Source organism: Paraburkholderia sp. BCC1885 (genome assembly GCF_900996235.1).
In the GTDB taxonomy this organism is placed as follows: domain Bacteria; phylum Pseudomonadota; class Gammaproteobacteria; order Burkholderiales; family Burkholderiaceae; genus Paraburkholderia.
On record NZ_CAAJGM010000044.1, the window covers coordinates 1 to 56759 of the forward strand.

The 56759-nt window shown below is 63.6% G+C and carries 54 protein-coding genes, 1 rRNA gene and 1 pseudogene (1 of these 56 running past the window's edge); 36 read left to right on the top strand and 20 right to left on the bottom strand.

Translation table 11 applies throughout. From position 1 onward, the window contains the following. Both FQ755_RS03215 and FQ755_RS03220 read right to left on the bottom strand, forming a co-directional pair. Positions 1–65 (bottom strand): 16S ribosomal RNA (locus FQ755_RS03215); the annotation flags it as partial. 483 nt (positions 66–548) lie between these two features. Then, positions 549–1325 carry an enoyl-CoA hydratase gene (locus tag FQ755_RS03220; protein WP_144150934.1) on the bottom strand — a complete coding sequence of 259 codons (777 nt, stop codon included), beginning with the start codon at positions 1323–1325 and terminating at the stop codon, positions 549–551. A gap of 138 nt (positions 1326–1463) precedes the next feature. Between FQ755_RS03220 and paaN the strand changes: the two genes are divergently transcribed. From paaN to paaK, 4 genes and pseudogenes are all read left to right on the top strand, one after another. Continuing rightward, positions 1464–3164, top strand: a complete 1701-nt coding sequence (gene paaN, locus FQ755_RS03225) for a phenylacetic acid degradation protein PaaN (protein ID WP_144150936.1) — start codon at positions 1464–1466, stop codon at positions 3162–3164. Between the two features lie 184 nt (positions 3165–3348). Further along, positions 3349–4140, top strand: coding sequence for a 2-(1,2-epoxy-1,2-dihydrophenyl)acetyl-CoA isomerase PaaG (gene paaG / locus FQ755_RS03230; RefSeq protein WP_144150938.1), 792 nt, complete (start codon positions 3349–3351; stop codon positions 4138–4140). 1 nt (position 4141) lies between these two features. Then, positions 4142–4606: a hydroxyphenylacetyl-CoA thioesterase PaaI gene (gene paaI / locus FQ755_RS03235; RefSeq protein WP_144150940.1), complete on the top strand. Its 465-nt coding sequence runs from the start codon at positions 4142–4144 to the stop codon at positions 4604–4606. A 24-nt stretch (positions 4607–4630) separates the two neighbouring features. Beyond that, a pseudogene (paaK, locus tag FQ755_RS03240) lies at positions 4631–5992 on the top strand (phenylacetate--CoA ligase PaaK); the annotation flags it as partial. A 166-nt stretch (positions 5993–6158) separates the two neighbouring features. Here paaK and FQ755_RS03245 read toward each other — a convergent pair. Continuing rightward, positions 6159–7310 (bottom strand): murein transglycosylase A, encoded by a 1152-nt coding sequence (locus tag FQ755_RS03245; protein WP_144150944.1) that lies wholly within the window; start codon positions 7308–7310, stop codon positions 6159–6161. Positions 7311–7385: 75 nt separating this feature from the next. Further along, entirely contained in the window at positions 7386–7760 is a 375-nt protein-coding gene (gene apaG / locus FQ755_RS03250) for a Co2+/Mg2+ efflux protein ApaG (protein ID WP_144150946.1), read from the bottom strand. Positions 7761–7977: 217 nt separating this feature from the next. Here apaG and rpe point away from each other — a divergent pair, with 217 nt between their 5' ends. The 8 genes from rpe (at position 7978) to FQ755_RS03290 (ending at position 15387) form a co-directional block, all read left to right on the top strand. Beyond that, entirely contained in the window at positions 7978–8667 is a 690-nt protein-coding gene (rpe, locus tag FQ755_RS03255; protein ID WP_144150948.1) for a ribulose-phosphate 3-epimerase, read from the top strand. Then, a complete protein-coding gene (locus FQ755_RS03260; protein ID WP_144150950.1) occupies positions 8664–9407 on the top strand; it encodes a phosphoglycolate phosphatase in 744 nt (247 codons plus the stop codon). Before rpe ends, FQ755_RS03260 begins: the two co-directional genes overlap by 4 nt. 393 nt (positions 9408–9800) lie before the next feature. Beyond that, positions 9801–11294: an anthranilate synthase component I gene (trpE, locus tag FQ755_RS03265; protein ID WP_144150952.1), complete on the top strand. Its 1494-nt coding sequence runs from the start codon at positions 9801–9803 to the stop codon at positions 11292–11294. Between the two features lie 13 nt (positions 11295–11307). After that, positions 11308–11901 (top strand): aminodeoxychorismate/anthranilate synthase component II, encoded by a 594-nt coding sequence (locus FQ755_RS03270; RefSeq protein ID WP_144150954.1) that lies wholly within the window; start codon positions 11308–11310, stop codon positions 11899–11901. A gap of 17 nt (positions 11902–11918) precedes the next feature. Further along, positions 11919–12950 (top strand): anthranilate phosphoribosyltransferase, encoded by a 1032-nt coding sequence (trpD, locus tag FQ755_RS03275; RefSeq protein ID WP_144150956.1) that lies wholly within the window; start codon positions 11919–11921, stop codon positions 12948–12950. 19 nt (positions 12951–12969) lie between these two features. Beyond that, entirely contained in the window at positions 12970–13755 is a 786-nt protein-coding gene (gene trpC, locus FQ755_RS03280; RefSeq protein WP_144150958.1) for an indole-3-glycerol phosphate synthase TrpC, read from the top strand. A gap of 36 nt (positions 13756–13791) precedes the next feature. Beyond that, entirely contained in the window at positions 13792–14421 is a 630-nt protein-coding gene (locus FQ755_RS03285; protein ID WP_144150960.1) for a CYTH domain-containing protein, read from the top strand. Positions 14422–14556: 135 nt separating this feature from the next. Further along, entirely contained in the window at positions 14557–15387 is an 831-nt protein-coding gene (locus tag FQ755_RS03290; protein WP_144150962.1) for a uracil-DNA glycosylase, read from the top strand. Positions 15388–15475: 88 nt separating this feature from the next. Here FQ755_RS03290 and FQ755_RS03295 read toward each other — a convergent pair whose 3' ends face one another. The 5 genes from FQ755_RS03295 to FQ755_RS03315 form a co-directional block, all read right to left on the bottom strand. Beyond that, positions 15476–16072, bottom strand: coding sequence for an FMN-dependent NADH-azoreductase (locus tag FQ755_RS03295; RefSeq protein ID WP_144150964.1), 597 nt, complete (start codon positions 16070–16072; stop codon positions 15476–15478). A 163-nt stretch (positions 16073–16235) separates the two neighbouring features. Beyond that, the gene (locus tag FQ755_RS03300; RefSeq protein WP_144150966.1) at positions 16236–18026 is read right to left on the bottom strand and encodes a M61 family metallopeptidase; all 1791 of its coding nucleotides are present in this window, start codon (positions 18024–18026) and stop codon (positions 16236–16238) included. An 81-nt stretch (positions 18027–18107) separates the two neighbouring features. Further along, complete coding sequence (locus FQ755_RS03305; protein ID WP_144150968.1) at positions 18108–18836, bottom strand: DsbC family protein; 729 nt, start codon at positions 18834–18836, stop codon at positions 18108–18110. A 184-nt stretch (positions 18837–19020) separates the two neighbouring features. Then, positions 19021–20193, bottom strand: coding sequence for a UbiH/UbiF family hydroxylase (locus tag FQ755_RS03310; protein WP_144150970.1), 1173 nt, complete (start codon positions 20191–20193; stop codon positions 19021–19023). Between the two features lie 230 nt (positions 20194–20423). Further along, entirely contained in the window at positions 20424–20888 is a 465-nt protein-coding gene (locus FQ755_RS03315; protein ID WP_144150972.1) for a DUF2501 domain-containing protein, read from the bottom strand. Positions 20889–21236: 348 nt separating this feature from the next. Between FQ755_RS03315 and ychF the strand changes: the two genes are divergently transcribed. Then, the gene (gene ychF, locus FQ755_RS03320; protein WP_144150974.1) at positions 21237–22331 is read left to right on the top strand and encodes a redox-regulated ATPase YchF; all 1095 of its coding nucleotides are present in this window, start codon (positions 21237–21239) and stop codon (positions 22329–22331) included. A gap of 178 nt (positions 22332–22509) precedes the next feature. Here ychF and FQ755_RS03325 read toward each other — a convergent pair whose 3' ends face one another. Next, positions 22510–23463, bottom strand: a complete 954-nt coding sequence (locus FQ755_RS03325) for a glycerophosphodiester phosphodiesterase family protein (RefSeq protein ID WP_144150976.1) — start codon at positions 23461–23463, stop codon at positions 22510–22512. Positions 23464–23893: 430 nt separating this feature from the next. Here FQ755_RS03325 and ugpB point away from each other — a divergent pair, with 430 nt between their 5' ends. The 10 genes from ugpB (at position 23894) to FQ755_RS03375 (ending at position 35415) form a co-directional block, all read left to right on the top strand. Next, on the top strand, positions 23894–25219 hold the full coding sequence (ugpB, locus tag FQ755_RS03330) for a sn-glycerol-3-phosphate ABC transporter substrate-binding protein UgpB (protein ID WP_144150978.1): 1326 nt from the start codon (positions 23894–23896) through the stop codon (positions 25217–25219). Between the two features lie 106 nt (positions 25220–25325). Then, positions 25326–26210 (top strand): sn-glycerol-3-phosphate ABC transporter permease UgpA, encoded by an 885-nt coding sequence (gene ugpA / locus FQ755_RS03335; protein WP_144150980.1) that lies wholly within the window; start codon positions 25326–25328, stop codon positions 26208–26210. After that, positions 26207–27052 (top strand): sn-glycerol-3-phosphate ABC transporter permease UgpE, encoded by an 846-nt coding sequence (ugpE, locus tag FQ755_RS03340; protein WP_144150982.1) that lies wholly within the window; start codon positions 26207–26209, stop codon positions 27050–27052. The genes ugpA and ugpE overlap by 4 nt, the downstream gene beginning before the upstream one ends. Before the next feature lie 130 nt (positions 27053–27182). Next, positions 27183–28271, top strand: coding sequence for a sn-glycerol-3-phosphate import ATP-binding protein UgpC (locus FQ755_RS03345; RefSeq protein WP_144150984.1), 1089 nt, complete (start codon positions 27183–27185; stop codon positions 28269–28271). A gap of 227 nt (positions 28272–28498) precedes the next feature. Beyond that, complete coding sequence (locus FQ755_RS03350; protein ID WP_144150986.1) at positions 28499–29392, top strand: NAD-dependent epimerase/dehydratase family protein; 894 nt, start codon at positions 28499–28501, stop codon at positions 29390–29392. A gap of 268 nt (positions 29393–29660) precedes the next feature. Beyond that, positions 29661–31325 (top strand): energy-dependent translational throttle protein EttA, encoded by a 1665-nt coding sequence (ettA, locus tag FQ755_RS03355; RefSeq protein ID WP_144150988.1) that lies wholly within the window; start codon positions 29661–29663, stop codon positions 31323–31325. 132 nt (positions 31326–31457) lie between these two features. Beyond that, positions 31458–32591: a DUF748 domain-containing protein gene (locus tag FQ755_RS03360; RefSeq protein WP_144150990.1), complete on the top strand. Its 1134-nt coding sequence runs from the start codon at positions 31458–31460 to the stop codon at positions 32589–32591. A gap of 159 nt (positions 32592–32750) precedes the next feature. Beyond that, positions 32751–33278, top strand: a complete 528-nt coding sequence (locus tag FQ755_RS03365) for a 2,4'-dihydroxyacetophenone dioxygenase family protein (RefSeq protein ID WP_144150992.1) — start codon at positions 32751–32753, stop codon at positions 33276–33278. A gap of 78 nt (positions 33279–33356) precedes the next feature. Further along, on the top strand, positions 33357–34658 hold the full coding sequence (locus FQ755_RS03370; protein WP_144150994.1) for an MFS transporter: 1302 nt from the start codon (positions 33357–33359) through the stop codon (positions 34656–34658). Between the two features lie 28 nt (positions 34659–34686). After that, positions 34687–35415 (top strand): SDR family NAD(P)-dependent oxidoreductase, encoded by a 729-nt coding sequence (locus FQ755_RS03375; protein WP_144150996.1) that lies wholly within the window; start codon positions 34687–34689, stop codon positions 35413–35415. Between the two features lie 47 nt (positions 35416–35462). Here the strand turns inward: FQ755_RS03375 and FQ755_RS03380 are convergent, their stop codons facing one another. The 4 genes from FQ755_RS03380 to FQ755_RS03395 are packed head-to-tail and all read right to left on the bottom strand — an operon-like array spanning position 35463 to position 38740. Then, the gene (locus FQ755_RS03380; protein ID WP_144150998.1) at positions 35463–36086 is read right to left on the bottom strand and encodes an HAD family hydrolase; all 624 of its coding nucleotides are present in this window, start codon (positions 36084–36086) and stop codon (positions 35463–35465) included. After that, entirely contained in the window at positions 36083–36634 is a 552-nt protein-coding gene (locus FQ755_RS03385; RefSeq protein ID WP_144151000.1) for a cysteine hydrolase family protein, read from the bottom strand. Before FQ755_RS03385 ends, FQ755_RS03380 begins: the two co-directional genes overlap by 4 nt. A gap of 17 nt (positions 36635–36651) precedes the next feature. Continuing rightward, positions 36652–38466 (bottom strand): aminopeptidase P family protein, encoded by a 1815-nt coding sequence (locus tag FQ755_RS03390; protein WP_144151002.1) that lies wholly within the window; start codon positions 38464–38466, stop codon positions 36652–36654. Between the two features lie 19 nt (positions 38467–38485). Then, a complete protein-coding gene (locus tag FQ755_RS03395; protein WP_144151004.1) occupies positions 38486–38740 on the bottom strand; it encodes a hypothetical protein in 255 nt (84 codons plus the stop codon). A gap of 192 nt (positions 38741–38932) precedes the next feature. Between FQ755_RS03395 and FQ755_RS03400 the strand changes: the two genes are divergently transcribed. The 7 genes from FQ755_RS03400 to FQ755_RS03430 all read left to right on the top strand — a co-directional run bounded on the left by FQ755_RS03400 (position 38933) and on the right by FQ755_RS03430 (position 45219). Then, entirely contained in the window at positions 38933–39703 is a 771-nt protein-coding gene (locus FQ755_RS03400) for a response regulator transcription factor (protein ID WP_144151006.1), read from the top strand. 48 nt (positions 39704–39751) lie between these two features. Beyond that, positions 39752–41038, top strand: coding sequence for a glutamyl-tRNA reductase (gene hemA / locus FQ755_RS03405; RefSeq protein ID WP_144151008.1), 1287 nt, complete (start codon positions 39752–39754; stop codon positions 41036–41038). Between the two features lie 118 nt (positions 41039–41156). Next, positions 41157–42239 (top strand): peptide chain release factor 1, encoded by a 1083-nt coding sequence (gene prfA / locus FQ755_RS03410; RefSeq protein WP_144151010.1) that lies wholly within the window; start codon positions 41157–41159, stop codon positions 42237–42239. Between the two features lie 56 nt (positions 42240–42295). Then, complete coding sequence (gene prmC / locus FQ755_RS03415) at positions 42296–43141, top strand: peptide chain release factor N(5)-glutamine methyltransferase (protein ID WP_144151013.1); 846 nt, start codon at positions 42296–42298, stop codon at positions 43139–43141. Between the two features lie 85 nt (positions 43142–43226). Beyond that, positions 43227–43538: a Grx4 family monothiol glutaredoxin gene (grxD, locus tag FQ755_RS03420; protein WP_144151015.1), complete on the top strand. Its 312-nt coding sequence runs from the start codon at positions 43227–43229 to the stop codon at positions 43536–43538. 42 nt (positions 43539–43580) lie between these two features. Then, on the top strand, positions 43581–44183 hold the full coding sequence (locus FQ755_RS03425; RefSeq protein ID WP_144151017.1) for a UbiX family flavin prenyltransferase: 603 nt from the start codon (positions 43581–43583) through the stop codon (positions 44181–44183). Between the two features lie 250 nt (positions 44184–44433). Then, on the top strand, positions 44434–45219 hold the full coding sequence (locus FQ755_RS03430; protein WP_144151019.1) for a DODA-type extradiol aromatic ring-opening family dioxygenase: 786 nt from the start codon (positions 44434–44436) through the stop codon (positions 45217–45219). Positions 45220–45452: 233 nt separating this feature from the next. Here FQ755_RS03430 and FQ755_RS03435 read toward each other — a convergent pair whose 3' ends face one another. Next, a complete protein-coding gene (locus tag FQ755_RS03435; protein ID WP_144151021.1) occupies positions 45453–47048 on the bottom strand; it encodes an APC family permease in 1596 nt (531 codons plus the stop codon). Positions 47049–47609: 561 nt separating this feature from the next. Between FQ755_RS03435 and FQ755_RS03440 the strand changes: the two genes are divergently transcribed. Beyond that, entirely contained in the window at positions 47610–47813 is a 204-nt protein-coding gene (locus tag FQ755_RS03440) for a cold-shock protein (protein ID WP_007180251.1), read from the top strand. 120 nt (positions 47814–47933) lie between these two features. On the opposite strand, the gene FQ755_RS03445 is transcribed toward FQ755_RS03440, so the two are convergent. Beyond that, positions 47934–49190, bottom strand: coding sequence for an Hsp70 family protein (locus tag FQ755_RS03445; RefSeq protein ID WP_144151023.1), 1257 nt, complete (start codon positions 49188–49190; stop codon positions 47934–47936). A gap of 226 nt (positions 49191–49416) precedes the next feature. On the opposite strand from FQ755_RS03445, the gene FQ755_RS03450 reads away from it, so the two are divergent. Continuing rightward, positions 49417–50889: an MFS transporter gene (locus tag FQ755_RS03450; protein ID WP_144151025.1), complete on the top strand. Its 1473-nt coding sequence runs from the start codon at positions 49417–49419 to the stop codon at positions 50887–50889. Positions 50890–51045: 156 nt separating this feature from the next. On the opposite strand, the gene FQ755_RS03455 is transcribed toward FQ755_RS03450, so the two are convergent. Both FQ755_RS03455 and FQ755_RS03460 read right to left on the bottom strand, forming a co-directional pair. Next, entirely contained in the window at positions 51046–51639 is a 594-nt protein-coding gene (locus FQ755_RS03455) for a nitroreductase family protein (protein WP_144151027.1), read from the bottom strand. Between the two features lie 183 nt (positions 51640–51822). Beyond that, on the bottom strand, positions 51823–53106 hold the full coding sequence (locus tag FQ755_RS03460) for an MFS transporter (RefSeq protein WP_144151029.1): 1284 nt from the start codon (positions 53104–53106) through the stop codon (positions 51823–51825). A 162-nt stretch (positions 53107–53268) separates the two neighbouring features. Here FQ755_RS03460 and FQ755_RS03465 point away from each other — a divergent pair, with 162 nt between their 5' ends. Both FQ755_RS03465 and FQ755_RS03470 read left to right on the top strand, forming a co-directional pair. After that, positions 53269–53961, top strand: a complete 693-nt coding sequence (locus FQ755_RS03465; RefSeq protein WP_144151031.1) for a TetR/AcrR family transcriptional regulator — start codon at positions 53269–53271, stop codon at positions 53959–53961. 66 nt (positions 53962–54027) lie between these two features. Next, complete coding sequence (locus FQ755_RS03470; protein WP_144151223.1) at positions 54028–54594, top strand: DUF1415 domain-containing protein; 567 nt, start codon at positions 54028–54030, stop codon at positions 54592–54594. An 11-nt stretch (positions 54595–54605) separates the two neighbouring features. On the opposite strand, the gene FQ755_RS03475 is transcribed toward FQ755_RS03470, so the two are convergent. Together FQ755_RS03475 and FQ755_RS37130 are read right to left on the bottom strand one after the other, a co-directional pair. Beyond that, positions 54606–55436 (bottom strand): class I SAM-dependent methyltransferase, encoded by an 831-nt coding sequence (locus FQ755_RS03475; protein ID WP_144151032.1) that lies wholly within the window; start codon positions 55434–55436, stop codon positions 54606–54608. A 71-nt stretch (positions 55437–55507) separates the two neighbouring features. Next, positions 55508–55645, bottom strand: a complete 138-nt coding sequence (locus FQ755_RS37130; protein WP_186308406.1) for a hypothetical protein — start codon at positions 55643–55645, stop codon at positions 55508–55510. 179 nt (positions 55646–55824) lie between these two features. On the opposite strand from FQ755_RS37130, the gene FQ755_RS03480 reads away from it, so the two are divergent. Both FQ755_RS03480 and FQ755_RS03485 read left to right on the top strand, forming a co-directional pair. Further along, entirely contained in the window at positions 55825–56145 is a 321-nt protein-coding gene (locus tag FQ755_RS03480) for a DNA-binding protein (protein WP_144151034.1), read from the top strand. 330 nt (positions 56146–56475) lie between these two features. Continuing rightward, a protein-coding gene (locus FQ755_RS03485) for an MFS transporter (protein WP_144151036.1) crosses the window boundary here: on the top strand, positions 56476–56759 show its start. The gene runs 1003 nt beyond the window's last position; the window shows 284 of its 1287 coding nt (coding positions 1–284); it begins with the start codon at positions 56476–56478; the stop codon falls past the right edge of the window.

Below are 56759 nucleotides of genomic sequence, written 5' to 3' on the forward strand. Positions count from 1 at the left end.
TCGACTTGCATGTGTAAGGCATGCCGCCAGCGTTCAATCTGAGCCAGGATCAAACTCTTCAGTTCAATTCCTGTTACTGTTTTCTATTCTTCCGAATAGGTCGCTCACTCAACGTACTGACGAATGATCCTTCCATCTCTCGACGGAAAAACCTTCCTTTCATTACTGTGTGAGACTTGATACTTTCGCTTATGCGACAGGCCCCGAAGAGCCCACCGCCGCGTCGCGCATCAAGCGCCCACACTTATCGGCTGTTAATTTTTAAAGATCGAGTCCGCATTCACCACCAAAACCGCACCGGGTTACCAACCTCACCACCCGGCACCGCTTCGTTCTGCGTCGCTGCATCAGCAGCAGAGAAACGAGATTATGAAGAACTTTCGCTACGTCGTCAACAGGTTTTTTATCACTGCCTGAGCCTGCCCACCCCGCCGAAAGCCTTGCCACTGCTGGCTCTCCCGTTCCCCGCGCCCCGTCATCCGGAACGCGAAAGAACGAGATTCTAGCGAGCCCGACCGGGGCGCGCAAGCGTTATTTTGACGAGCCTATTACCGATGCTTGAACACCGGTTTGCGCTTCTCCACAAAGGCAGCCATCCCTTCCTTCTGATCCTCCGTCGCAAATAGCGAATGGAACAGCCTGCGTTCGAAGTGAACGCCCTCTGCGAGCGTCGTTTCGTATGCGCGATTCACGGACTCCTTCACCATCATGACGGCCGGCAATGGAAACTCCGCGATCGTTGCCGCCGCGGTCACGGCCTCCTCGATCAACGATGATGCGGGAACCACTCGCGAGACCAATCCGGCTCGCTCGGCTTCAGCTGCATCCATAAAGCGCGCCGTCAGGCAAAGATCCATGGCCTTGGCTTTCGATACCGCGCGCGGCAACCGTTGCGTGCCGCCAGCACCCGGCATGACGCCGAGCTTGATTTCCGGTTGACCGAACTTCGCCGTATCTGCGGCCAGGATGATGTCGCACATCATCGCCAGTTCGCATCCGCCGCCAAGCGCAAAGCCTGCGACCGCGGCAATGATCGGCTTGCGGATCGAGCGCACGGTCTCCCAGTTTCGGGTGATGTAGTCGCCCTTGTAGACATCCATATAGGTATAGGTCGCCATCATGCCGATGTCGGCGCCGGCGGCGAAAGCCTTTTCGCTGCCGGTGATCACGATCGCCCCAATTGCGTCGTCGGCGTCGAATGCCTTCAAGGCTGCGCCCAACTCATCCATAAGGGCATCGTTCAACGCATTCAGCGCTTTCGGACGATTCAGCGTGACAAGACCGACCCGTCCGCGGGTCTCGACCAGAATATTTTCGTAAGCCATGCAGCCTCCTTTTGTGTGAAGAGTAAGTCGCGCGAAAACGCTTCGCGCCGCCGTCTTAATAATGCTAACATTGACAAACCAACCGGTCGGTCAATTATTCGACAAGGTTTCTCCCAACTCCCAGGTTCCATTTCCGCCATGACGCATCCGCTATTTTCCAAACACGAAGACACGTTGCAAAAGGCGCTTGCCGCCATCGAAACGCGCGGCTACTGGAGTCCGTTCGTCGAAATGCCCAGCCCCAAAGTGTACGGGGAAACAGCAAATGCCGAAGGCGAGGCCGCCTTCAAAGCGCACCTGAACCGGACCTTTGAACTCGACCAACCGGCCACCGGAGAAACCGTCGGTACCGAGATTTCGCCGTTTGGCTTCGAGCTTGGCATTCGTTATCCCAAAGCCAACCCGGATGCACTGCTTGCCGCGGCCGCCGCCGCGCAAAAAAGCTGGCGTGCCGCCGGCCCGCAGGCATGGGTCGGCGTGAGCCTCGAAATTCTGGCGCGCGTGAACCGCGCGAGCTTCGAGATCGGTTATAGCGTCATGCACACCACCGGCCAGGCATTCATGATGGCATTCCAGGCTGGCGGCCCCCACGCTCAGGACCGCGCGCTGGAAGCCGTCGTATACGCTTGGGATCAGCTGCGCCGCATCCCAGCTAACGCGCACTGGGAAAAGCCGCAAGGCAAAAACCCGCCCCTCGCGATGCACAAGCGCTACACGGTCGTACCGCGCGGCACCGGCCTGGTACTCGGTTGCTGCACCTTCCCCACGTGGAACGGCTACCCCGGCCTCTTCGCCGATCTGGCAACCGGCAACACGGTCATCGTCAAGCCCCACCCCGGCGCTATCCTGCCTCTGGCCATTACTGTACGCATCGCCCGTGACGTTTTGCGGGAAGCCGGTTTCGATCCGAACGTCGTCACCCTGCTCGCCACCAATCCGAACGACGGCGCCCTCGTACAGGATCTCGCGCTACGTTCCGAGATCAAGCTGATCGACTTCACCGGCAGCACGCAAAACGGCACCTGGCTCGAACGTCATGCACACCAGGCACAGGTGTACACGGAGAAAACCGGCGTCAACCAGATCGTGATCGACTCGGCAGACGACCTCAAGGCCGTGGCACGGAACATTGCTTTCTCGCTCGCGCTCTATTCCGGCCAGATGTGCACTGCCCCACAGAACATCTATATACCGCGCGACGGCATTCGTACCGCTGATGGCGTGCTCAGCTTCGATGCGGTGGCACAGGCAATCGGCGACGCCGTACAAAAGCTGGTCGCCGATCCCGCACGCGCCGTCGAACTGCTCGGCGCGATCCAGAACGAAGGCGTCGTGCAGCGGATCGAGGAAGCCCGCAAACTGGGCCGTGTGCGGGTCGAAAGCCAATCGCTCGAACATCCGGCTTTTGCTGGCGCGCGCGTCCGCACGCCGCTCGTCCTGCAACTTGACGCCGCCACCGACTCGGCAAAATTCGCCAAGGAATGGTTCGGTCCGATCTCATTCCTCATCGCTACGGATTCGACCGCACAGTCGCTCGAGCTTGCCGGCAAGCTCGCGGCGGAACACGGCGCGCTGACGTTCTCCGTGTACAGCACAGATGAAGCCGTAATCGAAGCCGCCCACGAAGCCTCGATTCACGGCGGAGTTGCGCTGTCCATCAATCTGACCGGTGGCGTGTTCGTCAACCAGTCGGCCGCGTTCTCCGACTTCCACGGCACCGGCGCGAATCCGGCAGCCAACGCCGCGCTTGCCGATGCCGCCTTCGTAGCGAACCGTTTCCGCGTCATTCAAAGTCGCGTTCATGTTGAACCGAAAGCGGCGCCGGCAACAGTCGGCTGAAAGACATAGGCCGAAAAGCGTAGATGCGTCCTAGGCCATTCGGCCGAATAGCGCGCACGGCCCTTCATAACTAAGATGAGGCACGAGATCGGCATTCCAGCCGGTCCACAGTCGGCAGGAACCCTGCGCGAACGGCGCTTGCCAAGCGCTACTAGATAGTCAGGAAGTCAGGAGGAGACAAACGATGTCATATGAAGCGATCCGCCTCGAGTTCGACACTGCGAACCGCGTCGCCACCTTGACGCTGAACCGCCCCGACAAGCTCAACAGCTTCACGCGGGCCATGCATCGCGAGCTCGGTGCCGCGCTCGACGAAGTTGTCGCCGCCGACGCGCGAGCACTAATACTGATTGGCGCAGGCCGCGGTTTTTGCGCGGGCCAGGATTTGGCGGATCTGGACTTCACGCCCGGCGCCATGACAGACCTCGGGGCATTGATCGACGAGCACTTCAACCCGCTGATCCGTCGGCTCCAGGCATTGCCTCTGCCCGTGATCGCCGCGGTGAACGGCACGGCGGCAGGTGCGGGCGCCAATCTGGCGCTCGCCTGCGACCTGGTGCTCGCCGCGCGTTCCGCCAGTTTCATCCAGGCATTCGTGAAGATCGGCCTCGTGCCGGATTCCGGCGGCACGTGGTTCTTGCCGCAGCGCGTCGGCATGGCCCGCGCGCTCGGCCTCGCCCTCACCGGCGACAAGCTCAGCGCGGAAAAGGCCGAGAGCTGGGGCCTCATCTGGCAGGTCGTCGACGACGCAGACCTCGCCGCCACAGCGACCAAACTCGCAACCCAGCTCGCCCAGCAGCCCACCCGCGCAATCGCCGCGATCAAGCAGGCCATGCGCGCAGGCGCCACCCAAACGCTCGATCAGCAGCTAGACCTCGAACGCGATCTGCAACGTGTGCTGGGCGCATCGCACGACTACGCGGAAGGCGTGCAAGCCTTCATCGAAAAGCGCGCACCGCGTTTCGAGGGCCGCTGATATGTCGACGCCATCAGACCACCGCTTCGCCGCGCTGTCGCCGGACGAACTGGCCCGCGCCACTGCCGACGCCATGTACAAGGCCGACGCCTGCAGCCGCGCGCTAGGGCTCGAATTGCTGGAAGTGCGGCCCGGCTACGCGCGCATGCGAATGGCCGTGCGTGCCGACTTTCTGAACGGCCATCAGATCTGCCACGGCGGCTTGATCTTCACGCTTGCCGATTCCACCTTCGCGTTCGCCTGCAACAGCTACAACCTCAGCACAGTCGCAGCCGGTTGTTCGATCGAATTCCTGCGTCCGGTACAAGGCGGCGACGAATTGACGGCCGAGGCTGTCGAGCAAATCCTGAGCGGACGCACCGGCATCTATGACATTCGCGTAACCAATCGGGCAGGCGAAACCGTGGCCATGTTTCGCGGCAAATCGGCGCAAATCAAAGGCAGGGTTATTCCGGCTGAAAGCTGAACCCGCGGCGGCGCGCCGCCCAGCGCGGCTCACCTCGCCGCGTGCACCGCAATTCATTGTGAAGAAGCAAGGAGACACCCGATGAATACCAAGCTCCCGCTCGAGCCGATCGAAACGGCGAGCCGCGACGAACTCGCCGCTCTCCAGCTTGAACGGCTGAAATGGTCGCTCACGCACGCCTACGAAAATTCGCCGGTCTATCGGCGCAAGTTCGATGAGGCCGGCGTCCATCCGGGTGAGGTGAAAACGCTCGCCGACCTGTCCCGCTTCCCGTTCACGTCCAAGAAAGATCTGCGCGACAACTACCCGTTCGGCATGTTCGCCGTCCCGCAGGAACAGGTGTCGCGAATCCACGCATCGTCAGGCACTACCGGCAAGCCAACGGTCGTCGGCTACACCGCACGTGATATCGATACGTGGGCCAACGTGGTGGCCCGCTCGATCCGCGCCGCTGGCGCACGGCGCGGCGACAAGGTGCATGTCAGCTACGGCTATGGCCTTTTCACCGGCGGCCTGGGCGCACACTACGGCGCGGAACGCGCCGGGCTCACCGTGATCCCGTTCGGTGGCGGCCAAACCGAAAAGCAGGTCCAGCTCATCCAGGATTTCCGGCCCGACATCATCATGGTGACACCCAGCTACATGCTGTCGATCGCCGACGAACTCGAACGGCAGGGTCTCGATCCGGCCCAATCGTCGTTGCGCATCGGCATCTTCGGTGCGGAGCCGTGGACCAATGACATGCGCCACGCCATCGAAAAACGCATGGGCATCGATGCTGTCGATATTTACGGGCTGTCGGAGGTAATGGGGCCTGGCGTGGCCTCGGAATGCGCAGAAACCAAAGACGGGCCGACCATCTGGGAAGATCATTTTTATCCGGAGATAGTCGATCCGGAAACCGGCGAAGTGCTGCCGGACGGCGAGTTGGGCGAGCTCGTATTCACGTCGCTGACAAAGGAAGCGCTACCCATCATCCGCTACCGAACGCGCGATCTTACGCGTCTGCTGCCTGGCACGGCGCGCACGATGCGGCGGATGGAGAAGATCACCGGCCGCTCGGACGACATGATGATCGTACGCGGCGTGAACGTTTTTCCGACACAGATCGAGGAACTGCTGCTGAAGCAACCTGTGCTCGCACCGCACTATCAGATCATTTTGACGAAAGAAGGTCCGCTGGATGTGCTGACGCTCAGCGTCGAGCCGTGTCCCGAAACGGCGCCCGATACTGCCGCGCTAAGCGCAGCAAAACAGGCGCTGAGTTACGACATCAAGGCATTGATTGGCGTCAGCGCCGTGGTGAACGTATTGGCGGTGAACGGTATCGAGCGCTCGGTGGGAAAGGCGAGGCGCGTAATCGACAAACGGAAGATGAGTGCCTGAAAATGCCGGCGGCGGTTTAAGTTGACCTGACTGAATTGGCCCCACGCGATACGCACAGGCAATTCAAGCAACTCAGGCGCCGCCGCGCGTCACTCGGCCACAAATCCACCCATCCTCGCCGCCCGCCCACATCCGCATCCGCATCCGCATCAAGACAGAAAAGACATCAAGAATTCGGCAACAACAGCCACATCCTCCCGGCCTGCTTCATCTTGCCGGCGAGATCGCCCGCGTCGTCGCCGAGTCCCCAAAAATAGTCGGCCCGCACGCCGCCCTTGATCGCCGAGCCCGTATCCTGGGCAAACACCAGCCGGTTCATTGGCGAATTGGTGAGCGGACGCGTCGTCTGCAGGAACACCGGCGTGCCCAGCGGAATCGAGGACGGATCGACCGCGATCGAACGCTCCGGCGTCAGCGGCACACCCAACGCCCCAATCGGGCCATCAGCGCCACCGCCCGGAGCACTCTCCGCGGACGGCATCTCGCGGAAAAACACAAAGCGCGGATTGGTGTCCAGCAACGCATCGACGCGGGTCGGATTAGCCCGGGCCCACGCCTTGATCCCCTGCATCGTCGCCTGAGCGGGCGTCAGTTCCCCGTGATCCAGCAACCATCGGCCAATCGACCTGTACGGCTGATTATTGGTACCGCCAAACCCGAGCCGCATGACGCTGCCGTCCTCCATCACGACGCGCCCCGAGCCTTGCACCTGCAGGAAAAAAGCCTCAATCGGATCATCGACCCAAACGAGTTCGTTGCCATTGAGCGCGCCTGAGCGTTCGAGCTGCGCCCGGCTCGGCAAATCGCCGCCAGGCCGATACGCGGCCGGCCAACGATACAGCGCCGTCTGATAGATACCGTGGCGGGTGCGCGAACCACGCAGCAACGGCTCGTAATAGCCGGTCACGAGGCCGTCGAGCGTGCCGTCGGTATTCGAGAACTGGTACGGCGTGAAATAGGCTTCGAAGAAGGCGCGCGCACTGTTCAGGTCCAGATCGTCGATCTGCTCGGCCGCCGCGCAGGCGCGCTGCCAGTTCGGTTGACGGGCAAGCCGCAAGCAGTTTTGCCGCAGCGCGGCGGTCGCGCCGATCAGCGAATCGTCCTGCCAGCCCGGTACCTGCTGCCATGCAACCGGCGTCAACCGCGCCGCAGCAATCTGGCCCGGCACGAACGCCGCGCCGGTCGGCGGCGCGGAAGGCCGCACGGCTGCGCCCCCGCCGCACGAAGCCAGCAACACCGCCACGGCGAGCACCCCCAGCCAGCCGGCGAGCTTGCCGGCCAACCGCATACAATTTTCGTTCTGAATGGAAACCGCCATGTTTGATCTGTTCGACGAATACCCGGTGCTCATCTTCACTGCGGCAATTCAAGGACCGCCGGTGACGCTACCAGTTCAATGCAGCGTGCGCGGCATGCGCAGAACAAACTCCGGCACCGGCGCCTCGAACCGCTCGCCGTCCTCGGCCACGCAGAAATATTCCCCGCGCATGGTGCCGACAGGCGTCGCGATCACCGCCCAGCTCGTATATTCGAATTGCTCGCCCGGTTTGAGCAGCGGCTGATGTCCGACCACGCCGAGCCCCTTCACTTCCTGCTCGTGCTTGTCGCTATCGGTGATCACCCAATGGCGCGCAATCAGTTGAGCCGGCACCTGACCGCTGTTGCGGATGGTCAGCGTGTAGGCGAACGCATACTGACGGCGCTCCGGGTCCGACTCGTCGGGCAGGTACTGCACCTGCGACGCTACGCTGAATTCGTACTGGCTCATCCTGATTCCGGTCTGGTGAAACGATGTCGTAAGAGTTTGCGCGGAAGCCGGCAATTATGCCGGCAGGCACGCCGGTCAAGGCTCCGCAATGATTTCGCTATGGTTCCGCATTCTGGCCCATGCACGCCAGGCCCGCAACCGGACAATCCCATCCGGCAAGGCCTCAAGGCGCGTAAGACGGTAAAATAATGTTTTCCGCCTACCGCCCGCCCCCGCCATGACGCAATTCCGCATTTCCCCCAGCATTCTGTCCGCCGATTTCTCGCGGCTCGGTGAAGAAGTCCGCAATGTCGTCGCCGCCGGCGCCGACTGGATCCACTTCGACGTGATGGACAACCATTATGTGCCGAACCTGACCATCGGCCCGGTGGTGTGCGAGGCGCTGCGCCCGCACGTCGACGTGCCGATCGACGTGCATCTGATGGTGCGCCCCGTCGACCGCATCGTGCCCGACTTCGCCAAGGCGGGCGCCAATGTGATCAGTTTTCACCCGGAAGGCTCGGACCACATCGACCGCACGCTGTCGCTGATCCGCGACCACGGCTGCAAGGCCGGTCTCGTGTTCAATCCGGCCACGTCGCTGAGCTATCTCGACTACGTGATGGACAAGGTCGATCTGGTGCTGATCATGTCGGTGAATCCGGGGTTCGGCGGCCAGTCGTTCATCCCCGAGGCGCTCGTCAAGCTGCGCGAAGCCCGCAAGCGCATCGACGCCTATAACGAAAAGACCGGCCGGGAGATCCATCTCGAAGTGGACGGCGGCGTGAAGATCGAGAACATCGCCGAAATCGCCGCCGCGGGCGCCGATACTTTCGTGGCCGGCTCGGCCATCTTCGGCCACCACGACTACAAGACCATCATCGCCGAAATGCGCGCCGAACTGGCAAAGGTCGGGCAACAGGCATGACAACGGGCGCCACGCCGCCGCCGTTTGCCGCGCCGGCGTTCAGCGGTCCGCGCATCCTTGGGGCCATCATCGACCTCGACGGCACGATGGTCGACACCGCCGACGACTTCACGGCCGGCCTGAACGGCATGCTCGCTCAACTCGATGCGGCGCAAACATCGCGCGAGGAAGTGGTGGGTTATGTCGGCAAGGGCTCCGAGCACCTGATCCGCAGCGTGCTCGCGCCGCGCTTCGAGGCAACCCAGGCGCAGGACCGTTTCGACGAGGCGCTCGCCATCTACCAGGAAGAGTACGCGCGCATCAACGGACGTCATACGCGTCTTTATCCGGACGTCGAAGCCGGCTTGGCCGCCATGCGCGACGCCGGCCTCAAGCTCGCGTGCGTCACCAACAAGCCGCACCGCTTCGCCGTGGAATTGCTGCAGCAATACGGCCTTGCCGGCTACTTCAGCCTCGTGATCGGCGGTGACAGTCTGGCGAAAAAGAAGCCCGACCCGCTGCCCATGCTGACCGCCTGCGCCCAGCTCCAGCTCGCGCCCGCGGCCACTGTGGCGATCGGCGACTCGGAAAACGACGCCCTCGCCGGTCGCGCGGCGGGCATGGCGACACTGACCGTCCCGTATGGCTACAACCATGGCCAAGCTATACAAACAATAAAATCCGATGGTATAGTTGCCTCGCTGCTGGATGCGGCCAAGGCCGTCGCGGCACACAACGCAGTTCACCCTACATCGACTTAACAAGTCCTTCATCCTCATGTTTCTGAACAAAAAACGGAGTCTGAGCAGCATCGACCGGGGAGCCTGGCCCTGGCGTCGCTGGTCGCGCTAACCTCTCCTGAGGTACGCTGAAGCCTCGTCTTCGGCACCGTTTTTTGCTTCGCTGCGCTCACGCGCCTTTCCCTGCAGTTCTCGTCGCACCGGTTTGTGCGGCCGTCGTGTACAGCGCGTACCGTGGCCTGCCCATATCTTGTGCGCCTCGCGGGAAAGCTCGCGCCGGTTGGCCTAACCTTGTCCTGATCGTCCTGACACGATTTGAGCGGACCAGGCTTCGCCCACCCGGCCACGTAGACAGCGCATCGCCCCGCTTTGTCCGACGCACGCTACGCGCGGACCTATGAACAGGATCGGAACATGACCGAACTCGAATTCCAGTCCCTCGCCAACGAGGGCTACAACCGCATTCCGCTGATCGCCGAAGCGCTCGCCGACCTCGAAACGCCTCTCTCGCTGTATCTCAAGCTAGCGCAGCCCGAGCGCAACGGCGCCAACTCGTTCCTGCTGGAATCGGTGGTGGGCGGCGAACGGTTCGGGCGCTACTCGTTTATCGGCCTGCCGGCGCGCACGCTGCTGCGCACGCGCAACGGCGTATCGGAAGTGGTGCGGGACGGCAAGGTCGTCGAAACGCACGAAGGCGATCCGCTCGAATTCATCCAGCAGTTCCAGGGCCGCTTCAAGGTGGCGCAACGGCCGGGACTGCCGCGTTTCGCGGGCGGTCTGGCGGGCTATTTCGGCTACGACGCGGTGCGCTACATCGAGAAAAAACTCGCCAATACCGCGCCGCCGGACGATCTCAACCTGCCCGACATCCAGTTGCTGCTGACCGAAGAAGTCGCGGTGATCGACAACCTCGCCGGCAAGCTGTATCTCGTGGTCTACGCCGATCCGACCACGCCCGAAGCCTACACGCGCGCCAAACAGCGTTTGCGCGATCTGCGCCAGCGGCTCCGCACGACCGTGCAGCCGCCGGTGACATCGGCGAGCGTGCGTACCGAGACCTACCGCGAATTCGCCAAAGACGACTACCTCGCCGCCGTGCGCAAGGCGAAGGAATACATCGCCGCCGGCGAGCTGATGCAGGTACAGGTCGGCCAGCGCCTGACCAAACCGTATCGCGACAATCCGCTTTCCCTGTACCGCGCGCTGCGTTCGCTGAACCCGTCGCCGTACATGTACTACTACAACTTCGGCGATTTCCACGTGGTCGGCGCGTCGCCGGAAATTCTGGTGCGTCAGGAAAAGCGCGGCGAAGATCGCATCGTCACGATCCGCCCGCTCGCCGGCACGCGTCCGCGCGGCAACACGCCTGAGCGTGATGCCGAACTCGCCACCGAACTGCTGAACGACCCGAAGGAAATCGCCGAGCACGTCATGCTGATCGACCTCGCGCGCAACGACGTGGGCCGTATCGCGCAGATCGGCTCGGTGGTCGTCACCGACAAGATGGTGATCGAGAAGTACTCGCACGTGCAGCACATCGTGAGTTCGGTCGAAGGCAAGCTGAAACCCGGCACCACCAATTTCGACGTGCTGCGCGCCACCTTCCCGGCCGGCACGCTGTCCGGCGCGCCGAAGGTCCGCGCCATGGAACTGATCGACGAACTGGAGCCCGTCAAGCGCGGCCTGTACGGCGGCGCGGTCGGCTACCTGTCGTTCACCGGTGAGATGGATCTGGCCATCACGATCCGCACCGGCGTGATCAGCAACGGCAATCTGTATGTGCAGGCGGCAGCGGGTGTCGTCGCGGATTCGGTGCCCGAATCCGAATGGCAAGAGACCGAGAACAAGGCGCGCGCCGTGCTGCGCGCCGCCGAGCAGGTGCAAGACGGCCTCGATAGCGACTTCTGACCGGAGACAGACCATGCTGCTGATGATCGACAACTACGACTCATTCACCTACAACCTGGTCCAGTACTTCGGCGAACTCGGCGAAGACGTCCGGACCTATCGCAACGACGAAATCACGCTCGACGAAATCGCGAAGCTCAATCCCGCGCGCATTTGCCTCTCGCCGGGGCCGAGCAATCCGCAACACGCGGGCATCACGCTCGACGTGCTGCGCGAATTCGCCGGCAAAACGCCGATTCTCGGCGTGTGCCTCGGCCATCAGGCGATCGGCGAAGCCTTCGGCGGCCGCGTGGTGCGCGCGCAGACCATCATGCACGGCAAGGTCAGCACGATCGAAACCGACTGCAAAGGTGTGTTTTCCGACCTGCCGAAGCACTTCGTGGTGACGCGCTATCACTCGCTCGCTATCGAACGCGAATCGCTGCCCGATTGCCTGGAAGTATCCGCGTGGACCGACGACGGCGAGATCATGGGCGTGCGCCACAAGGAACTGGCCGTCGAAGGCGTGCAGTTCCACCCGGAAGCCATCCTGTCCGAACACGGCCACGCCCTGCTCGAAAACTTCGTTAAGCAGTCGAAGGCCGCGCCGGCCGCGCGCAACACTTGATCACCCGAGGCGACATCATGACGATTACCCCTCAGGAAGCGTTGCAGCGCACGATCGAGCACCGCGAAATTTTCCACGACGAGATGCTGCATCTGATGCGCCTCATCATGCGCGGCGAACTGTCGCCGGTGATGGCGGCCGCGATCATTACGGGGCTGCGCGTCAAAAAAGAGACCATCGGCGAAATCACCGCGGCCGCCACGGTGATGCGCGAGTTTGCCCGGCATGTCGACGTGCCGGACAATTCGAACTTTGTCGATATCGTCGGGACCGGCGGCGACGGCGCGCACACCTTCAACATCTCCACCGCGACGATGTTCGTCACGGCCGCAGCCGGCGCGAAAGTCGCGAAGCACGGCGGGCGCAGCGTGTCGAGCAAGTCGGGCAGCGCGGACGTGCTCGAAGCACTGGGCGTGAATATCGAACTGCAGCCCGACCAGGTGGCAGCCTCGATTGCCGAAACCGGCATGGGTTTCATGTTCGCGCCGAACCATCATCCGGCAATGAAAAACATCGCGCCGGTGCGCCGCGAACTCGGCGTGCGCACGCTCTTCAACATTCTCGGCCCGCTCACCAATCCGGCCGGCGCGCCGAATCAGTTGATGGGCGTGTTCCACGCGGACCTGGTCGGCATCCAGGTGCGCGTGATGCAGCGTCTGGGCGCGAAGCACGTGCTGGTGGTCTACGGCATGGACGGCATGGACGAAGTCTCGCTCGGCGCGGCGACGCAGGTCGGCGAATTGCGCGACGGCGAAATTTTCGAGTACGAAATTCATCCCGAGGATTTCGGCATGCAGATGGTGTCGAACCGCTCGCTGAAAGTGGCCGACGCCGCCGAGTCCAAACTGATGCTGCTCGAAGCGCTCGACAACAAGCCTGGCGTCGCGCGCGAGATTGTCACACTGAATGCCGGCACGGCGCTCTATGCTGCGAATGTGGCCGCGTCGATTGCCGACGGCATCGCGCTGGCGCGCGAAGCCATCGCGAGTGGCAAGGCGCGGGCGAAGGTCGACGATCTGGTTCGCTTTACGCGCCAATTCAAGCACTAAATTCTGTATCGAGAAAGCTATGAGCGACATTCTGGAACGCATCATCGACGTCAAGCGCCAGGAGATTCGGGCCGCCGAACTGAGCGCGCCGCTCGAAGAACTGCGCCTCGAAGCCTCGGCGCGCGACAGGCGCGATTTTGTCGGCGCCTTGCGCGCAAAACATGCCGCCGGTCATGCCGCGGTGATCGCGGAAGTGAAGAAAGCGAGCCCGTCCAAAGGCGTGCTGCGCGAGCGTTTCGTACCGGCTGAAATCGCCCGGTCCTACGCGAAGCACGGCGCGGCGTGTCTGTCCGTGCTGACCGACGTGCAGTTTTTCCAGGGCAGCGCCGCCTATCTGGAAGAAGCGCGCGCCGCCTGCGACCTGCCGGTGCTGCGCAAAGACTTCATCATCGACCCGTATCAGATCGTCGAAGCCCGCGCGATGGGCGCCGACGCGATCCTGCTGATCGCCGCCGCACTCGAAACCGCGCAAATGCAGGACCTCGAAGCATTCGCGCATTCGCTGGGGCTCGCGGTGCTGGTCGAAGTGCACAACAAGGACGAGTTGACGGAAGCGCTCACGCTGAAGACGCCGCTCATGGGCATCAACAACCGTAATCTGCGCACCTTCGAAACGTCGATCGAGACGACCATCGGTATGCTTGAGATGATCCCGGAAGACCGCATCGTCGTGACCGAGTCCGGCATCCTCGCGCGCGCGGACGTGGACCGTCTGCGCGAGATGGACGTGCATACCTTCCTCGTCGGCGAGGCCTTCATGCGCGCCGAGGAACCGGGCGCAGAACTTGCGCGGATGTTTTTCTGAGCTTAACGCTTCGGGCTAACTGGAAAGGCGACCGCCATGGGTATGGAACGTGAAATCAAGCTGGCGCTGCCGGCCGAGCAGATCGGCGCGGCGACACGCTGGTTCGTCGCGCGCACCGGCACGGCGGGACACCCCATCGCGCTCGCCAATATCTACTTCGACACGCCGTCGCTGACGCTGGCGCGCTCGAAAAGCGCGCTGCGTCTGCGGCACACACCGGATGGCTGGCTGCAAACCTTCAAGACCGCCGGTAACGCAAGCTCCGGTATGCACAGCCGGCACGAGTGGGAAATGCCGGTGGCCGGCGAGGCGCTGGAGATCGACGCGCTGCTGCAAGCCTGCGACGAACCGACCGTGGCCGCCGCGCTGCGCGGGGCCGCGCCGGACCTGATCGAATTGTTCCGCACCGATTTCACCCGCACGCTGTGGCAGGTGGCGCACAACGGCGCCACGGTCGAAGCCGCAATCGATCAGGGCGACGTGATTGCCGAGGTGAATGGAGAAACGCGCCGCTCGCCGATTCTCGAAGTCGAGCTGGAACTGAAAAGCGGCGACGAGGCGGCCTTACAGGCGCTGGCCGACGAACTCGGCGCGCACGTGCCCGGTCTCGTGCCGGACGATGTCAGCAAGGCGCAGCGCGGCTACAAGCTGCGCGAACCAGAGTAATAAGCCCAACAAGCCCAATCGGTGCATGTGCGGCGATCATCGTATTCCGCGACGGCTGGGCATCGATAAGACCGCCGCCCGGCTTGCCGGCCTGCGCCTTGAGCTACACCCCGTTTGCTGCGACACTTGCGCGTCATGACCTCCGCCTCCCGCACCCGTTCGCCGTCGCCGCAAGGCTCGCTGTTTAACGACCACCCGTCCGAGCCGACTGCGGCATCGCCAGCGCCCATGCCCACCTCCACGCAAACGCCCTCGCTCGAAGCCCAGTTCGAAGCACTGCCGCCCGCGTGGCGCGAGCATCTGCGGCCGTTCACGCAGAGCGACGCCTATGCAACGCTGTGCCGGTTCGTCGATGGCGAGCGCGCAGCCGGCAAAACCGTCTATCCCGCCGACGTATTCCGCGCCCTGCGCCTGACGAGCCCCGACGAAGTCAAAGTGGTGATCCTCGGCCAGGACCCGTATCACGGCGAGGATCGCGGCACGCCGCAGGCGCACGGACTGGCGTTTTCAGTGCCGCCGGGAGTACGGCCGCCGCCGTCGCTGCGCAACATCTTCAAGGAAATCGCCGCCAGTCTCGGCTACGAGCCGCCGCGTCACGGCTGCCTCGATGCCTGGGCGAAACAGGGCGTGCTGTTGCTGAACACCGTGCTGACCGTCGAGCGCGATTCAGCGGCGAGCCACGCGAAGCGCGGCTGGGAGAAATGCACCGACACGCTGATCCACGAACTGGCGACGCGTCACGACGGCCTCGTGTTCATGCTGTGGGGTGCGCACGCGCAAGCCAAGCGGGCGCTGCTCGGCGGCAAGGCGCATTACGTGCTGGAGGCGCCGCATCCGTCGCCGCTGTCGGCGCATCGCGGCTTTCTCGGCTGCGGGCACTTCGCTCTCGCCAATGAATATCTGAGCAAACACCAGCGCCAGCCGATCGACTGGCGCCTGCCCGACGAAGCGCAAACACTGGCCTGAAACCCGAAGCCTGAAGCCGCACAAACAAAAACGCCACGGACATACATTCCGTGGCGTTTTTTTGCGACTGACTCGCGCGGTATTTTACTTACGCAGCTGCGATCGCTTCGCGTGCGCCGGCCAGAGCGGCGGTCGCTGCGTCCGGGCCCATGTTCAGGCCTTCAGCGACGATAAACGTGACGTCGGTCATGCCGAGGAAGCCGAGGAAAGTCTTCAGATACGGCGTCTGGCTGTCGTTCGGCGTGCCGAGATACTTGCCGCCGCGGGCCGAAACCACGAACACCTTTTTGCCCTTCACGAGGCCTTCCGGACCATTCGCCGTGTACTGGAACGTGATGCCGGCGCGGGCGATGAAGTCGAAATACGTCTTCAATTGCGACGAGATGCCGAAGTTGTACATGGGTGCGCCGATCACGACGATGTCGGCGGCTTGCAGTTCGGCGATCAGCGCTTCGCTGCGTGCCGAGATAGCAACCTGTTCCGGGCTGCGCTGCTCAGCCGGCGTGAAGAACGCGCCGAGGACAGCGTCGTCCAGGTGGGGCAGCGGTTCGGCTTGCAGATTACGGACGACGACTCGCGCGCCCGGATTCGATTGTTGCAGCTTTTCGGTCAGTTCGTTGACGAGCAGCGTCGATTGAGCGCCTTGCGAGCGGGCTGCCGAGTTGATTTGCAGGATCGTGGTCATGGTTGACTCCAGTAGGGGCGCGCAGTCTTGCGCGAGTGGAGCCATTGTGGTGACTTACCTGTTCGCGAAAAAGCCATCCCGCAGCGACGGATTGTTGCAAAGGTAGAACAATCCGCCGCGCCTCATCCGGCATTTAAGCAGCCGCCGCCCGTGTTTCGGGCAATCAGGCCGTCAGCCAGCGCTCGCGCCAGTTGCGCGCGGCCGCCCGCTTGTCCGTGACGGCGAGCGAGTAGCGCGCCACCTCAGGCCCGTCCAGCTTGACTTGCACGACACGCAACTCGTCGCGGCGGAACGCGTGCACCTCCACTTTCGCGCCCGGCAGATAGCGCGAAAGCAGCGCGTCAAGATTCGCGCCGGTGACGCGCAGGCCGTCGATCGCCACCAGCACGTCGCCCGCCGACAAACCGGCTTTCTGCGCCGCGCTGCCATCGTGCACGGCGGTGAGCGTGCAATCCGCGCCGCCGCGCAGCCGCGCGCCCAGCGACGGCTTGCCGTTGCGGTCCGCCTCCGGCGCGAGCGAAAGGCCAAACGGCTCGAGCAACGTCTCGAGCGGCAAGTCGCGCGTGCCGCGCACCGCCTGCTCGAACAGCGCGCCCAGTTCGGCGCCGGTTGCTTCGGCGAAAATCGCTTCGATTTCGTCCTCCGACACGCCGACCGGCTTGCCGCGATAGAAATCGCGTCCGAAACGCTGCCACAGCAGGCGCATCACGTCGTCGAGCGACTTGCGGTTGCTGGTCTGCGCACGAATCGTGAGATCGAAGGCCAGCGCGACGAGCGAACCCTTTGTGTAATAGCTGACGATCGCGTTCGGCGCGTTTTCATCCTGCCGGTAATACTTGACCCATGCATCGAATGAGCTTTCGGCCACGCTCTGCTTCAGGCGGCCGCTGCCGCGCAGCACGCCGCCCACCACCTTGCCGAGCATCGCGAAATACTCCTCCGGCGTGATCAGGCCGCTGCGCACGAGGATCAGGTCGTCGTAGTAGGACGTGAAGCCTTCGAACAGCCACAGCAGCGAGGTGTAGTTCTCGCGCGTCAGGTCATACGGCGCGAAGGCAGCCGGCTTGATGCGCTTCACGTTCCACGTATGGAAGTATTCGTGGCTACACAGGCCGAGGTAGGTCCGATAGCCTTCGGTGGTCTGCGGGCGCCCTTGCACCGGCAGGTCGGAGCGGTTGCAGATCAGCGCCGTGGACGCGCGGTGTTCCAGACCGCCGTAGCCGTCGCTCACGGCCTGGGTCATGAACACGTAACGGTCGACCGGCGCCTTCTTCGACTTCGGTTCGAACAGCGCGATCTGCGCTTCGCAGATGCGTTGCAGGTCGACGGCGAGGCGCGCCATATCGAGCCCGACGACCCGGCCGGCAATCACGATGTCGTGCGGCACGCCATGCGCCTTGAAGGTGGCGAGCGCGAACTCGCCCAAGGTCACCGGATGGTCGACGAGCTCGTCATAGTTCTGCGCGCTATACTCGCCGAAGCCGTAGCGCTTCGTGCCGCGTGCTTCAGGCAGCGCCGTGGCCACCCGCCAGCTCCGGTAAGCCACACCAGCCGGCTTCTGGATGTCCACGAGACACGGCGCATCTTCGCGGCCCACGGCGGCGAGGAACACGCTGGTGCCGTTGAAAAAGCCGGTCGTATCGTCCAGATGGGCGGCCCGCACCGACATGTCCCACGCGTACACCTCGTAGCGCAACGTCAGCGCGCCATTGACCGGTGCGGCTTGCCACGTGTGCTTGTCGGTCTTCTCGACGCGCACCTTGCGGCCCGCTTCGTTGAACGCGCGCAGCGTGACGATGTTGCGGGCAAATTCACGAATCATGTAGCTGCCCGGAATCCACACCGGCAGCATGAAACGCTGACCGGACGGATCGGGATCGGTGACAGTGACGGTGACTTCAAACAGGTGGGCGGCGGGTTGCTTCGGAACGATGCTGTAGCGGATCGGCTTCATCTGCGAGGGTAGTTAGGAGAAATTGGAGGTGCTGAAACGGCAGGAGGCGCAAAGAGCGCCTCCTGTCTGATGATCCGCGGCCTAGTGCACGGCGGCGAGTTCCTTGTCCAGCCGGTCGGCCGGCACCGCGCCCGGCAGGCGGCGGCCGTCGGCGAGGAATACCGTTGGCGTGCCGTCCACGTTCATGGCGTGGCCGAGGGTGAGATTCTTGTCGATGGCGGCAGTGTCGCAGGTGCCGGCGGCGGTGGGCGCCTGACGGTCCTGCATCCACGACTCCCAGGCCTTGGCGCGATCGGCCGAGCACCAGATCGACTTCGATTTCACCGTCGAATCCGGCGACAGCACCGGATACAGGAAGGTGTAGACCGTGATGTTGTCGACCGACTTCAGGGTGGTTTCGAGCTGCTTGCAATACGGGCAGTTCGGATCCGAGAACACGGCGATCTTGCGGCTGCCGTTGCCCTTCACCACTTTCACCGCGTTCGCGAACGGCAGGCTCGCGAAGTCGATGCGGTTGGTTTCGGACAGACGCGCTTCGGTCAGATTCTTGCGGGTCTTGGAATCGACGATATCGCCCAGCACCAGATAGTCGCCGTTGGCGTCGCTATAGACAATCTGCGTGCCGAGGTTCACCTCGTACAGGCCGGCGATCGGCGATTTGGCGATGCTCTTGATGGTGGCGTCGTCGCCGAGGCGCGCCTGCAGGGTGGCCTTGAGCTTGTCGGTGACCTGGTCGGCCTGCGCGGAGCAGCCGAGCGTCGCAACGGCCACGGTCAGCGCGAGCGCGACGATACGGAGATGCTTTTTCATACGGAATTCCCTGGTTCATTCGAACACGCGCCACGCGTCTTCGCTATCTACATCCCGGACAGCCACGCGGCGCACCCGTTCATCATACCCGCGCGCGGCCGGCCTGACGCGGCGGCGCGCCCGCGGCGGCCGCAAGACAGTCCCGAAGCAGACGCAAGGCCGGCCCGAGGCGGCCTCACAGGCCCTACCCCAGCGCCGCCGACACCAGCCAGCGTTTGAGCAGCGGCTGCGCGCCCACGAACGCCATGCCGCTGTTGCGCAGCACGCGGGCCACCGGACCGGGTACCGAAAACAGCTTTTGCAGGCCGTCGGTGGCGACCATCAGCGCGCGGATGTCTTCGCGGCGCGCCCGTTCGTAACGGCGCAGCAAGACGGTGTCGCCGAGATCGCGGAAGGCTTCCTTGCCGGCGACCGTATCGGCGAGCGCCGCGACGTCGCGCAGGCCCAGATTCATGCCCTGGCCGGCCAGCGGATGGATCAGATGCGCGGCGTCGCCGACCAGCGCGACCCGTGGCGCCACCAGGCGATCCACGGTTTGCAGCGCGAGCGGAAAGCCCTTGGCGGGCGTCACGCAATCGAGCGCGCCCACCTGGCCGACGGTGACGCGCTCCACTTCGGCGGCGAGCTGTGCCGGATCGAGCGCGAGCAGTTCATCCGCATGCTCGGTGCGCGCCGACCAGACGAGCGAGACGTGCCCGTCAGGCAGCGGCAGCAGGGCGATGATCTCACCCTCCTTGAACCACTGATACGCGGTTTCGCCATGCGGCTTTTCGGCCTTGAAATTGGCGACCACTCCGGTCTGCCGGTACTCGCGCCGGTTGACCCGGGAGCCGATCTGCGCCCGCACCCACGAATGGGCGCCATCCGCGCCGACCACCAGATCCGCCGCGAGCGTCTTGCCGTTGGCAAGGCCGATGGTCGCGCCGTCCGGCTGCACGTCGAGCCCCTGGGCACGTGAGTCGATCCATTCGAGATTGGGCTGAAACCGCAACGCGGCGTCCAGACCGCGCTCGATCAGCGACGACTCCGCAATCCACGCCAGTTGCGGCACGGAGGCCTGAAACGCCGAGAAATGCAGCTCGGCGTGGGCATCGCCATACACGCGCATGTCGTAGACGGGGCCGAGGCGCGAGGTATCGAGCGCCTGCCAGACCCGCAGGCGCTCCAGTAGCGCCTGAGAACTGGCGGACAGCGCGTAGACCCGCGCGTCGAAAGTCTCGCCGACGGGCAACGGCGCGCAGGGCTGCGCGAGGAGAGCGACGCGCAAGCCGCTTTGCGTCAACGCAAGCGCCGCGGTCTTGCCGACGAGCCCGCCGCCGATTACGGCGACGTCAAAAGTCTGGAGGTGTGCAGTCATGCCGGCATTATAGCCGCCGGGGGTGGCGGGGCCGGACCGGGAAATGCGGCATTTCGGCCCGATTTGGGCTGGATTCGGGCTTGATCTGGGCTGGATTGAAGCTCGATTCCGGCTTGATTGAAGCTCGTTAAATTCGGCTTTTCGGAGCTTTTACTCCGCGCAAAGAGGCGAGGACAAAACCAAAAGAGCGAGCGCCACCGGGCCGCCCGCTTGCTCACCCAAAAGATGCCCTACAGGAGCGATTTCCCCTGCGCGAGAATCTTGTCGCACACCTGCTTCGTGACCTGCTGTTTCAGGCCACCGCCGCTGAGGTCCACCTTGGTGCCGTTGCTCCTATCCAGAATTCCCTTGGAACCGTTGGCGTAACCGCTGTCAGACGACGCTGAACCGCCCGGCAGCTTGCTCATCAGGGAATCTTTGACGGAAGACGCGCTGTTGCCGCTGAGGTAGTTATTCTTGATGCAAAAATCCAGCACACCGGCCACATTGCTGGTGCTGCCCGACGTCAGCGATTGCGCCGACAACCCGCCGCTCATGCCGCCCAGATTGCCGAGATTGCTGAGCCCATTGGACGACGATCCGCCGTTGCCGCCCTGATTCAGCAAGCCGCCGAGTTGCGCATGGGCAACCGGTTGGCATAACAATGCCGCGATCAATGCCGTCATGGCTGCGGCGCCGTGCATGCGTGTGCGCATTTCCTTCTCCTTTCGCCGGGAAACAGTCTTTAATATAGTGCTCGCTTGACGTTGCCGCCGGGATGGATTCGACGCGTTGCACGATCCGATTCCAAGGCAAAGACTGCTTCAGTATTGACACCCAGCGCGGCGCCCGCTTGCCTCGCACCCTGGGATTCAGGCTGTCCGAAAGAGTTACAATTGCAGTCTTTCGTGTCCACAACCTGCACGGCATCGCTGCGCCCGAGCCACGATTCGTGTTGTTTGTCGCTTTCCCGGATTCACCTTTCGGCTGTCCCGCCCCGGCCATCAGCACCCGCCGGGCGACCTACCGCAAAGCCGTAACCAATTGATTCAAAAGGTTTTCCCATGAGCCTCAAATGCGGCATCGTCGGCCTGCCTAATGTCGGCAAGTCCACCCTGTTCAACGCGCTGACCAAGGCGGGCATTGCCGCCGAAAACTATCCGTTCTGCACCATCGAACCGAACGTCGGCATCGTCGAAGTGCCGGACGCGCGCCTGAAGGCGCTCGCCGACATCGTCAAGCCTGAGCGCATCCTGCCGGCCGCAGTGGAATTCGTCGATATCGCCGGCCTCGTCGCCGGTGCGAGCAAGGGCGAAGGGCTCGGCAACCAGTTCCTCGCCAACATCCGCGAAACCGACGCCATCACTCACGTGGTGCGCTGCTTCGAAGACGAAAACGTGATTCACGTGGCGGGCAAGGTCGATCCGCTGTCGGACATCGAAGTCATCAACACCGAACTGGCGCTCGCCGATCTGGCCACGGTCGAAAAGTCGCTCACGCGCTATTCGAAGGCCGCCAAGTCGGGCAACGACAAGGAAGCCATCAAGCTCGCCGCCGTGCTGGAAAAGGTCCGCGCGCAACTCGACCAGGCCAAGCCGGTGCGCGCGCTCGATCTCTCGGATGAAGAGAAAGTGCTGCTGAAGCCGTTCTGCCTGATCACCGCCAAGCCGACCATGTATGTCGCCAACGTGAAGGAAGACGGCTTCGAGAACAATCCGCATCTGGACGCGGTGCGCAAATTCGCGGACGCCGAGAAGGCGCCGGTCGTCGCGGTGTGTGCCGCCATCGAAGCGGAAATCGCCGATCTGGACGACGAAGACAAGCAGGTGTTCCTCGCCGACCTCGGCATGGAAGAGCCGGGCCTGAACCGCGTGATTCGCGCGGGTTTCAAACTGCTCGGCCTGCAGACGTACTTCACGGCGGGTGTGAAAGAAGTGCGCGCGTGGACCATCCATATTGGCGACACCGCGCCGCAGGCCGCGGGCGCGATTCACACGGACTTCGAGCGTGGCTTCATCCGCGCGCAGACGATTGCCTTCAACGACTACGTGACCTACAAGGGCGAACAGGGTGCGAAGGAAGCCGGCAAGATGCGCGCGGAAGGCAAGGAATACGTCGTGCACGACGGGGATGTGATGAACTTTTTGTTCAACGTGTAAGCGCGATTTAACGGCACATTCCAACCAACTTGGTGCGCCTCGATGTACGAAACCCCGTAGCGCCTTGCGCGCCTACGGGGCTTTTTATTTTGAGGCGCACGTGCGGCGCGAGGCGTACTGTCGGCCTCAAGCCGGAAAAAATACCGCGAGACTGATTCCACACGAATCGCGTGACCTGCTATTTAGCGCACCGCAGCGCCCCCGTCATCCGCGCCCGGATCTCCGCCATCTTCGCCGGCGAGTCCGCCAGCACCGCATCCATACCAAGACACGCCGCCGCGCGGTAGTCCTCAGCGTTATTCACCGCAATCGCCACCAGATGCACGTCCGGCCGCTGCCTGAAGCAGGCCACCGTCGCGGGCGTCCACAACGTCGCGCTCACCTCGGAGCGCCCTTCTCCCAAGGTGAACTTCTCAACCACCGTCACGCTGCGATGCATCTCGAACGCGGCCGATGCATGCTCGGCCGGCGGGTCGATACAGCCCTGGTCGAGCAGCACGCGCACGAGGCGGCCTCGCGTGGCATCGCGCGATTCGAAGACCTTCGCCTGCGGATACGCGGCGAAACTGTGTTGATACGCAGCCTCGGTCGAATACAGCGTCGCCCGCGACCACGCATTTTCCTCGCTCAGCACGCGCGCCACCGCATCGGCCTGTGGCCCGGCAGGCAGCGCCTTCATATCGAGCACCACCGGCATCGAGGCCGGAATCGCGCGCAACGCCTCGCGCAACGTAGGAATCCCAACTGGCCGCTGTCGATACGGATAGCTGTGGCCATCCACCGCCAGGAAACGCCAGCCAGCATTGACGCGGGCAAGCTCCTCGGCCGTGCGCCCCGCCACGGGGCCGCTGGCATCTGTTAAAGCGGACAAATCTTCCGGGCGGTACAGCACCGGCACCCCGTCTTTACTGAGTTGTACCGTCAACCACATGGCGTCGGCGTGATGCTCCACTGCGAGCCGGATCGCTTCGAGCGTGTTCTCCGGCGCGTCGCCAGTGCCGCCGCGGTGGGCGATGATCAGCGGCAGCCTCGTTACCGAGGCATCCCGGGGCGCGCCAGAAGGGGCGGCGCAACCGCTCAGCAACGCGCCAAAGCAGGCAAAAACCAACCCGGCGCAAAACAGACGAGGCATCTGCACTCCTGAATGGAATGGGATAAACGGAACCGAACGACGCGGACAGGCCGCGAGAGGCAAAACCCGCGACCTGAACAGCTATCTTAAGGTCCATCTCAAAATAAGGCGGAGCAAGCCGGAACAACGCGAGACAATCTGGGACGAGCCGCCGCGAATCCGTCTGCGTCACATCGGCGCCACCGCTATCAGGATCAACCCTGCCGGCGCCACCGCCTTCCTCTCCTGTGCTTCTGTTTCAATTTTGCCGGTGTTACATTGCGGCTTCCGGCGCGGCCAGGGCCGGCCACGGCAAGGACAAAACAAGCCGCCAGGCACAACTCACCATCCATGCACCAAAGAGAATAAAGCTCAACTTACGACTGTCATCGAGTCCAACTAGAATCGCGCAGCCCCAGGCCATGTGCCTTCCGACCAAGGAGACCATTAGATGAGTTGCAAACCCCTGTTCCGTTCGCTCGCCGTGGCGGCAGTGTTCGCCGTCGGTGCTAACCAGGCCGCTCAGGCCGCGACGGAAATCCAGTTCTGGCATGCCATGGAAGCTGCCCTCGGCGAACGCCTGAACGTGATCGCGAACGACTTCAACGCCTCGCAGAGCGACTACAAGATCGTCCCGGTCTTCAAAGGCTCTTACGACCAGACGCTCGCAGCCGGCATCGCCGCCTATCGCAGCGGCAACGCACCGGCGATTCTGCAGGTGTACGAAGTAGGTACCGCCACGATGATCCAGGCGAGGAAGGCCGTCATCCCGGTCTCTGAAGTCTTCAGGCAAGCCGGCGTGCCGCTCGACGAAAAAGCCTTCGTGCCGACCATCGCCAGCTACTACAGCGACTCGAAGTCCGATCAGCTGATCTCGATGCCGTTCAACAGCTCGACGCCGGTTCTGTACTACAACAAGGACGCCTTCAAGAAAGCCGGCCTCGATCCTAACCAGCCGCCGCGCACGTGGGAAGAACTGCGCAAGGACGCCCAAAAGCTGAAGGCATCGGGCATGTCGTGCGGCTATTCGTCGGGCTGGCAGAGCTGGATTCAGCTCGAGAACTACAGCGCATGGCATGGTCTACCGTTTGCAACGGAGAACAACGGTTTCGACGGCGCGGATGCCCAGCTCGAATTCAACAAGCCGCAGCAGATCGCGCACATCCAGTTCCTGCAGGACATGGCGAAGGAAGGCACATTCAGCTATGTCGGCCGCAAGGACGAGCCGGTGTCGAAGTTCTATAGCGGCGACTGCGGCATCATCACGAACTCGTCGGGGTCGCTCGCCAACATCAAGAAGTACGCCAAGTTCGACTTCGGCACGGGCATGATGCCTTACGACGCCAACGTGAAGGGCGCGCCGCAGAACGCCATCATCGGTGGCGCGAGCCTGTGGGTGCTGTCGGGCAAGGATCCGGCGACGTACAAGGGCGTGGCGAAGTTCCTCGCCTATCTGGCGACGCCGCCAGTTGCCGCCAAGTGGCATCAGGACACCGGCTATCTGCCGATCACCACGGCCGCGTATCAGTTGACGCAGCAGCAGGGCTTCTACGAGAAGAACCCGGGCAGCGACACGGCCATCAAGCAGATGCTCAACAAGCCGCCCCTGCCGTTCACCAAAGGCCTGCGCCTTGGCAACATGCCGCAGATCCGCACGATCATCGACGAAGAACTCGAACAGGTCTGGGCGGGCAAGAAGACGCCGAAGGAGGCGCTCGACTCCGCCGTATCGCGCGGCGACGAACTGCTGCGCCGGTTCGAAAAAGCAGGTAGCTAAGTCTGATCCGGCCTGACGGGCGGCCCAACCTGGCGCAACGCGCCGGGTCCCTTCGGGGACGAGAAATCGTGGGGCCGCCCGATGCGTTTTTAAGAGAGATGTCCTAATGGAAAAGCGATCCCGCTTCGGCACAGGCGTGTTGCCGTATCTGCTGGTCGGCCCGCAACTCGCGATCACGTTCGTGTTCTTTCTGTGGCCGGCCGGCGTGGCTTTGTGGCAGTCCACGCAAAGCCAGGACGCGTTCGGCACCTCGACCGTCTTCGTCGGCCTTGCCAATTTCAAGCAGATCTTCGCCGATCCGCTTTATCTGGCGTCGTTCAACACCACGCTGATTTTCAGCGCGCTCGTCACCGTGAGCGGGCTGGTGATTTCGCTGCTGCTCGCCGTCTGCGCCGATCGCGTCACGCGCGGCAAGAAGGCCTACCAGACGCTGCTGATCTGGCCGTATGCGGTTGCGCCCGCGATTGCCGCCGTGCTGTGGTCGTTTCTCTTCAATCCGAGCATCGGGCTCGTGACTTACGCGCTGGCCAAATACGGCATCGTCTGGAATCACGCGCTCAATCCTGGCCAGGCCATGTTCCTCGTCGTGCTGGCGTCGGTCTGGAAACAGGTCAGCTACAACTTCCTGTTTTTCTACGCCGGCCTGCAGGCGATTCCTCGCTCGCTGATCGAAGCGGCCGCCATCGACGGCGCCGGGCCGGTGCGGCGCTTTTTCGGCATCGCTTTGCCGCTGCTGTCGCCGACGAGCTTCTTCCTGCTCGTCATCAACCTCGTCTACGCCTTCTTCGACACCTTCCCGATCATCGACGCGGCCACCGGCGGCGGTCCCGCCCAGGCCACCCGCACGCTGATCTACCGCATCTTCGCCGAAGGCTTCCAGGGTCTCGACATCGGCAGCTCGGGCGCGCAGTCGGTGGTGCTGATGGTGATCGTCGTAGCGCTGACGGTGGTGCAATTCCGTTTCGTCGAGCGGAGGGTTCAATACTCATGATCGAGAATCGCCGCGGTTTCGACCTTTTTTGCCACGCAGTCCTGATTATCGGTGTCGTGCTGGTGGTGTTTCCGGTGTACGTCGCGTTTTGCGCGGCCACCATGAGCGAGCACGAAGTCTTCTCGGTGCCGCTCTCGCTGATTCCGAGCACGCATCTGTTCGAGAACATCGTCAATGTCTGGGTCCACGGCAGCGGCAATGCCGCCGCCCCGTTCGGTCAAATGCTGCTGAACAGCCTTGTGATGGCGTTGGTCATTTCAATCGGCAAGATCGCCATTTCGATGATCTCGGCCTACGCCATCGTGTTCTTCCGCTTCCCGTTGCGCAACCTCGCGTTCTGGCTGATTTTCGTCACGCTGATGCTGCCGGTCGAAGTGCGCATCTTCCCGACCGTGCAGGTCGTGTCGTCGATGCACATGTCCAACACGTATGCGGGTCTCACGTTGCCGCTGATCGCATCGGCCACCGCCACGTTCCTGTTTCGCCAGTTCTTCATGACGCTGCCCGATGAACTGATGGAAGCCGCGCGCATCGACGGCGCCGGCGCCATGCGCTTCTTCTGGGACATCGTGTTGCCGCTGTCGAAAACCAATATCGCCGCGCTGTTCGTGATCACCTTCATTTACGGCTGGAACCAGTATCTGTGGCCGATCCTGATTGCCAGTCAGCAGTCGCTGACCACCGCCGTGGTAGGCATCAAGAGCATGATCGCCTCGGGCGACACCGCCACGGAATGGCATCTCGTGATGACCGCCACGCTGCTCGCCATGCTGCCGCCGCTCGCCGTCGTGCTGACGATGCAGCGCTGGTTCGTCCGCGGTCTGGTGGACTCCGAAAAATAGGCTGGAAAACCCGCGGAAAAGCCAGCCGGCCAATGAGCCGGTTGATGAACGGTAGATGAACCGAACAACCTCGCGACGGCACGCGGCCTCAAGGCACGCGTGAGCGCAGAAGAAACGAAAGGCGGATGGAATGGCTGCACTGACGCTAAAAGGTGTGAAGAAAACCTACGACGGCAAGCAGTTCGTGCTGCACGGCATCGACGTGGAGGTCGCCGACGGCGAATTCGTCGTGATGGTCGGGCCGTCGGGCTGCGGCAAGTCGACTTTGCTGCGGATGGTCGCGGGCCTCGAAAGCATCTCCGAAGGCACGATCTCGATCAGCGACAAGGTGGTCAACAAGCTCGAGCCGAAAGATCGCAACATTGCGATGGTGTTCCAGAACTACGCGCTCTATCCGCACATGAGCGTGGCGCAAAACATGGGCTACGCGCTGAAGATCAGCGGCGTGGATCGCGCCGAGATCGAGCGGCGCGTGAAGGCCGCTGCGCAGATTCTCGAACTCGAGGCATTGCTTGAACGCAAGCCGCGCGAGTTGTCCGGCGGTCAGCGGCAACGGGTGGCAATGGGCCGCGCCATCGTGCGGGAACCCGCCGTGTTTCTGTTCGACGAACCGCTGTCGAATCTCGACGCCCGTCTGCGCGTTCAGATGCGCCTCGAAATCCAGCGTCTGCATGCACGCCTGGCAACCACGAGCCTGTACGTCACGCACGACCAGATCGAGGCCATGACACTCGCCCAGCGCGTGATCGTGATGAATCGCGGCCACGCCGAGCAGATCGGCGCGCCGACCGAAGTCTACGAACGGCCGGCCACCGTGTTCGTGGCGAGCTTCATCGGCTCGCCGGGGATGAACCTGCTGGAAGGCCGCATCGCTGACGACGGCGCCAGCTTCGAAGTCGCCGGTAATGGCCCAAAGCTGCCGCTCGTGGGGGTGCCGGGCATCGGCCGCGAAGTGGCGGCCGGGCGCGAGTGGGTGCTCGGCATCCGCCCGGAGCATATGACACCGGGACAAGCCGACGCCGCTCATGTGACGCTCACGGTCGATTCGTGCGAACTGCTCGGCGCCGACAATCTCGTCCACGGACGCTGGGGCAAGCACGACATCACCGCGCGTCTGCCGCATACGCATCGGCCAGCTAACGGCGAGGCGCTGCCGGTCGCGTTGCCCGCGCATCATCTGCACTTCTTCGATCCGGCGAGCGGCAAGCGGGCTAACTAAATAAGCCATTGCCGGCGACGAGAGCACGACGCGCGGGCCGCCGCAGCCGCAAGCGGCCCCGCATCGCGATGTGTAGAATGACCCGCACGGCACCACGCGACGCATTTCCGCAGGTCACCGTGCAAGACTGGTCCGGCCAAAATCGTTCGTCACAGAAACGCGGGCCCCGAAGCGTCCACGATGCTTATCAACCCCGATTCACCTGAACCTGACAAGGAGCAAGGCAGATGACGAAGCGAGTGATTGTCACCGGCGGCAGCGGGCTGGCCGGCAAATGGGTGGTCGAAGACCTGGTGGCGCACGGTTACGAAGTGCTGAACCTCGACCGCGTGCCGATGGCGAAGCCAACCGCCCGCACCCTGATTACAGACCTGACCGACGCGGGACAGGTGTTCAATGCGCTCGCGTCGACCACCGCCAAAGAGTTCGACGACGACCTCGAACCGAAACCGGTCGACGCAATCGTGCATTTCGCGGCCATTCCGCGCATTCTCATCACCACCGACAACGAGGTGTTCCGCATCAACGTGATGGCCACCTACAACGTGCTCGACGCGGCGTCGAAGTTCGGCATCAGGAAGGTGATCCTCGCCTCGAGCGAAACGACTTACGGCGTGGTGTTCGCGCATCGTCATCGCGATCCGGCCTACTTTCCGCTGGATGAAGACTATCCCGTCGATCCAATGGACAGCTACGCGACCTCGAAGGTCGTCAACGAAGTCACCGGCAAGGCATTTCACGCGCGCACCGGCGCGGACATCTACTGCTTCCGGATCGGCAACGTGCTCGATCCGTCCGACTACGCGAAATTCCCGGGGTGGCTAAAAGACCCGGCATTGCGCAAACGGATTGCGTGGAGCTATATCGACGGCCGCGATCTGGCGACGGCGTGCCGCCTCGGCATCGAGAAAGACGGCCTCGGCTTTCAGGTGATGAACGTGGCCGCGGACGACGTCTCATCGGACCTGCCGAGCGCCGAATTGCTGAAGCGTTTCTACCCGGACGTGCCGGTCAAAAAGCCGCTCGGCGAGTTCGAAACGCTGCTGAGCAATGAAAAGCTGAAGCGGCTGCTTGGCTGGCAGCAGCAGTACCGTTGGCGTGAACAGCCGGGCGCCCGATAAGCCAGATTAACAAGCCGGAACGGAACACACAGGCCAGCCCGCGAGACCCAGGACCGCGGCCAGCCGCCTGCCTCCGCGCACCGGCCGCCGCGAAGTACAATAACAAGTCTTCCGCCGCGCGCGCTTGCGTGCCGTCTGCTTCGGTCCCTGAGATCGAACCGGCATTCACACCGCGCCGGCCGGAAACCAGCGGCATCGAATTCCCATCCACCCCGCGACCGCCCGCCCTCAGCGCGGCCGGCGGCGTCAACATCCTATTGCGAGCAACATGGCCCAATACGTCTTCACCATGAACCGGGTCGGCAAGATCGTGCCGCCCAAGCGTCAAATCCTGAAAGACATCTCGTTGTCGTTCTTCCCCGGCGCAAAAATCGGTCTGCTCGGCCTGAACGGCTCGGGCAAGTCCACGCTGATCCGCATCATGGCGGGTGTCGACAAGGACATCGAAGGCGAAGCCACGCCGATGCCCAATCTGAACATCGGCTATCTGCCGCAGGAACCGCAGCTCGATCCGCAAAAGACGGTGCGCGAAGCGGTGGAAGAAGGTCTGGGCGAAGTGTTCGGCGCGCAAAAGAAGCTCGATGAAATCTATGCCGCCTACGCCGAGCCGGACGCCGACTTCGACGCGCTCGCCGCCGAGCAGGCCAGGTACGAGGCGATCCTCGCCACCGCCGACGGCAGCGCCGAGCAGCAAATCGAAATCGCCGCCGACGCGCTGCGCCTGCCGGCGTGGGACGCCAAAATCGAGCATCTGTCGGGCGGCGAAAAGCGCCGCGTCGCACTGTGCAAGCTGCTGCTGGAAAAGCCGGACATGCTGCTGCTCGACGAACCGACCAACCACCTGGACGCCGAATCGGTCGACTGGCTCGAACAGTTCCTGACGCGCTTCCCGGGAACCGTGGTCGCCGTGACCCACGATCGCTACTTCCTCGACAACGCCGCCGAGTGGATTCTCGAACTCGACCGCGGCCATGGCATTCCATGGAAGGGCAACTACAGCAGCTGGCTCGACCAGAAAGAAGAGCGCCTGAAGCAGGAAGAAGCCTCGGAATCGGCGCGCCAGAAGGCCATCAAGAAGGAACTGGAGTGGGTGCGCCAGAATCCGAAGGGCCGCCAGGCGAAGTCGAAGGCGCGGATCGCCCGCTTCGAGGAACTGAACAGCCAGGACTACCAGAAGCGCAACGAGACCTCGGAAATCTTCATCCCGGTCGGCGACCGCCTCGGCAATGAAGTGATCGAGTTCAAGAACGTCTCGAAGGCTTATGGCGACCGTCTGCTGCTCGACAACGTCAGCTTCAAGATTCCGGCGGGCGCGATCGTCGGCATCATCGGGCCGAACGGCGCGGGTAAGTCCACGCTGTTCCGCATGCTCACCGGCAAGGAACAGCCCGATTCCGGCGAGATCGTGCAAGGGCCGACCGTCAAGCTCGCCTACGTGGATCAGAGCCGCGACGCGCTCGACGGCTCGAAGACGGTGTTCGAGGAGATCTCCGGCGGCGCCGACGTGCTGACGGTGGGCAAGTACGAAACCCCGTCGCGCGCCTACATTGGCCGCTTCAACTTCAAGGGCGGCGACCAGCAGAAGATCGTCTCGAACCTCTCGGGCGGCGAGCGCGGCCGTCTGCATCTGGCCAAGACGCTGATCGCCGGCGGCAACGTCCTGCTGCTCGACGAACCGTCGAACGATCTGGACGTCGAAACGCTGCGCGCGCTCGAAGACGCGCTGCTCGAATTCGCTGGCTCGGTGATGGTGATCTCGCACGATCGCTGGTTCCTCGACCGTATCGCGACACATATCCTGGCCTTCGAAGGAGACTCGCAAGTCACGTTCTTCGACGGCAATTACCAGGAATACGAAGCGGACAAGCGCAATCGTCTGGGTGAAGAAGCAGCGCGTCCGAAGCGTCTGCGCTACAAGCCGATCGCGCGGTAAGCACGCATTGCCGGCAGGGCCTGCCATGCCGTGACCGGCGTGGCAGGCCCGCAACGGCAACTGCTGTGCGGCATGAGGTTTGCTCAACTATCAACGGCCAGCCGCGCCTCGCGCGGCCCACGAGGAGGCAACATGGCGATGTCGACGGGAAGACGCGTGGCCATTGCTGTCGCCAGCGTCGTGCTGGTACTGGCCGTCGTCGTGATCGGCGGTCTTTACATCGCGCAATACGAAGTGAAGCAGCGCGTCATTGCGGCGCTCGGGCCGCTCGGCAGCGCGGACAGCATCGACGTCGGGCTCACCTCCGTGCGGCTGACCCACGTCGTGCTCAAAGGGCCGCCTGGCTGGCCCGCGCCCGATTCGCTGCGCGCCGACCAGATCGTCCTCGTCCCCGATGTGCGCGAACTGCTGCAAAAGCGGGTGCATATCCGCTCGGTCGTCGTCAGCGGCTTCGATATGTCGGTGGTACGCCAGGCGGGCGGCACTCTCGATCTGCTGCCCAATCTCAGGGAGTCGCTGAACCGTCCGAATAGCGGTTCGGATAGCGCCAGCAGCGTCGAAGCGCAGCCCGCGCCGCAGGAAAAGCAGATCGATCACATCGCCTTCGAGCAAGGCACCTTCGAGTTCTACGATTTCACGGTGAGCAAGCCGGCCTACAAGGTGGCCGTCACCCAGGCGAGCGCGAGCGTCGACAACCTGCACCTGCCCGCGCTTGCCGAGCCGACCACGGTCGCCGTCAACGGTTCGATCGTCGGGCCGTCGCATACGGGAACGGTGTCGTTCGGCGGCTGGATCAAGATTGCCAGCAAGGATTCGCAGACCACCAGCACGCTGCGCGGCGTCGACGTGGTCATGCTCGACCCGTATCTGCTGAAGAAGGCCGGCACCAAGGCCCAGATCGCAGGCGGAACGGTCGACCTGAGCGTCGAGTCGACGGTGACCAGCTATCGCCTGCACGCGCCCGGCACGCTGACGCTGCATCATCTGCAACTCGCCGACAGCGGCAATCCGCTCGACACCTTCATGTCGATTCCGACCAAGGCCGCCATCGCGGCGCTGAAGTCGCGCAATGGCGATATCACCGTGCACTTCGAACTGGACGGCAATTTGCGCGACCCGAAATTCTCGGTGAACGAGAGCCTGCTCAACAAGCTCGGCACCGGCTTCGCACAGGTGATGGGCGTGAGCGTCGAAGGCGTGGCGAAGGGCGCGAACGATACCGTCAAAGGTCTCGGCAACGCGCTGAAAAACCTGCTCGGGCAATAGGCGTCGCCCTGCGGCGCAGCGCGGCGCGACGGAAATTCTGCAGACCATGGCGCGGGTCTGCACGTCTTGACAGCCCCGCGATATAGTCCGACGATTTGTCCATAATGTGATTTCAAAATCCATATTGTGGACACCGTGGTGCCCACGCAAGGAGACGCAATGCCCGCTCCCTCCGCCGGCGCCGACGCCATGACGCCGTATCAACGCCCCAACCCGCCCGAAGCCCTGCGGGAGATCGTGGTCGAATCGGCCATTCCTCAAGATGAGCGCCTATGGGTGCCGCAAGCCGACAACGTCTGGTTCCGGCCGCTGTGCCTGAACGTCTCGACTGGCTACTGGATGAATCTGCTGCGCGTGCGCAAGTCGGGCGTCCTGAGCCGCCATCGTCACCCCGCCGCCGTGCATGGACTCGTGCTCAAGGGCAAATGGCGCTACCTCGAACACGACTGGATCGCCACCGAAGGCAGCTACGTCTTCGAGCCGCCGGGCGAAACGCACACCCTGTATGTACCGGAAGACGTCGAGGAAATGATCACCTACTTTCAGGTGAACGGCGTGATGTACTACTGCGATCCGCACGGCAATTTCACCGGCTATGAGGACGTGTTTACGAAGCTGGAGATGTGCCGCGCGCACTTCGAAAAGGTCGGGCTGGGCGCCGCTTATGTGGATCAGTTCGTGAGGTAGCGTTGCGCCGTATCGATTGGCCGCACACCGTTCCATCCATAGACTCGCTTAAAAGAGCAGCGGAGGAGGAGACAAACCATGCAGGCAAAGACACCGCGCTTACGGCGCATCCAGTGGGTCGCCATCACGTTCCTGACGCTCGCGGGCATCGTCAATTATCTGGACCGCAGCACGCTCGCCATTGCCAATCACTCGGTGAGCGGCGAGCTGGGCCTCTCGGCCGTGCAGATGGGTCTGCTGCTGTCGGCGTTCTCGTTTTCATACGCGTTCGCGCAACTGCCGATGGGCGCGCTGCTCGACCGCTTCGGCGCGCGTCTGATGCTGTTCGTCGGCATGTTCGTGTGGTCGGTGGCGCAGTTGTTCGGCGGCTTCGTGCAGACGCTGCAGCAACTCCTGTTTGCGCGGATCTTTCTCGGCATCGGCGAGGCGCCGCAGTTTCCCGCCGGCGCAAAGGTGGTCAGCGAATGGTATTCGCTGCGTGAGCGCGGCCGTCCCACCGGCATTTTCATCACCTCGTCGACCATCGGTCCGGCCCTCGCGCCGCCGATTCTCACCGGCTTGCTGCTCGCGTTCGGCTGGCGCTGGATGTTCATCGTGATGGGCGGGCTGGGCATTGCGGTGGCGCTCGGCTGGTACCTCGTCTATCGCAACCGCCGCGAAGTCGCGCTCGCCCCGGAAGAGACCACCCACCTCACCGAAGAGGAACCGCACGCGCGCGCCGAGCGCCGCATGACCGGCGCCGAGTGGCGCGGCCTGTTCGCCTCGCGCACCACGTGGGGCATGATCTTCGGCTTCATGGGCGTGATCTACATGGTCTGGCTGTATCTGACCTGGCTGCCGGCCTATCTGGAACACGAACGGCATCTGTCGATTGCGAAGACTGGCTGGATCGTGTCGATTCCGTATCTGTTCGGCACGCTCGGCATGCTGTCGAGCGGCTTTGTCGCCGACGGTCTGATGGCGCGCGGCATCGCCCCGATCCGCAGCCGCAAATGGCCGATCTGCACCGGCCTGATTTTCGGCGCCGTGTTCACCGTGCCGGCAGCCTACACGCCCAACACCACGCTCGCGATCGTCTATCTGTGCCTCGCGATGTACTTCATCAACATGGCAAGCGGCGGCGCGTGGGCGCTCGTCAGCGTGGCGGCGCCCCGGCATCTGGTGGCGTCGCTCGGCAGCATCCAGAACTTTGGCGGCTATTTCGGCGGGTCGTTCGCGCCGTTTGTCACCGGCCTCGTGGTCGACCGGACGCATTCGTTCGTGGATGCGTTTCTGATCAGCGCGGGCGTGTCGTTCGCTGCGGCGCTGGTCTATATCTTCGTGGTGCGTGCGCCGATCGCCGAGCGCGCGGACACCGCCGCGGCCGTCAAGCTGGCCTGATCCTCAACTGTTCGCATCGAGACTCGCCATGACGTTTCAGCATGATCTCTTTGAAGGCAAAACCGTTGTCGTGACGGGCGGCACGCAAGGCATCGGCGCGGCAATCGCGCGCCAGTTCGCCGCGCTCGGGGCTCGCGTGATCGCGGCGGGACTCGCGCCCACGGACGCGCAACGCGAGGCGCCGGGAAGCGGCATCGAAGTCGTGGCACTCGACGTCGCTTCGAGCGACGAGGTGAGCGCGCTATTCGCCTCACTCGGGTCGCTCGACGTGCTGGTGAACTGCGCGGGCATGATTCGCCGCGTCGCGGAACATGAACTGGACGTCTTCGAACAGGTCATCAACGTGAATCTCACGGGCACGATGCGCGCCTGTTCCGCGGCGCGCGGGCTGCTGCGCGCGAGCCGCGGCACGATCGTCAATACGGCCTCGATGCTGAGCTTTTTCGGCGGCGGCCTCGTGCCGGCGTACAGCGCCAGCAAGGGCGGCGTGGCGCAACTGACCAAATCGCTGGCGCTGGCTTACGCGCAGGACGGCATCCGCGTCAATGCAGTCGCGCCCGGCTGGATTGCCACGCCGCTCACCCAGGCGCTGCAGGACGACGACAGCCGCTCGCGGACGATTCTGGAACGCACGCCCCTTGGACGCTGGGGCCAGCCGGACGACGTCGCGCAGGCCGTGGTGTTTTTATGCTCGCCGGCGGCGGCGTTCATCACCGGCACGATCGTCCCGGTGGATGGAGGGTATCTGGTGGCGTGACGGATCGATGATTCGTCGTCCGCGCGCGCTGACATAGCCCTACCGGATCAAACCGGTAAGCCCAACTCGCGCAGCCTGGCTTCCGTCTGCGCCGCGGACGTGTGGTGCACGCCGTGCCAGCCCAGCGCCGTCGCAGCCTCGGCATTCTTGAGGTTATCGTCGATGAACACCAGTTCGTGCGGCTCGATGCCGGGAAGCTGCGCCTCGATGCGCCGACGCATCTCGGCAAAGATCGCCGGATCCGGCTTGACCATTTTGACGCGCCCCGACACCACGACGTCGCGGAAACGCCGCAGCACCGCGAAGTGCTCCCACGCGTAAGGAAAGGTCTCGTCCGACCAGTTCGTGAGACCGAACAATGGCACGCCCGCTGCATCGAGCTTATCGAGCGTGGCCACACCGTCTTCGAGCACACCGCGGATCATTTCGTGCCAGCGCTCGTAAAAGGCGCGGATCAGCGGCTCGTGATCGGGAAAGCGCGAAATCAACTCGGCGGTGCCTTCCGCGATCGGCTGGCCGCCGTCCTGGCGGATCACCCAGTCCATCGTGCAGACATTGCCCAGAAACCAGCGGCGCTCGGCCTCGTCCGTAATGAGTTGGCTAAACAGATACTCAGGACTCCAGTCGATCAGCACGCCGCCGAAATCGAACACCACCGCCTTGATGCTCATGCGAACTCCGTGGCGAGGACATCGGCGAGCGGCCGCACCGCAATGCGGTTGCCCGCCAGCGAGGAATGCTCCCACACGTGGTTATAGTGCGCGACGATCTGTTCGGGCGTGAGCGCCGAAGTGTGCTGGGTGGTATGAATATCCGACACCACGGTGGTCTGATAGCCGAGAAGGGCAGCGCGGCGCGCGCTGGTATTGACGCAATATTCGGTCGCGTAGCCGCAGATCAGCAGACGCTCGATGCCGAGGCGATCGAGTTCCGCCTTGAGCGGCGTCTCGTGGAACGAATCGCCCACTGATTTGCGCACGAGAATATCGCCTTCAGCGCGCACCAGCGACGCCGGAAGCTGCCAGCCCGCGGTGCCGTATTCGACTTCCGGGTCGCCTTCTTCATCGTGCTGGACGATGAAAACCGGCGCGCCGCCGGCACGCGCCGCGGCCGTCAGACGGTTGATGCCGTCGATCACCTCGGCGCCGCGATACGAGCCGTCCGGACCGGAAAAGAACGCCTCCTGCACATCGATCACCACCACCGCCACGCCTGCCATCTGTCGCACTCCTTGCGTTAAACCGGCTGCGTCCGCGTCTCCAGCCACGCCTTTGCGTCGCCCGAAACATGCGGCGCGATCCGTGCGCGCACCGTCTCGTGATACGCGTTCAGCCACGCGCGTTCGTCTTCGCGCAGCAGCGCCAGGTCGAAGCAGCGCGTATCGATCGGGCACATGGTGAGGGTCTCGAACTTGAGGAAATCGCCGAATTCGGTTTTCTCCGCGGCGCGATTCAGCACCAGGTTTTCGATGCGCACGCCCCATTTGCCCGGCCGGTAAATGCCCGGCTCGACCGACGTGATCATGCCGTCTTCCATCGCCGTCCACGGCTCGGCCGGCGCGTAGTGCGAAATCACCTGCGGGCCTTCGTGCACGTTCAGGAAATAGCCGACGCCGTGGCCGGTGCCGTGACCGTAATCCGCCCCGGCTTCCCAGATCGGCGCGCGGGCGATGGCGTCGAGCATCGGCGAGCGGACGCCGCGCGGAAAGCGCGCCCGCGACAGCGCCATCATGCCTTTCAACACCAGCGTGCAATCGCGCCGCTGGGCGTCGCTCAGCGTGCCGATGGGCAGCACGCGCGTGATGTCGGTGGTGCCGCTCAGGTATTGCGCGCCCGAATCGATCAGCAGCAGGCCATTGCCTTCGATCACCGAATGCGCCGCGGCGGTCGCCCGGTAATGCGGCATCGCGCCGTTGGCGTTGAAGCCGGCGATGGTCGCAAAGCTGAGCGAGATGTAGTCCGGACGACGCGCGCGCGCCGCCGTCAGGCGCTCGTCGATGGTGAGTTCGGTGATGGTCTCGCGGCCGAGCGCGCCTTCGAACCACGCAAAGAACTCGGACAGCGCGGCGCCGTCCTGATCCATGGTGGCGCGCACGTATTCGGCGTCGGCCTCGGTCTTGCGCGACTTGAGGAAGGTCGACGGATTGACCGATTCGACGATGCTCACCGTCGACGGCACCGACTGCAGCAGACCGAAGGTGATGCGGCGCGGATCGATCAGGAGCGTGCTGCCGCCGGGCAGCGCGGCGAGCGCCTCGGCGGCCTTGCCATACGATTCGACGTGGACGCCTTCGCGCGCCAGCGCCTCGGCGAGCGGCTGCGGCACCTTGCCGTCGGCGACGAACAGCGACACGCGCTCCAGCCCGATCAGCGCGTGCGCAACGAACACCGGGTTATAGCTGACGTCGGCGCCGCGCAGGTTGAACAGCCACGCGAGGTCGTCGAGCGTCGACACGAAGTGCCACTGCGCGCCCTTTTCCTGCATCGCGCGACGGATCTGGTCGAGTTTGTCCGCCCGCGGGACCGTGGCGTGCGGCGCGACGTGTTCGAACACCGTGGCGGTGGGCAGCGTGGGACGCTGCAACCAGATCGCCTCGAACAGATCCACATCCGTGCGCAGCTTCACGCCGCGCGCGCTCAACGCCGTGCCCAGCGCGCGGGCGGCGGCCAGACCCAGCACCGCGCCGTCGACGCCGACCGTGCTGCCGGCCGCCACGTTCTGCGCGAGCCAGTCGAAGTGCGGCTGCGACTGCTGGCCTGCGGTCATTTTCATCAACTCGACGCCGGTGCCGGCCAGTTGCGCGTCGGCCTGCTCCCAGTAGCGGCTATCGGTCCATATCCCGGCAAAATCAGCCGTGACGACCAGCGTGCCCGCCGAACCGGTGAAACCCGATAACCACTGTCGGCCTTGCCAGCGTCCGGGCAAGTACTCGGACAGGTGCGGATCGGCGGACGGCACCAGATAGGCCGCGAGGCCTTCGCGCGCCATGACGCCGCGCAGCTGAGCAATACGCTCGGGGATAGAGGAGGTTTCGGGAAGTCGGGCATTCATCGGATTCACCTGCATATGTTCATCGACGGGAGAACAAGCCGACCGTCACGGCAACGGCGATCAGCGCAACAGCCGTGCATACCGGCCATTCGAGCGTATCGCCATCATGGAAGAGACCCACTGCATCACCGGCCACGCTGGCCAGAGCGGCACCGGCCACCCCGGCCAGCAACGCCACCCAGACACGCGCGCGGCTGATTCGCCGCTGCGGATGCAGCCACCAGCCCGCGAGGCCGATTACCACACCCAGTAAAACGATACCGGGCCAACCCATCAGTGGGGAACCCCACTCACTTTAGGACTCTTCTCATAGGCGCAAAGCGTTCGGGCAGATAGCATTTTTGTCTCGTTAACTATAAAGGTCAGCACGGCGCTTTCCGCGTAGCGGTTGAGTTTAGGGGCCGGGGTCACATTTAGGCAAGCCGTAAGCTTCGCCGCCCTCGCCCGCCACGCTGAAAGCGCGCCCATGCGTATTGCCCTGATTGATCCCGACGTGCGTCACGCGGAACTCGTCGACCGGCTGATTTTCGCCGGCGGCCATGCCTGCCAGCATTTCACCGCTAGCGCCCCATTTCTCGCCAGCGCCGCCAGCCATTTTTTCGACCTGCTGCTAACCGATAGCTGGGCCGGCGACCGCCCGGCCGAAGATGTCATCCCCCGCGCCCGCAGCATTCTGCCCAGCCTGCCGGTCATCATGCTGATGTCGTCGCCGCGCGAAAGTGAGATTGCCGCAGCATTGCACGCCGGCGCCGACGATTGTCTGAGCAAACCGGTACGGGGACCCGAAATGCTGGCCCGCGTCGACGCACTGCTGCGCCGCGCCGGCCTGCGCCGGCCGCCCAACCGGCGGCTCGCGGTGTTCGGCGCCTACGTGTTCGACGCCGCGAACTTTACCGTCGCCTTTCACGAGCAGAAAGTGGAACTTACCCCCAAGGAATTCCGCCTTGCGCTGCTGCTGTTCAATAATGTGTCGCGACCGGTGTCGCGGGCCCATATCCTCGAAACAGTCTGGACCCGGCAACGTGACGTAAGGTCGCGCACGCTCGACACGCACGCCTCGCGCGTGCGCACCAAACTGCAGCTGCGGCCCGAGCACGGCTACTGCCTGACGCCGCTCTACGGCTTCGGCTACCAGCTCGACGCCATCCCGGCCGGCGGCGAGTCGGGAGGCCAACGAAAGGTCAAGCGGGGGGCGAAACGGGAGGGGAAGCGGCCGGCTGAAAGGCCGCGGGCATGAAGGGTTTGCGAAAACGCTATAATATTGCGGCAAACCATAGCCCCCCATATGCAGCTTCTAACGATCGGAATCAATCACCACACCGCGCCCGTCGCCTTGCGCGAACGCGTGGCGTTTCCGCTCGAACAGATCAAACCGGCTCTCGCCACCTTCAAGGAAATCTGGCTCGGCCCAAGCGCCCGGACCACTCCTGAAGCGGCGATCCTCTCCACCTGCAACCGCACCGAGCTGTATTGCGCGACCGACGATCACGCGGTCCGCGAGGCGGCTATCCAGTGGTTTTCGCGCTATCACAATCTGCCGGTCAGCGAACTCGCGCCGCACGTGTACGCGTTGCCGCAATCGGAGGCGGTGCGCCACGCGTTCCGGGTGGCGTCGGGGCTCGACTCCATGGTGCTCGGCGAAACACAAATCGTCGGACAAATGAAGGATGCGGTGCGTACCGCGTCCGAAGCCGGCGCGCTCGGCACCTATCTGAACCAGTTGTTCCAGCGCACCTTCGCGGTGGCGAAGGAAGTTCGCAGCACCACGGAAATCGGTGCGCAATCGGTTTCGATGGCCGCTGCCGCCGTGCGTCTCGCGCAGCGCATCTTCGACAAGGTCTCGAACCAGCGCGTGCTGTTCATCGGCGCGGGCGAGATGATCGAGCTGTGCGCCACCCACTTCGCGGCTCAGCAGCCGCGTGAGCTGGTGGTGGCGAACCGCACCGCCGAACGCGGCACGCGGCTCGCCGAACGCTTCAACGGCCGCGCGATTCCTCTCGCGGACCTGCCCGCGCGCATGCACGAATTCGACATCATCGTGTCGTGCACGGCTTCCACCTTGCCGATCATCGGCTTAGGCGCGGTCGAACGGGCCGTCAAGGCGCGCCGTCATCGGCCGATTTTCATGGTCGATCTCGCCGTGCCGCGCGACATCGAGCCCGAAGTCGGCAAGCTCGAAGACGTGTTCCTCTATACCGTCGACGACCTCGGCGCCATCGTCCGCGAAGGCAATGCGTCGCGCCAGGCGGCGGTCGCCCAGGCCGAAGCGATCATCGAAACGCGCGTGCAGAACTTCATGCAGTGGCTCGACGCGCGCAGCATCGTGCCGGTGATCCGCCACATGCACACGCAGGCGGACCTGCTGCGCCGCGCCGAAGTCGAACGCGCGCAAAAGATGCTCGCTCGCGGCGACGATCCCGCAGCGGTGCTCGAAGCCCTCTCGCAGGCGCTGACCAACAAGCTGATCCATGGTCCGACGCACGCGCTCAATCGCGCGAGCAGCGAGAATCGCGATAAGCTCATCGAACTGATGGGCGGCTTCTACAAACACTCCGACCCTTCGGAGCGTTAGCGGCGCTGCCGCCTGGCGCCGTCTTGCCGGTATTCCGGCGGCCCGCCGCTTCTCTTCAGGGCTCACGCCCGCTTCCCCAGTTACGCCGTCCTTTCCGGAGCCCGCTCCGAACCGTCCGATGAAAACGAGCATGCAAAGCAAGCTCGACCAGCTCACCACCCGGCTGGCCGAACTGAACGACCTGTTGAGCCGCGAGGACATCACCTCGAATCTCGACCAATACCGCAAGCTGACGCGCGAGCACGCCGAACTCGGCCCGGTGGTCGAGCATTACGGGCTGTGGCGCCAGGCCAGCAACGACGCGAGCACGGCGCAGGAACTGCTGGCCGACGCGTCGATGCGCGATTTCGCCGAAGAGGAAATCCGCGCGGCCCGCGAGCGGATGGAAAAGCTCGGCGCCGAACTGCAGAAAATGCTGCTGCCGAAAGACCCCAACGACGACCGCAACATCTTCCTCGAAATCCGCGCCGGGACGGGCGGCGACGAATCGGCGCTATTTGCCGGCGATCTGCTGCGGATGTATCTGCGTTTCGCCGAGCGCAACCGTTGGCAGATCGAAATGATGTCGGCGAGCGAATCGGATCTGGGCGGCTACAAGGAAGTGATCGTGCGGATCGCGGGCGAGGCGGCGTATTCGAAGCTCAAGTTCGAATCCGGCGGCCATCGGGTGCAGCGCGTGCCGGCCACTGAAACCCAGGGCCGCATCCACACGTCCGCGTGCACGGTCGCGGTGATGCCGGAAGCGGATGAAATCGGCGAAGTCGAAATCAATCCGGCCGACCTGCGCATCGACACGTTCCGCGCGTCCGGCGCGGGCGGCCAGCACATCAACAAGACCGATTCGGCGGTGCGGGTGACGCACTTGCCCACCGGCATCGTCGTCGAATGCCAGGACGACCGCTCGCAGCACAAGAACAAGGACCGCGCGCTGAAGGTGCTCGCCGCGCGCATCAAGGACAAGCAGTATCACGAGCAGCACGCCAAGGAAGCCGCGACCCGCAAGAGCCTGATCGGCTCGGGCGACCGCTCGGAGCGCATCCGCACCTATAACTTCCCGCAGGGACGGCTGACCGATCACCGTATCAACCTGACGCTGTACCGGCTCGAATCGATCATGGACGGCGATCTCGACGAACTGATCGCCGCGCTGGTAAGCGAGCATCAGGCCGAGTTGCTGGCCTCGCTCGGCGACGCGGATTAAGCGGCGCGCCCACTTTTTCGCCGCCTACTTCCGCACCTCAGCCGCCCCAAGCCACCATGGACAACGCCGCCGCCCTGTTGCGCGCCTCCGACTTGCCGCCGCTCGAAGCGCGCATCCTGCTCGGGTACGTGCTCGGCTGGCGACGCACCGAGCTGATCACGCGCAGCGACGAGCCGCTCGACGCCGCGCGCGTGGCCCGCTATCGGGCATTGGAGACTCGCCGTCTGGCCGGCGAACCGGTCGCTCAATTGGTCGGCGCGCGCGAATTTTTCGGACTCGATTTCGAAGTCACGCCGGACGTGCTGATTCCGCGCCCCGAAACCGAATTGCTGGTGGAAACCGCGCTGGCCGAACTGGAAGGCATCGCGCGGCCGCGCGTGCTCGATCTCGGCACGGGCACCGGCGCGATTGCGGTCGCGCTGGCGTCGATGAGGCCTGACGCGCGGCTCTGGGCCGTCGACCGCTCGCCCGAAGCACTGGAGGTTGCCGCCCGCAACGGCGCCCGGCTGCTCGATCGGGCGCGCCACGGCGGGCCGCTGCAACTGGCGCGCGGCGACTGGTACGACGCGCTCGACCCCGCGCTGCGCTTTGACGTAATCGTCAGCAATCCGCCGTATATCGCCAGTGGCGACCCGCATCTGTCCGAGGGCGATCTGCGTTTCGAGCCACGCGGCGCCCTGACCGACGAAGCCGATGGCTTCGGCGCCATCCGCATCATCATTGCCGGCGCGCCCGCGCGCTTCGCGGAGCGCGGCGGCGTGCTCTGGCTCGAACACGGCTACGACCAGGCCGCGGCGGTGCGCGCGCTACTCGAAGCGGCGGGTTTTGCCGCGGTGCATTCGGAGCGCGATCTGGCCGGCATCGAACGCATCAGCGGCGGCAGGTGGCAGGCGCACGCGTAAGCCCGGCGCGCCGTCGGCTTGTGCGGACGAAATCCGCTATCATTTGATCTATCTCCACCTTATTTCCGGAACCGCAAGGTCAGTCATGGATACGCAACAACGCATCAAGCAAATCGTCGACGAAAACGATGTCGTCCTCTTCATGAAGGGCACGTCGCAATTTCCGATGTGCGGCTTTTCGGGCCGCGCCATCCAGATCCTGAAGGCATGCGGCGTCGACGCGCCGAAGACCGTCAACGTCCTCGAAGACGACGAAGTCCGCCAGGGCATCAAGACCTTCTCGAGCTGGCCGACCATTCCGCAGCTTTACGTGAAGGGCGAGTTCATCGGCGGCTCGGACATCATGATGGAGATGTATCAGAACGGTGAACTGCAGCAATTGTTCGCTGCGGCCTGATCGTTCAGCACGTCCAGTAGACTGAATCGGGTGCCGCCAGCCATGGAAACACGCGCTGCGGCGCCACGCCGGCTGATCGTCGCGATCACCGGCGCCACCGGCGCCATCTACGGCGTGCGGCTGCTCGAAACGCTGCGCAGGCTGGGCGGCGTGGAAACGCACCTGCTGATCTCCAGCGCCGGCTGGCTTAATATCCAGCACGAACTCCAGCTCAGCAAGGAAGACCTGCACGCACGCGCGGATGTCGTCTATTCGGTGCGCGATGTGGGCGCGAGCATCGCGTCCGGCTCGTTTTCGACTGACGGCATGATCGTCGCGCCGTGTTCCATGAAGACCCTGGCGAGCGTCGCCCACGGCCTCTCGGACAACCTCATCACCCGCGCCGCCGACGTCACGCTCAAGGAGCGTCGGCGCCTCGTGCTGATGGTGCGCGAAACGCCCTTCAACCTCGCGCATCTGCGCAATATGACGGCCGTCACCGAAATGGGCGGCATCATCTTCCCGCCACTGCCCGCCTTCTACAACCAGCCGGCCTCGATCGACGAGATGGTGGACCACACCGTTGCGCGCGTGCTCGATCTGTTCGCGCTGGGTCCGGCGCTGGCACCCGCGTGGCCGGGGCTGCGGGACGCGTCGGCTGAATAAGCGGCATTAAGCATGCATCAAGCGGCCGAATCCGCGGGCTGGTCCGCAGCGGAACGAACCTCCGGACCGGCGTTCCAATTCGCTGCCAATTAGCTACCACTCCGCCGCCGCATCACGCCCTGTGGCATCCATCGATTAACAACACCGGCGAGACAATCAAATCTGTTTTCAGCCGTTTATCAAACCGTGGTACGCCCGTATATTGGTAGCAACCTAACTGATCGCCGCACCCGTTGCGGACCTCGCTGCCATGACCCGCTTGCCGACGCTTTTCCTGTCTCACGGCGCTCCGACGCTGCCGATCGACCCGTCCATGCCGCGCGCCGAATTCGCGGCGCTCTCCGGGCATGTGCCGCGCCCTGAGGCGATTCTGATGCTGTCGGCCCATTGGGAGACGGCTCATCCGCTGGCGAGCACCGCCACGGAGCCGGAGACGATCCACGATTTCTACGGCTTTCCACGCCAGTTGTACGAGATCCGGTATCCGGCGCCCGGCGCACCGGAGGTCGCCCGGCGCGCCGCCGCGCTGCTCAACGAGAACGGGCTCCCGGCCGAGACGGAGGCGCATGGTCTCGATCACGGCGCCTGGGTGCCCATGCTGCTGATGTTCCCGCATGCGGACGTACCGGTGGCGCAGTTGTCGATCCAGCCGCACATGGACGCCGCGCATCACTTTCGGCTCGGCCGCGCGCTGCGGGCGCTGAAGGATGATGGCGTGATGGTGATCGGCTCCGGCCAGATCACTCACAATCTGCGCGCCGCCGATTTTTCCGCCCGGCCGGCAGACGCCGACCCGCGCGTCGCCGAATTCACCGACTGGTTCGAAGCGAGGCTGGCCGCGCACGATATCGACGCCCTGCTCGACTATCGCCGTCAGGCGCCGCACGCAGCGTTGATGCATCCGACCGACGAGCATCTGTTGCCGGTATTCGCCGCGCTCGGCGCAGCGGACGACGACTACACGCTCGGCATCCAGTCGCTCGGGACGTATCAAAAGGCGCTGGCCATGACGAACTATGTATTCGGCACCGCCTGAGCCGGCACCGCTTGAGTGAAACGGAACGAATAAGCACGCCTAAACGCTTAAACGGCCAGACCGGAAGAGCCGACCGCCTCAACCCGGCAGCACCACAGCACAACGAAAAAAGCCCGCCTGAATCGAATCAGGCGGGCTTTTTTATGTCCGGGAGCAGAACGGCAATCGCGTCGTCGTGCGTCCGGGCAGCGGTTCAGCAGGCGCTAGCGCCTGCTGAACCGGTTAATAGCCGCTCAATGCGCGCCCATTCCTTCAAGCACTTCGTCGTGAACATCGCGCTCTTCGAGGTAGTCGCTGCGGTAGCCGGAATGCACGCCCCAGTAATAGAACACCAGCGCGATGATCGCCACGACCAGCATGTCCCAGCCATACGGCAGAACATCACGGCCACCGAACTGCTTGCTGCCGATCACCGACAGAATCGCCATCACCGGCAGGTAGGCCACCAGCCACCACGCGGCCTTCATATCGCGCTTGTAGCCGCTGAAGCCGGACTTCGCCTGGAAGTAGAAATACACCGGCAGCGCGACGATCATCAGCAGGATGATTTCGCCCGTCAGCGGCCACTTGGCCCAATACAGCACCAGCGACGCACACACGAACGCGAACGGCGCAATGATCTGCATGCCGGGAATGTGCAGCGGACGCTCCAGATCGGTGGCCGCGCGGCGCAGCGCCATCAGGCTGATCGGGCCCGTCAGGTAGGAAATCACCGTCGCCACCGAAATCACGGCCGCCAGCGAGCTCCAGCCGCGGAAGAAGAACAGGAAAATGAACGACACCAGCAGGTTGAACCACATCGCCTGACGCGGCACGCCGTAGATCGGGTGCACATTACCGAACATCTTCGGCATGGTGTTGTTGCGCTCCATGGCGTAGATCATGCGGCTCGTCGTCGCCATGTAGGTCGTGCCCGTACCGCTCGGGCTCACGAACGCGTCGACATACAGCAGGAACGCCAGCCAGTTCAGGTTCAGGGCGAGCGCCAGTTCGGCGAACGGCGACGCGAAGCTGAAGTGGCTCCAGCCTTTCATCACATCAGCCGGATTCGCCGCGCCAATATAGGCAATCTGCAGCAGCACGTAGATCACGAGCGCCAGCAGGATCGAGCCGATCACCGCGAACGGCACGCTTTTCGCCGGGTTACGCGCTTCGCCGGCCAGGTTGATCGGGCTTTGGAAACCATTGAACGCGAACACGATACCGCTCGTCGCCACCGCCGTGAACACCGCCGACCAGCCATACGGTGCGAAGGTGCTGGCCTCGCCGAAGTTCTCGTGATGGAAACCCGTGAACATCAGGCCGGCAATCGTCGCCGCGGGAATCACAAACTTGAAGACCGTGATTGCCGAATTGGCGCGCGCGAACAGCTTCACGCCCCAGAAATTCAGCATGAAATAGATAATCACGAGGATCGCCGAGAGTAATAACCCATTAGTGGTTAATGACCCATTGACGAACAATGCATGCGCCCATGGATACGGCCAGGTACTCATGTATTGAATCGACGCTTCAGCTTCAATTGGAATCACCGAGACAATGGCAATCCAGTTGGCCCATGCGCTGATAAAGCCGACCAGCGCGCCATGCGAATAGCGCGCATAGCGCACCATGCCGCCCGACTCGGGAAACATGGCGCCAAGTTCCGCATAGGTGAGCGCGATCGCGAGAATCACCACTGCGCCAATGACCCAGGCGCAAATGGCGGCGGGGCCAGCAATTTTTGCCGCTTTCCACGCGCCAAACAGCCAGCCTGATCCGATGATCGAACCCAAGCCGGTAAGCAGCAGCGCGAGCGGGCCGATGTTCCGTTGAATAGAACTTTTCACGTCTTCTCCTAGGTGGGCCGAAAGGGGTGCGCGAGCGCCCTGCTTCGGTCCCTTGCAGTTTATCTGCAGTCGACCCAAATCGGCGCGCGGCGCGCCACTCGGGTCCCATGCCAGGCAACTTACGCCGATGCCGGATAAGTTGCGTCAGAAACATGGCCGCACCGCGGCATTGCTTGTGACGCTGGAGACGGGGTGACGGCCATGGTGGGCGAGGGCTGATACCGGAATCAGGTGCAACCCAAGCGCGGCGCGTAGTTTAACGGTTGCACCGCCGGATTGCAGCGCGGCCTAGGGTTATCCCTAGCAAGAAATTAACAGGCCGGCAAGCGCCGCGAGCCTGCCTTACGCCTGACCCTTAAAACCTTGTAAAGATGTGCGGATACTGTTGACCTTCTCCCGAAATCGCCGTATAACGTTCGGGCAGGATTTCAAGCGGCGAGTGAATTGGTCTTTCGTAGTTCGCCCATCAACGGTACTCCGGTTGGTCCCATTACCCCCTTCCTTGATTTTCATGCACCCTCTGGGCTTCGGCCTTATTTACCATCTTTAGGAACAAGTAATATGGAAACCGGTACCGTCAAGTGGTTCAATGACGCAAAGGGCTTTGGCTTCATCACTCCCGACGGCGGCGGCGAAGATCTGTTCGCGCATTTCTCGGAAATCCGCACGGAAGGCTTCAAGACGCTGCAAGAAAACCAAAAGGTTACGTTTGAAGTGAAGACGGGCCCGAAGGGCAAGCAAGCAGCTAACATCAAGCCGGTGTAAGCGCGCGCTTCCTTCTGGACGCGAAGAAGAAACCCCGCCTCGCCGCGGGGTTTTTTTATGCCCGGCCGTCATGCGGCCTTTATGTCTGGCCGCGTTATGCCTGACCGTTTTACCTGAAGATTACGCCTGACCGAATATCCGCCGCGCGTGAATGCCCAAACCCGTGGCCACGCTGGCGAGCCGATCGCCGAATACTGGCCGGGCGTCCGGAAACGCGGCGGACAGCGCGCCGGATAGAAATGCCAGTCCCGTCGAGCCGCCCGTGAAGTAAATCGCGCCTACGTCGCGCGGCGCGACGCCGGCGGCCTGTACCGTGTCGCGGGCCGCCTGCACGATGCGCAGCGTCTCGTCGTGGCCCGCCTTGATCAGTTGCGCTTCGTCGAAAGCAAGCCGCAGATCCTCTTCCACCAGCTCCAGATCGATGATGGTCTCGCCGCCCGCCGCGACGCCGATCTTTGCCTCTTCGGCGTGCGCGGCCAGCGCGTGGCCCAGGCGGCGGTCGACCACCCGCATCAGGCGGTCGTGGTGCCGCGTCTGCGTGAACAGATGGCGCATCAGCACCAGTTCGCTGACCCGCTTGGGCGCGTAGACCGTATTGATCAGATGCCACGTGGCGAGGTCGAAATAGATCCGGTTCGGAATCTCGCGCCCTTCCGGATCCAGTGTCTGATAGCCCAGCTCGCGCAGGATGGTGACGAGTTCGACGCGGCGGTCGAAATCCGTGCCGGCCACGTGCACTCCGTGATGCGCCAGCACGTCGTCCTTGCGCTCGACGCGTTTGACGCGCTCCGGCCCGACCCGCACCAGCGAGAAGTCCGAGGTGCCGCCGCCGATGTCGGCCACCAGCACCAGCCCCTCTTGCGTCAGATGCGACTCATAGTCGAACGCCGCCGCAATCGGCTCGTACTGGAAGTGGATTTCCTTCAGGCCCACCGAGCGCGCAGCCGCCTCGAGCTGCTGCTGCGCGAGCTGATCGGCGCGCGGGTCGTCGTCGACGAAGAACACCGGGCGGCCCAGCACCGCGCGGCTGATCGACGCGCCGGCGCTGGCTTCGGCCGAGCGCTTCAGATGCTCGACGAAAATCGCGATCACGTCGGTGTACTTGATGGCCGAGCCGTCGCCGAGATCGGTCGAGTTTTCCGCCAGCGGCGAGCCGAGAATGCTTTTCATCGAACGCATCAGGCGGCCGTCGAAGCCGTCGATATACGCTTCGAGCGCGGCGCGGCCGTAGTCGCGGCTGTTCTCGTCGGTGTTGAAAAAGACGGCGGTGGGCAGCGTCGTGTAGGCACCCTCGACCGGCGCAAGCCGCAACGCGGCGCCGTCAGGCACGGCGACCGCCGAATTCGAGGTGCCGAAGTCAATCGCGCAATAGGTCATGGCAGGAAATCGCCGCTCACGGCTGGCGCGGACAAGAAGGGGACGGGCTTTGTATCACGAAAGCGCGAAGGGCATCAACCAAGATATCCGCGCATAGGTGTGCCGGTTCAGGGGAACAAAAATTGCTCATCCGCACAGGATACGCTATTCAAATTTCTCAACTGTTTTACATAGGACCGGAAGGCGCCGCGGCGTCGACTTCGGCCGACTGAGGAGACCCGCCCCGATGAGCGAATCGCCCACCGCAGCGGTACAGGAAACGCCCAGCGCCGTGATCGAAACCGACCTGCCGTCGCGGCTCGACCGCCTGCCGTGGGGCCGGTTTCATTCGCTGATTGTGGTGGCGCTTGGCGTCACCTGGCTGCTCGACGGCCTCGAAGTCACGCTGGCCGGCGCGGTGGCGAGCGCCCTGAAAGCCAGCCCGACGCTGCACTTCACCAACAGCGAAGTCGGCCTGACCGGCAGCGCCTATATCCTGGGCGCGGTGCTCGGCGCGCTCGGCTTCGGCTGGCTCACCGACCGTCTCGGGCGGCGCAAATTGTTCTTCATCACGCTGACGCTTTATCTGGCGGCCACCGCCGCCACGGCACTGTCGTGGAATCTGGCGAGCTTCCTGCTGTTTCGCTTCCTGACGGGCGCCGGGATCGGCGGCGAGTACACCGCCATCAACTCGACGATCCAGGAGTTCACGCCGGCCCGCGTGCGCGGCTGGACCGACCTGGGCATCAACGGCACGTTCTGGATCGGCGCGGCAATCGGCGCGACCGGCTCGCTGGTGTTGCTCGATCCGCATCTGCTGCCAAGCGACTGGGGCTGGCGCGGCTGCTTCTTCATCGGCGCGGCGCTCGCGCTGGCCATCCTGCCGATGCGCGCCTGGGTCCCCGAAAGCCCGCGCTGGCTGCTGACCCACGGCGAGGCGCGCGAAGCCACCCAGATCGTCGAGCATATCGAGGCGCGCTTTCGCGACGCCGGACATCCGCCGACCGATGAGCCGCTCGCCCGTCTCCGTCTGCGAACCCGCGACCACACGCCGCTGCGCGAAGTCTTCCATGCCATCTTCACGGTGCATCGACGACGCGCGCTGGTCGGGCTGTCGTTGATGACCGCGCAGGCGTTCTTCTACAACGCGATCTTTTTCACCTACGCGCTGGTGCTGACGGACTTCTATCACGTGCCCGGCGATCATATCGGCTGGTATCTGCTGCCGTTCGCACTCGGCAATTTCCTCGGGCCGCTGCTGCTTGGGCGTCTATTCGACGTGATCGGCCGGCGCAAGATGATCGCGGCTACCTACGCAATCTCCGGCGTCCTGCTCACCGTCAGCGGCTATCTGTTCGAACAGAATCTGCTCACTGTCACCACCCAGACCGCTGCGTGGATGGTGATCTTCTTCTTCGCCTCGGCGGCCGCCAGCTCGGCCTATCTGACGGTGAGCGAATCGTTTCCGCTGGAAATTCGCGCACTTGCGATTGCCGTGTTTTACGCCTTCGGCACCGCGCTCGGCGGCATCGCCGGACCGGCATTCTTCGGACGACTGATCGATACGCACCAACGCAGCGCGGTCTTCACCGGCTATCTGGTCGGCTCGGCGCTGATGGTCGGCGCGGCGGTGGTGGCCGCGATCTGGGGCGTCGACGCGGAGCGCAAATCGCTCGAAAACGTCGCGGCGCCGCTGTCCGCCGTAGCTGACGGAGAGTGAATAAAAAACGCGCGGCCAAGGTGAACTGACCGCGCGTATCTTTTACTCCGGAAGGTGATGCTGACCTCTGGCCGCCCAACCGTCTACGCGAGCGGCGTAGGGCCACCGGCGCGGCAGAGGGCCATACGCCACCGCAGGCGGGTCATGCCCAAGCCATCAAAACGGTTTCTTCCACACGCCGCTATACGCGATCTCGCCGAGCGGGAAACGCGTGCGCACCGACTTTTCGCGCTCGCGCAGCACCGGGTCGAGCTTCTCGACTTCGCCGAAGTGGCCAAGCGAAATCATCGTGATCACTTCGACGTCGTCCGGGATGGTGAAGGCCTTGCGGAATGCGGGAACGTCGAAGCCGCTCATCTGGTGCGCGGCGAGGCCCAGTGCATGGGCTTGCAGCACCAGCGAAAAAGCGGCGGCGCCCGCATCGTAAGGCGCGCAACGGTTCACTTCGCCCTTGTTGGTCAGCGTGTGCGTGGCGACGGCGATCAGCACCGGCGCCGGCGCATTCCAGCCCTGATTGAACGGCACCAGCGTGGCGAAGGCGCGCTTGAATGAGACTTCGTCGGTACTGCGATCGAACACCATGAAACGCCACGGCTGCGAGTTGTACGACGAAGGCGCCCAGCGGGCCGCTTCCAGAACCGAATGCAGATGCTCGCGACTCACCGGCTCGCTCGAATACGCGCGCGGGCTCCAGCGGCCTGCAATCAGTTCGTGAATGGGAACTGCGGTTGGGGCGGGTTTGTTGGTCATGCGCTTCTCTCGGTCGAAATTCATGATCGACGGGCGAGTGCCCGGGGCCACATAGCATAACCGGGCTTCGCTACGTGTGCTTCAGAAGCCGCGTATAAAGCGCATCCGGAATGCCCACGGCGGCGGCGTCGATGCCGCCCCCAAATGCGTCTGCCGTCCGCCCGACACGCCGGCAGCGCGCGCTTAAACCGGCTGCGGCGCGGCCGTCCGTTCGCCGCGATTGATACGCAGCACGATCACCGACGCGACGAGGCACAAGCCGCCCGAAATCATCGACGCCACCGTGTAGGTGCCGAGGCTCGCGCGCAGCATGCCCGCGCCGAGCGCCGCGAAGGCCGCGCCGAGCTGATGCCCCGCCACCACCCAGCCGAACACCACCGGGGCGGCTTCCTTGCCGTAGACATCGGTGGCGAGACGGACCGTGGGCGGCACGGTGGCGATCCAGTCGAGGCCGTAGAACACCGCGAAAAGCGGCAGGCCGAAGAAGTCGATGCCGAACGCGTGCGGCAAATACATCAGCGACAGGCCGCGCAGTCCGTAGTACCAGAACAGCAGCACCCGGCTGTTGTAGCGGTCCGAGAGCCAGCCGGACAGCGTCGTGCCGAACAGATCGAAGATGCCCATGGCCGCCAGCAGCGACGCGCCCTGCACTTCGGAGAGGCCATAGTCGCCGCACATGGCGATCAGGTGGGTGCCGACGTAGCCGTTCGTGCTCGCCCCGCAAATGAAGAAGCTGAAAAACAGCAGCCAGAAATCGCGCGTCTTGCTGGCCATGGCGAGGGTGCCGAAGGCGATCGCGAGTGGATTCTGCTTTGTGAGGTTGCGGCTGATGGGCGCGTCGGCCGGTTCGCCGAATGGACGCAGCGTCAGGTCGGCGGGACGCTCGGGCAGCAGGAACGCCACCAGCGGCAATACGATTGCGGCCGCGCCCGCCACCACCCAGACCACCTGGCGCCAGCCGTGATGCTCGGCAATCGCCGCGAGCAGCGGCAGGAAAACGAGCTGACCGGTGGCGGAACTGGCGGTGAGAATGCCCATTACCAGCCCGCGATGCGTCGTGAACCAGCGATTCACCACCGTCGCCGACAACGACAACGCCGCCACCCCGGTCGAGCCGCCGACCATCACGCCCCAGATCAGGATCATCTGCCACGGATGTGTCATCAGCGACGACAGCGCCACGCCGGCCGCCATCGTGCCGAGCGCGATCAGCACGGTGGGACGCACGCCGAAACGCTGCATCGCCGCCGCCGCGAACGGCCCCATCAGGCCGTATAGCGCGATGTTCACCGAGATGGCCAGCGAGATGGTCGCCCGGCTCCAGCCGAACTGATGTTCGAGCGGCACCATCATCACACTGGGCGTGGCGCGCGTTCCGGCGGCCGCCGGCAATACCAGAAACACCACCGCCACGGTCAGCCAGCCGTAGTGAAAGCGCCCGCCAATCATTCTCGCTGCCCAGTTCATCGGATCTCCAGTTGGCGCGACATCTCTCGGACGCCGCCGCCGCGCCTGTTTGTTACTGCTTTCGTAAAGGACTTGTGACAGATCAGTCACAATGGTGTTGCGATGCTAGTTACCGCTCGGTAACATGTCAAGTCATCAGCTACAAACCGTGGGGCCATCACCATGTCAGAGCACGCAACCGCCGCGCCGGCCAAGGCGGCTCGCCGCGGCCGCTCGCAGATCACCGGGCCGCAGGCGCAGGAGCAGCTTCTGCGGGCCGCGGGCGAGTTATTTTACGAGGAAGGGGTGCGGGTGGTGGGAGTCGACGCCGTCGTCGAGCGGGCGGGCGTCAACAAGATGAGCCTGTACCGCCAGTTTTCGTCGAAGGACGATCTGGTGCTGGCTTACCTGGCGCGCAAGGACAGCAACTTCTTCGGCTACGTCGAAAAGAGCTTTGCCAAACATCCCGGCCAGCCGGCCAGACAGCTTGTACAGTATTTCGAAGACCTCGCCGGGCGCGCGTCGGACGAGGGCTATCGCGGGTGTCCGTTCATGAATGTGGCGGTCGAATTTCCGGATACATCCCATGCGGCGCGGCGTTTCGTCACCGACAACAAGACGCGCCTGATGGCGCGTCTCACCGAGCTCACCACCGCAGCCGGCGCCGCCGATCCGGCGGCACTGGCCGATGCACTCGGCCTGCTGATCGAGGGGGTGTACGCGGCAAGCCAGACCTACGGCCCGGGCTGCGGGCCGGTTCGGGCCGCGCCTCGCGTGGCGGCGCAGTTGATTGCGGCGGCGTGTCCTGCGACCGAAGCTGAGACTGAAACTGAAGCCGAAGCCGAAGCCAGGACCGGCGCCAACGGCATCTCTTAAACCGAGGCATGAGCGGCTCCCCCCTCTGCCGCCGGTAAAATGGCGTTTTCAGCATCCTGCCCCGCCATGCCGCCGTCCGCCGAATCCCACGCCGCCATTCTTGCCGCCACCCGCCACTGGCTGACCCGCGCGGTCATTGGTCTGAACCTCTGCCCGTTCGCCAAGGCCGTGCACGTGAAGAACCAGATCCGCTATGCGGTCAGCGAAGCGACGGATCTGGAAGGTGTCCTGATGGATCTCGAAACCGAATTACAGACGCTGGCGCAAGCCGGTCCCGCCGAACTGGACACCACGCTGCTGATCCTGCCGCACGCGCTCGCCGAATTCACCGAATACAACGATTGCCTGTTTTTCGCCGAGCGGATGCTCAGGCAATTGCGCCTGGAAGGCGAACTGCAAATTGCGAGCTTTCACCCGCAATATCAGTTCGAAGGCACGGAAGCGGACGATATCGAGAACTACACGAATCGGGCCCCGTATCCGATCCTGCATTTGCTGCGCGAAGCGAGTATCGAGCGCGCCGTGGACGCGTTTCCCGACGCCGCCGAGATTTACGAACGCAATCAGGAAACGCTGCGCCGGCTGGGGTTGGCCGGCTGGGAAAAGTGGATGAGCGAGGCGGCTGAGGAATAAGCGGCTACGTCTCAAGCCTCGACAAAAAACCGCTCGCGCAACTCCGCGAGGCCGAGCGTCTCCATCACCTCGTTGAGCCGCTCGGCGGGACGGCGGCGCGGCAAGTCCTTGTACTGGGCGATGATGAGCTCGTTTTTCATCGAATGCTCCCAGCCCACCAGCTCGGTCACGCTGACCTGATAGCCGTGCGCCTCGAGTTGCAAACAGCGCAAGACATTGGTGATCTGGCTGCCGAATTCGCGTGTATGCAACGGATGACGCCAGATTTCCGTCAACGCATTGCCGAGCGACTTGCTCTTGTTCTGACGCAGCACGCCGGCTACCTCGGCCTGACAGCACGGCACCACCACGATGTACTTCGCATGTTTCTCCAGCGCGAAGCGGATCGCGTCGTCGGTGGCGGTATTGCACGCGTGCAGCGCGGTGACGATATCGATATTGGCCGGTAAGCGGTCCGAAGTGATCGAATCCGCCACCGACAAATTCAGAAACGACATCCCCTTGAAGCCGAGCCGCGCCGCCAGCGCCTCGGAACTCGCCACCAGTTCTTCGCGCGTCTCGATACCGTAGATGTGCGAATTATCCTGTTGCTCCTTGAAAAACAGGTCATACAGGATAAAACCAAGATACGACTTGCCCGCGCCGTGATCGACGAGGGTCAGTTCACCTGAGGTTTCCTTCAGATCTTTCAGCAGCGGCTCGATGAACTGGAACAGGTGATAGACCTGCTTCAGCTTGCGACGGCTGTCCTGATTCATTTTGCCGTCGCGCGTCAGGATGTGCAGTTCCTTAAGCAGTTCGACGGATTGATTGGGGCGAATTTCGTGAGTTTTGCTGGACATCGTGCCGACCGCCATCGATTGCACGGCGAACGTGCGACAGGTGACGGAAAAAGAGGAAAGTTGCTGCCAGTTTACCCAAAGCGCGGCACACCCACCGATTGCTTGCCGCCGACGATGCGCAAATTGCGTTTTTCCTGGAACACTTCCTGCTCTGAAAAGGGTGCGGAACGAGGCAAAAACAGACGTGAAATGCGCAGCGAGCGACGCATGCAGCCCAGCCCTACGGCAGGCGGCATGAAGAACAAAGACACGCGGCCGGTTCCGTCAGCTCGTTCTGGCGAACTGCATGCGTGTGGGGAGGTCGGACCGGAACACCGGCCCGAACGTTACGTAACCTGCAGTGCGCCGCGATCATAACGGAAGCGCGCTCGGAAAAGATGAGGCGGCAATGGATACGATACCCAACGGCAACGCCGAACAGAAGTTCCAGGAACTGTTGACCAAGTTGACGGCGACCCCTGCCTGGACAGAAAAGCAGCAGATCGAACTGGAAATGGCGCGCGACATCTCCGTGGAGATGCTGCGCCTCGCCGAACTGATGCGCGACGGCAGCGTGGATCTGGAAACCTGTCTGATCATGCTGAAATACGCAAAAGTTCTCGATTTCGTGATGACGACGCTGGCGTCACGGCGCGATATCAAGCCGCAGACGCTGCGGGTGATCTTCAAGCTCGCCGGACTCAAGGTCGACGAGGAATATCCGGGCTGAGCGCGCAGGCCCGGAAGCCTGACAGGTCAGAAAGATCCAGCCGCACGGCCGCGCGCATCGTAGCGCGCGGCGCTTTCAATGGCGCCTTCAATGGTTTACCCGCAGTCATCTCCCTGCAAATAGCTCCCTTCCGCCCGCAATCCGGCTTGACCGTGATGGCGGCGCCCTCCTATCATCGGCAACGGGTCTGGCCGATATAAGCATGCACATAAGGCAATCTCGCCGGTAGAGCGGGACGCACAGGACAGACACCCATACCCCCACCCGCCCGGCATCGCCGCAGCGGATCGCGGCGTCCACACGGATGCCGCTCACGGAGGAGACGTCGTCATGCGAAAAATGCGTTGGGTCGTAATTTTTCTGTGCTTTCTGGCCATTGCAGTCAACTACGTCGACCGGGCCAATCTGGCCGTCGCCGCGCCGCAGATCGAAAAAGCACTCGGCATCGGCCCCGCGCAAATGGGCCTCATCCTGAGCGGCTTTTTCTGGACCTATGCCTTCATGCAGATGCCGTTCGGCTGGTTCGTCGACCGGGTGGGCGCGCGTATCGCGCTGCCTCTGGCAGTCGGCTGGTGGTCGTTGTTCACCGCCGCAACGTCGGTGGCGGGCAGCGT

Bases quoted from the DNA above. Each gene is read 5' to 3' on its own strand.
- FQ755_RS03455 (WP_144151027.1), bottom strand. From the start codon at position 51,639: ATGACCAACAAACCCGCCCCAACCGCAGTTCCCATTCACGAACTGATT.
- FQ755_RS03480 (WP_144151034.1), top strand. From the start codon at position 55,825: ATGGATACGATACCCAACGGCAACGCCGAACAGAAGTTCCAGGAACTG.
- apaG (WP_144150946.1), bottom strand. From the start codon at position 7,760: ATGAGCCAGTACGAATTCAGCGTAGCGTCGCAGGTGCAGTACCTGCCC.
- FQ755_RS03305 (WP_144150968.1), bottom strand. From the start codon at position 18,836: ATGAAAAAGCATCTCCGTATCGTCGCGCTCGCGCTGACCGTGGCCGTT.
- FQ755_RS03430 (WP_144151019.1), top strand. From the start codon at position 44,434: ATGACCCGCTTGCCGACGCTTTTCCTGTCTCACGGCGCTCCGACGCTG.
- FQ755_RS03285 (WP_144150960.1), top strand. From the start codon at position 13,792: ATGGGTATGGAACGTGAAATCAAGCTGGCGCTGCCGGCCGAGCAGATC.
- FQ755_RS03325 (WP_144150976.1), bottom strand. From the start codon at position 23,463: ATGCCTCGTCTGTTTTGCGCCGGGTTGGTTTTTGCCTGCTTTGGCGCG.
- FQ755_RS03450 (WP_144151025.1), top strand. From the start codon at position 49,417: ATGAGCGAATCGCCCACCGCAGCGGTACAGGAAACGCCCAGCGCCGTG.
- FQ755_RS03290 (WP_144150962.1), top strand. From the start codon at position 14,557: ATGACCTCCGCCTCCCGCACCCGTTCGCCGTCGCCGCAAGGCTCGCTG.
- FQ755_RS03365 (WP_144150992.1), top strand. From the start codon at position 32,751: ATGCCCGCTCCCTCCGCCGGCGCCGACGCCATGACGCCGTATCAACGC.
- FQ755_RS03260 (WP_144150950.1), top strand. From the start codon at position 8,664: ATGACAACGGGCGCCACGCCGCCGCCGTTTGCCGCGCCGGCGTTCAGC.
- FQ755_RS03350 (WP_144150986.1), top strand. From the start codon at position 28,499: ATGACGAAGCGAGTGATTGTCACCGGCGGCAGCGGGCTGGCCGGCAAA.
- FQ755_RS03370 (WP_144150994.1), top strand. From the start codon at position 33,357: ATGCAGGCAAAGACACCGCGCTTACGGCGCATCCAGTGGGTCGCCATC.
- FQ755_RS03385 (WP_144151000.1), bottom strand. From the start codon at position 36,634: ATGGCAGGCGTGGCGGTGGTGGTGATCGATGTGCAGGAGGCGTTCTTT.
- FQ755_RS03380 (WP_144150998.1), bottom strand. From the start codon at position 36,086: ATGAGCATCAAGGCGGTGGTGTTCGATTTCGGCGGCGTGCTGATCGAC.
- FQ755_RS03390 (WP_144151002.1), bottom strand. From the start codon at position 38,466: ATGAATGCCCGACTTCCCGAAACCTCCTCTATCCCCGAGCGTATTGCT.
- FQ755_RS03445 (WP_144151023.1), bottom strand. From the start codon at position 49,190: ATGACCTATTGCGCGATTGACTTCGGCACCTCGAATTCGGCGGTCGCC.
- FQ755_RS03360 (WP_144150990.1), top strand. From the start codon at position 31,458: ATGGCGATGTCGACGGGAAGACGCGTGGCCATTGCTGTCGCCAGCGTC.
- ugpA (WP_144150980.1), top strand. From the start codon at position 25,326: ATGGAAAAGCGATCCCGCTTCGGCACAGGCGTGTTGCCGTATCTGCTG.
- FQ755_RS03400 (WP_144151006.1), top strand. From the start codon at position 38,933: ATGCGTATTGCCCTGATTGATCCCGACGTGCGTCACGCGGAACTCGTC.
- prmC (WP_144151013.1), top strand. From the start codon at position 42,296: ATGGACAACGCCGCCGCCCTGTTGCGCGCCTCCGACTTGCCGCCGCTC.
- FQ755_RS03300 (WP_144150966.1), bottom strand. From the start codon at position 18,026: ATGAAGCCGATCCGCTACAGCATCGTTCCGAAGCAACCCGCCGCCCAC.
- ugpB (WP_144150978.1), top strand. From the start codon at position 23,894: ATGAGTTGCAAACCCCTGTTCCGTTCGCTCGCCGTGGCGGCAGTGTTC.
- hemA (WP_144151008.1), top strand. From the start codon at position 39,752: ATGCAGCTTCTAACGATCGGAATCAATCACCACACCGCGCCCGTCGCC.
- FQ755_RS03220 (WP_144150934.1), bottom strand. From the start codon at position 1,325: ATGGCTTACGAAAATATTCTGGTCGAGACCCGCGGACGGGTCGGTCTT.
- grxD (WP_144151015.1), top strand. From the start codon at position 43,227: ATGGATACGCAACAACGCATCAAGCAAATCGTCGACGAAAACGATGTC.
- trpC (WP_144150958.1), top strand. From the start codon at position 12,970: ATGAGCGACATTCTGGAACGCATCATCGACGTCAAGCGCCAGGAGATT.
- FQ755_RS03425 (WP_144151017.1), top strand. From the start codon at position 43,581: ATGGAAACACGCGCTGCGGCGCCACGCCGGCTGATCGTCGCGATCACC.
- FQ755_RS03465 (WP_144151031.1), top strand. From the start codon at position 53,269: ATGTCAGAGCACGCAACCGCCGCGCCGGCCAAGGCGGCTCGCCGCGGC.
- ychF (WP_144150974.1), top strand. From the start codon at position 21,237: ATGAGCCTCAAATGCGGCATCGTCGGCCTGCCTAATGTCGGCAAGTCC.
- FQ755_RS03345 (WP_144150984.1), top strand. From the start codon at position 27,183: ATGGCTGCACTGACGCTAAAAGGTGTGAAGAAAACCTACGACGGCAAG.
- ugpE (WP_144150982.1), top strand. From the start codon at position 26,207: ATGATCGAGAATCGCCGCGGTTTCGACCTTTTTTGCCACGCAGTCCTG.
- paaN (WP_144150936.1), top strand. From the start codon at position 1,464: ATGACGCATCCGCTATTTTCCAAACACGAAGACACGTTGCAAAAGGCG.
- FQ755_RS03310 (WP_144150970.1), bottom strand. From the start codon at position 20,193: ATGACTGCACACCTCCAGACTTTTGACGTCGCCGTAATCGGCGGCGGG.
- FQ755_RS03395 (WP_144151004.1), bottom strand. From the start codon at position 38,740: ATGGGTTGGCCCGGTATCGTTTTACTGGGTGTGGTAATCGGCCTCGCG.
- prfA (WP_144151010.1), top strand. From the start codon at position 41,157: ATGAAAACGAGCATGCAAAGCAAGCTCGACCAGCTCACCACCCGGCTG.
- trpE (WP_144150952.1), top strand. From the start codon at position 9,801: ATGACCGAACTCGAATTCCAGTCCCTCGCCAACGAGGGCTACAACCGC.
- FQ755_RS03270 (WP_144150954.1), top strand. From the start codon at position 11,308: ATGCTGCTGATGATCGACAACTACGACTCATTCACCTACAACCTGGTC.
- FQ755_RS03295 (WP_144150964.1), bottom strand. From the start codon at position 16,072: ATGACCACGATCCTGCAAATCAACTCGGCAGCCCGCTCGCAAGGCGCT.
- trpD (WP_144150956.1), top strand. From the start codon at position 11,919: ATGACGATTACCCCTCAGGAAGCGTTGCAGCGCACGATCGAGCACCGC.
- paaI (WP_144150940.1), top strand. From the start codon at position 4,142: ATGTCGACGCCATCAGACCACCGCTTCGCCGCGCTGTCGCCGGACGAA.
- rpe (WP_144150948.1), top strand. From the start codon at position 7,978: ATGACGCAATTCCGCATTTCCCCCAGCATTCTGTCCGCCGATTTCTCG.
- ettA (WP_144150988.1), top strand. From the start codon at position 29,661: ATGGCCCAATACGTCTTCACCATGAACCGGGTCGGCAAGATCGTGCCG.
- FQ755_RS03475 (WP_144151032.1), bottom strand. From the start codon at position 55,436: ATGTCCAGCAAAACTCACGAAATTCGCCCCAATCAATCCGTCGAACTG.
- FQ755_RS03315 (WP_144150972.1), bottom strand. From the start codon at position 20,888: ATGCGCACACGCATGCACGGCGCCGCAGCCATGACGGCATTGATCGCG.
- FQ755_RS03460 (WP_144151029.1), bottom strand. From the start codon at position 53,106: ATGAACTGGGCAGCGAGAATGATTGGCGGGCGCTTTCACTACGGCTGG.
- FQ755_RS03440 (WP_007180251.1), top strand. From the start codon at position 47,610: ATGGAAACCGGTACCGTCAAGTGGTTCAATGACGCAAAGGGCTTTGGC.
- paaG (WP_144150938.1), top strand. From the start codon at position 3,349: ATGTCATATGAAGCGATCCGCCTCGAGTTCGACACTGCGAACCGCGTC.
- FQ755_RS37130 (WP_186308406.1), bottom strand. From the start codon at position 55,645: ATGCGTCGCTCGCTGCGCATTTCACGTCTGTTTTTGCCTCGTTCCGCA.
- FQ755_RS03245 (WP_144150944.1), bottom strand. From the start codon at position 7,310: ATGGCGGTTTCCATTCAGAACGAAAATTGTATGCGGTTGGCCGGCAAG.
- FQ755_RS03470 (WP_144151223.1), top strand. From the start codon at position 54,028: ATGCCGCCGTCCGCCGAATCCCACGCCGCCATTCTTGCCGCCACCCGC.
- FQ755_RS03375 (WP_144150996.1), top strand. From the start codon at position 34,687: ATGACGTTTCAGCATGATCTCTTTGAAGGCAAAACCGTTGTCGTGACG.